Annotated in this window: 59 protein-coding genes (1 of these 59 cut by a window edge); 31 read left to right on the top strand and 28 right to left on the bottom strand. The window is 61.7% G+C overall.

The genetic code is table 11. From position 1 onward, the window contains the following. A protein-coding gene (gene fumC / locus E4M07_RS15435) for a class II fumarate hydratase (protein ID WP_136659272.1) crosses the window boundary here: on the top strand, nt 1-683 show its end. 721 nt of this gene lie to the left of the window's left edge; the window shows 683 of its 1404 coding nt (coding positions 722-1404); its start codon lies off the left edge, out of view; its stop codon occupies nt 681-683. A gap of 3 nt (nt 684-686) precedes the next feature. Here the strand turns inward: fumC and E4M07_RS15430 are convergent, their stop codons facing one another. The 4 genes from E4M07_RS15430 to E4M07_RS15415 all read right to left on the bottom strand — a co-directional run bounded on the left by E4M07_RS15430 (nt 687) and on the right by E4M07_RS15415 (nt 5267). Continuing rightward, on the bottom strand, nt 687-1844 hold the full coding sequence (locus E4M07_RS15430) for an alpha-hydroxy acid oxidase (RefSeq protein WP_136659271.1): 1158 nt from the start codon (nt 1842-1844) through the stop codon (nt 687-689). A gap of 156 nt (nt 1845-2000) precedes the next feature. Continuing rightward, on the bottom strand, nt 2001-2792 hold the full coding sequence (locus tag E4M07_RS15425) for a 3D domain-containing protein (protein WP_136659270.1): 792 nt from the start codon (nt 2790-2792) through the stop codon (nt 2001-2003). Nucleotides 2793-2877: 85 nt separating this feature from the next. Next, nucleotides 2878-3675, bottom strand: a complete 798-nt coding sequence (locus E4M07_RS15420) for a glycosyltransferase family 25 protein (protein ID WP_136659269.1) — start codon at nt 3673-3675, stop codon at nt 2878-2880. Beyond that, nucleotides 3672-5267 carry a glycosyltransferase gene (locus E4M07_RS15415; RefSeq protein ID WP_169054239.1) on the bottom strand — a complete coding sequence of 532 codons (1596 nt, stop codon included), beginning with the start codon at nt 5265-5267 and terminating at the stop codon, nt 3672-3674. The genes E4M07_RS15420 and E4M07_RS15415 overlap by 4 nt, the downstream gene beginning before the upstream one ends. A 355-nt stretch (nt 5268-5622) precedes the next feature. Here E4M07_RS15415 and E4M07_RS15410 point away from each other — a divergent pair, with 355 nt between their 5' ends. Then, nucleotides 5623-6450: a glycosyltransferase family 4 protein gene (locus tag E4M07_RS15410; protein ID WP_348640522.1), complete on the top strand. Its 828-nt coding sequence runs from the start codon at nt 5623-5625 to the stop codon at nt 6448-6450. Between the two features lie 82 nt (nt 6451-6532). Continuing rightward, nucleotides 6533-7000, top strand: a complete 468-nt coding sequence (locus E4M07_RS15405; protein WP_136659266.1) for a group III truncated hemoglobin — start codon at nt 6533-6535, stop codon at nt 6998-7000. 2 nt (nt 7001-7002) lie between these two features. Here the strand turns inward: E4M07_RS15405 and E4M07_RS15400 are convergent, their stop codons facing one another. Further along, entirely contained in the window at nt 7003-8172 is a 1170-nt protein-coding gene (locus E4M07_RS15400; protein ID WP_136659265.1) for a M20 aminoacylase family protein, read from the bottom strand. A 408-nt stretch (nt 8173-8580) separates the two neighbouring features. Here E4M07_RS15400 and E4M07_RS15395 point away from each other — a divergent pair, with 408 nt between their 5' ends. The 3 genes from E4M07_RS15395 (at nt 8581) to E4M07_RS15385 (ending at nt 13102) form a co-directional block, all read left to right on the top strand. Continuing rightward, nucleotides 8581-11631, top strand: a complete 3051-nt coding sequence (locus tag E4M07_RS15395) for a right-handed parallel beta-helix repeat-containing protein (protein ID WP_136659264.1) — start codon at nt 8581-8583, stop codon at nt 11629-11631. 225 nt (nt 11632-11856) lie between these two features. Beyond that, a complete protein-coding gene (locus E4M07_RS15390) occupies nt 11857-12435 on the top strand; it encodes a LuxR C-terminal-related transcriptional regulator (protein ID WP_206057280.1) in 579 nt (192 codons plus the stop codon). 142 nt (nt 12436-12577) lie between these two features. After that, nucleotides 12578-13102: a helix-turn-helix transcriptional regulator gene (locus E4M07_RS15385; protein ID WP_206057279.1), complete on the top strand. Its 525-nt coding sequence runs from the start codon at nt 12578-12580 to the stop codon at nt 13100-13102. Between the two features lie 62 nt (nt 13103-13164). Here E4M07_RS15385 and E4M07_RS15380 read toward each other — a convergent pair whose 3' ends face one another. Continuing rightward, nucleotides 13165-13347: a hypothetical protein gene (locus tag E4M07_RS15380; RefSeq protein ID WP_136659263.1), complete on the bottom strand. Its 183-nt coding sequence runs from the start codon at nt 13345-13347 to the stop codon at nt 13165-13167. A 146-nt stretch (nt 13348-13493) separates the two neighbouring features. Between E4M07_RS15380 and E4M07_RS15375 the strand changes: the two genes are divergently transcribed. Beyond that, nucleotides 13494-14420, top strand: a complete 927-nt coding sequence (locus tag E4M07_RS15375; RefSeq protein ID WP_136659262.1) for a sugar kinase — start codon at nt 13494-13496, stop codon at nt 14418-14420. Here E4M07_RS15375 and E4M07_RS15370 read toward each other — a convergent pair. From E4M07_RS15370 to E4M07_RS15340, 7 genes are all read right to left on the bottom strand, one after another. Further along, complete coding sequence (locus tag E4M07_RS15370; protein ID WP_136659261.1) at nt 14417-15046, bottom strand: glutathione S-transferase N-terminal domain-containing protein; 630 nt, start codon at nt 15044-15046, stop codon at nt 14417-14419. The genes E4M07_RS15375 and E4M07_RS15370 overlap by 4 nt on opposite strands. A 28-nt stretch (nt 15047-15074) precedes the next feature. Beyond that, on the bottom strand, nt 15075-15422 hold the full coding sequence (locus tag E4M07_RS15365; RefSeq protein WP_136659260.1) for an NIPSNAP family protein: 348 nt from the start codon (nt 15420-15422) through the stop codon (nt 15075-15077). A 24-nt stretch (nt 15423-15446) separates the two neighbouring features. Further along, on the bottom strand, nt 15447-17174 hold the full coding sequence (locus tag E4M07_RS15360; protein WP_246660470.1) for a thiamine pyrophosphate-binding protein: 1728 nt from the start codon (nt 17172-17174) through the stop codon (nt 15447-15449). Between the two features lie 10 nt (nt 17175-17184). Continuing rightward, entirely contained in the window at nt 17185-17970 is a 786-nt protein-coding gene (locus tag E4M07_RS15355) for an SDR family oxidoreductase (protein ID WP_136659259.1), read from the bottom strand. A 10-nt stretch (nt 17971-17980) separates the two neighbouring features. Then, nucleotides 17981-19648: a tripartite tricarboxylate transporter permease gene (locus tag E4M07_RS15350; RefSeq protein ID WP_136659258.1), complete on the bottom strand. Its 1668-nt coding sequence runs from the start codon at nt 19646-19648 to the stop codon at nt 17981-17983. 1 nt (nt 19649) lies between these two features. Further along, complete coding sequence (locus E4M07_RS15345; protein WP_136659257.1) at nt 19650-20129, bottom strand: tripartite tricarboxylate transporter TctB family protein; 480 nt, start codon at nt 20127-20129, stop codon at nt 19650-19652. Nucleotides 20130-20239: 110 nt separating this feature from the next. Beyond that, the gene (locus E4M07_RS15340) at nt 20240-21220 is read right to left on the bottom strand and encodes a tripartite tricarboxylate transporter substrate binding protein (protein ID WP_169054237.1); all 981 of its coding nucleotides are present in this window, start codon (nt 21218-21220) and stop codon (nt 20240-20242) included. A gap of 168 nt (nt 21221-21388) precedes the next feature. Here E4M07_RS15340 and E4M07_RS15335 point away from each other — a divergent pair, with 168 nt between their 5' ends. Next, complete coding sequence (locus E4M07_RS15335; RefSeq protein WP_136659255.1) at nt 21389-22333, top strand: LysR family transcriptional regulator; 945 nt, start codon at nt 21389-21391, stop codon at nt 22331-22333. Between the two features lie 6 nt (nt 22334-22339). On the opposite strand, the gene E4M07_RS15330 is transcribed toward E4M07_RS15335, so the two are convergent. The 9 genes from E4M07_RS15330 to E4M07_RS15290 all read right to left on the bottom strand — a co-directional run bounded on the left by E4M07_RS15330 (nt 22340) and on the right by E4M07_RS15290 (nt 31557). After that, nucleotides 22340-23071, bottom strand: a complete 732-nt coding sequence (locus E4M07_RS15330; protein WP_206057278.1) for a murein L,D-transpeptidase family protein — start codon at nt 23069-23071, stop codon at nt 22340-22342. Between the two features lie 76 nt (nt 23072-23147). Next, on the bottom strand, nt 23148-23876 hold the full coding sequence (locus tag E4M07_RS15325) for an SDR family oxidoreductase (protein WP_136659253.1): 729 nt from the start codon (nt 23874-23876) through the stop codon (nt 23148-23150). Then, nucleotides 23873-24682 carry a cyclase family protein gene (locus tag E4M07_RS15320; protein WP_136659252.1) on the bottom strand — a complete coding sequence of 270 codons (810 nt, stop codon included), beginning with the start codon at nt 24680-24682 and terminating at the stop codon, nt 23873-23875. The genes E4M07_RS15325 and E4M07_RS15320 overlap by 4 nt, the downstream gene beginning before the upstream one ends. Next, on the bottom strand, nt 24679-25935 hold the full coding sequence (locus E4M07_RS15315) for an SDR family NAD(P)-dependent oxidoreductase (protein WP_136659251.1): 1257 nt from the start codon (nt 25933-25935) through the stop codon (nt 24679-24681). The genes E4M07_RS15320 and E4M07_RS15315 overlap by 4 nt, the downstream gene beginning before the upstream one ends. Further along, nucleotides 25932-27107 (bottom strand): thiolase family protein, encoded by a 1176-nt coding sequence (locus tag E4M07_RS15310; RefSeq protein ID WP_136659250.1) that lies wholly within the window; start codon nt 27105-27107, stop codon nt 25932-25934. The genes E4M07_RS15315 and E4M07_RS15310 overlap by 4 nt, the downstream gene beginning before the upstream one ends. Beyond that, entirely contained in the window at nt 27104-28729 is a 1626-nt protein-coding gene (locus E4M07_RS15305) for an AMP-binding protein (RefSeq protein ID WP_136659249.1), read from the bottom strand. The genes E4M07_RS15310 and E4M07_RS15305 overlap by 4 nt, the downstream gene beginning before the upstream one ends. 10 nt (nt 28730-28739) lie before the next feature. After that, entirely contained in the window at nt 28740-29222 is a 483-nt protein-coding gene (locus tag E4M07_RS15300) for an aromatic-ring-hydroxylating dioxygenase subunit beta (protein ID WP_136659248.1), read from the bottom strand. Continuing rightward, nucleotides 29219-30550, bottom strand: coding sequence for an aromatic ring-hydroxylating dioxygenase subunit alpha (locus tag E4M07_RS15295; protein WP_136659247.1), 1332 nt, complete (start codon nt 30548-30550; stop codon nt 29219-29221). Before E4M07_RS15295 ends, E4M07_RS15300 begins: the two co-directional genes overlap by 4 nt. A 41-nt stretch (nt 30551-30591) precedes the next feature. Next, nucleotides 30592-31557 (bottom strand): PDR/VanB family oxidoreductase, encoded by a 966-nt coding sequence (locus E4M07_RS15290; protein WP_136659246.1) that lies wholly within the window; start codon nt 31555-31557, stop codon nt 30592-30594. A 218-nt stretch (nt 31558-31775) separates the two neighbouring features. Here E4M07_RS15290 and E4M07_RS15285 point away from each other — a divergent pair, with 218 nt between their 5' ends. From E4M07_RS15285 to E4M07_RS15265, 5 genes are all read left to right on the top strand, one after another. Then, entirely contained in the window at nt 31776-32795 is a 1020-nt protein-coding gene (locus E4M07_RS15285; RefSeq protein ID WP_136659245.1) for a TRAP transporter substrate-binding protein, read from the top strand. Then, nucleotides 32792-33304, top strand: coding sequence for a TRAP transporter small permease (locus E4M07_RS15280; RefSeq protein ID WP_136659244.1), 513 nt, complete (start codon nt 32792-32794; stop codon nt 33302-33304). Before E4M07_RS15285 ends, E4M07_RS15280 begins: the two co-directional genes overlap by 4 nt. Beyond that, nucleotides 33304-34590, top strand: coding sequence for a TRAP transporter large permease (locus E4M07_RS15275; protein ID WP_136659243.1), 1287 nt, complete (start codon nt 33304-33306; stop codon nt 34588-34590). The genes E4M07_RS15280 and E4M07_RS15275 overlap by 1 nt, the downstream gene beginning before the upstream one ends. A 10-nt stretch (nt 34591-34600) precedes the next feature. Then, nucleotides 34601-35101, top strand: coding sequence for a MarR family transcriptional regulator (locus E4M07_RS15270; RefSeq protein ID WP_136659242.1), 501 nt, complete (start codon nt 34601-34603; stop codon nt 35099-35101). A 182-nt stretch (nt 35102-35283) separates the two neighbouring features. Then, nucleotides 35284-36531, top strand: coding sequence for an adenylate/guanylate cyclase domain-containing protein (locus E4M07_RS15265; RefSeq protein ID WP_136659241.1), 1248 nt, complete (start codon nt 35284-35286; stop codon nt 36529-36531). Here E4M07_RS15265 and E4M07_RS15260 read toward each other — a convergent pair. Continuing rightward, complete coding sequence (locus E4M07_RS15260; protein ID WP_136659240.1) at nt 36528-37436, bottom strand: DMT family transporter; 909 nt, start codon at nt 37434-37436, stop codon at nt 36528-36530. The genes E4M07_RS15265 and E4M07_RS15260 overlap by 4 nt on opposite strands. 152 nt (nt 37437-37588) lie before the next feature. On the opposite strand from E4M07_RS15260, the gene E4M07_RS15255 reads away from it, so the two are divergent. The 4 genes from E4M07_RS15255 to egtB all read left to right on the top strand — a co-directional run bounded on the left by E4M07_RS15255 (nt 37589) and on the right by egtB (nt 41492). Beyond that, the gene (locus tag E4M07_RS15255) at nt 37589-38032 is read left to right on the top strand and encodes a DUF6249 domain-containing protein (protein ID WP_136659239.1); all 444 of its coding nucleotides are present in this window, start codon (nt 37589-37591) and stop codon (nt 38030-38032) included. Nucleotides 38033-38041: 9 nt separating this feature from the next. After that, a complete protein-coding gene (locus E4M07_RS15250; protein WP_136659238.1) occupies nt 38042-38602 on the top strand; it encodes a sigma-70 family RNA polymerase sigma factor in 561 nt (186 codons plus the stop codon). After that, a complete protein-coding gene (locus tag E4M07_RS15245; protein WP_136659237.1) occupies nt 38599-38946 on the top strand; it encodes a hypothetical protein in 348 nt (115 codons plus the stop codon). Before E4M07_RS15250 ends, E4M07_RS15245 begins: the two co-directional genes overlap by 4 nt. 281 nt (nt 38947-39227) lie before the next feature. Further along, nucleotides 39228-41492 carry an ergothioneine biosynthesis protein EgtB gene (gene egtB / locus E4M07_RS30000; RefSeq protein ID WP_206057277.1) on the top strand — a complete coding sequence of 755 codons (2265 nt, stop codon included), beginning with the start codon at nt 39228-39230 and terminating at the stop codon, nt 41490-41492. Nucleotides 41493-41563: 71 nt separating this feature from the next. On the opposite strand, the gene E4M07_RS15235 is transcribed toward egtB, so the two are convergent. Beyond that, the gene (locus tag E4M07_RS15235) at nt 41564-41926 is read right to left on the bottom strand and encodes a hypothetical protein (RefSeq protein WP_136659236.1); all 363 of its coding nucleotides are present in this window, start codon (nt 41924-41926) and stop codon (nt 41564-41566) included. Nucleotides 41927-42143: 217 nt separating this feature from the next. Next, a complete protein-coding gene (locus E4M07_RS29115; RefSeq protein WP_169054236.1) occupies nt 42144-42299 on the bottom strand; it encodes a hypothetical protein in 156 nt (51 codons plus the stop codon). 192 nt (nt 42300-42491) lie between these two features. Here E4M07_RS29115 and E4M07_RS15230 point away from each other — a divergent pair, with 192 nt between their 5' ends. The 7 genes from E4M07_RS15230 to E4M07_RS29325 all read left to right on the top strand — a co-directional run bounded on the left by E4M07_RS15230 (nt 42492) and on the right by E4M07_RS29325 (nt 49271). After that, nucleotides 42492-43823, top strand: a complete 1332-nt coding sequence (locus E4M07_RS15230; RefSeq protein WP_136659235.1) for a TadE/TadG family type IV pilus assembly protein — start codon at nt 42492-42494, stop codon at nt 43821-43823. 109 nt (nt 43824-43932) lie between these two features. Beyond that, complete coding sequence (locus E4M07_RS15225) at nt 43933-45570, top strand: ATP-binding protein (protein ID WP_136659234.1); 1638 nt, start codon at nt 43933-43935, stop codon at nt 45568-45570. A 3-nt stretch (nt 45571-45573) separates the two neighbouring features. Beyond that, nucleotides 45574-46665, top strand: coding sequence for a response regulator (locus E4M07_RS15220; RefSeq protein WP_136659233.1), 1092 nt, complete (start codon nt 45574-45576; stop codon nt 46663-46665). 126 nt (nt 46666-46791) lie between these two features. Beyond that, nucleotides 46792-48030, top strand: a complete 1239-nt coding sequence (locus E4M07_RS15215; RefSeq protein ID WP_136659232.1) for an EAL domain-containing response regulator — start codon at nt 46792-46794, stop codon at nt 48028-48030. 148 nt (nt 48031-48178) lie between these two features. Then, complete coding sequence (locus E4M07_RS29885; RefSeq protein ID WP_206057276.1) at nt 48179-48709, top strand: AIPR family protein; 531 nt, start codon at nt 48179-48181, stop codon at nt 48707-48709. 38 nt (nt 48710-48747) lie between these two features. Further along, nucleotides 48748-49086 carry an AIPR family protein gene (locus tag E4M07_RS29880; protein WP_348640526.1) on the top strand — a complete coding sequence of 113 codons (339 nt, stop codon included), beginning with the start codon at nt 48748-48750 and terminating at the stop codon, nt 49084-49086. Then, nucleotides 48972-49271: an AIPR family protein gene (locus E4M07_RS29325; protein WP_246660485.1), complete on the top strand. Its 300-nt coding sequence runs from the start codon at nt 48972-48974 to the stop codon at nt 49269-49271. Before E4M07_RS29880 ends, E4M07_RS29325 begins: the two co-directional genes overlap by 115 nt. Here the strand turns inward: E4M07_RS29325 and E4M07_RS29320 are convergent. Further along, nucleotides 49207-49380: a hypothetical protein gene (locus tag E4M07_RS29320; RefSeq protein WP_206057275.1), complete on the bottom strand. Its 174-nt coding sequence runs from the start codon at nt 49378-49380 to the stop codon at nt 49207-49209. The genes E4M07_RS29325 and E4M07_RS29320 overlap by 65 nt on opposite strands. After that, nucleotides 49377-49796 carry a hypothetical protein gene (locus tag E4M07_RS29875; RefSeq protein ID WP_136659231.1) on the bottom strand — a complete coding sequence of 140 codons (420 nt, stop codon included), beginning with the start codon at nt 49794-49796 and terminating at the stop codon, nt 49377-49379. The genes E4M07_RS29320 and E4M07_RS29875 overlap by 4 nt, the downstream gene beginning before the upstream one ends. Nucleotides 49797-50107: 311 nt before the next feature. Here E4M07_RS29875 and E4M07_RS15200 point away from each other — a divergent pair, with 311 nt between their 5' ends. Together E4M07_RS15200 and E4M07_RS15195 are read left to right on the top strand one after the other, a co-directional pair. Beyond that, the gene (locus tag E4M07_RS15200; RefSeq protein WP_136659230.1) at nt 50108-50566 is read left to right on the top strand and encodes a helix-turn-helix domain-containing protein; all 459 of its coding nucleotides are present in this window, start codon (nt 50108-50110) and stop codon (nt 50564-50566) included. Between the two features lie 3 nt (nt 50567-50569). Beyond that, the gene (locus tag E4M07_RS15195) at nt 50570-51139 is read left to right on the top strand and encodes a PIN domain-containing protein (protein ID WP_136659229.1); all 570 of its coding nucleotides are present in this window, start codon (nt 50570-50572) and stop codon (nt 51137-51139) included. A 582-nt stretch (nt 51140-51721) separates the two neighbouring features. Here E4M07_RS15195 and E4M07_RS15190 read toward each other — a convergent pair. Further along, complete coding sequence (locus E4M07_RS15190; protein WP_206057274.1) at nt 51722-53311, bottom strand: ISL3 family transposase; 1590 nt, start codon at nt 53309-53311, stop codon at nt 51722-51724. 101 nt (nt 53312-53412) lie between these two features. On the opposite strand from E4M07_RS15190, the gene E4M07_RS15185 reads away from it, so the two are divergent. The 5 genes from E4M07_RS15185 (at nt 53413) to istB (ending at nt 56263) form a co-directional block, all read left to right on the top strand. Further along, nucleotides 53413-53937, top strand: a complete 525-nt coding sequence (locus E4M07_RS15185; protein ID WP_206057273.1) for a hypothetical protein — start codon at nt 53413-53415, stop codon at nt 53935-53937. Next, the gene (locus E4M07_RS15180; RefSeq protein ID WP_136659228.1) at nt 53927-54409 is read left to right on the top strand and encodes a hypothetical protein; all 483 of its coding nucleotides are present in this window, start codon (nt 53927-53929) and stop codon (nt 54407-54409) included. Before E4M07_RS15185 ends, E4M07_RS15180 begins: the two co-directional genes overlap by 11 nt. A gap of 98 nt (nt 54410-54507) precedes the next feature. Beyond that, on the top strand, nt 54508-55146 hold the full coding sequence (locus tag E4M07_RS15175) for a plasmid pRiA4b ORF-3 family protein (RefSeq protein ID WP_136659227.1): 639 nt from the start codon (nt 54508-54510) through the stop codon (nt 55144-55146). Nucleotides 55147-55300: 154 nt separating this feature from the next. Continuing rightward, nucleotides 55301-55495: a hypothetical protein gene (locus tag E4M07_RS15170; RefSeq protein WP_136659226.1), complete on the top strand. Its 195-nt coding sequence runs from the start codon at nt 55301-55303 to the stop codon at nt 55493-55495. A gap of 12 nt (nt 55496-55507) precedes the next feature. Then, nucleotides 55508-56263: an IS21-like element helper ATPase IstB gene (gene istB, locus E4M07_RS15165; RefSeq protein WP_136659616.1), complete on the top strand. Its 756-nt coding sequence runs from the start codon at nt 55508-55510 to the stop codon at nt 56261-56263. Nucleotides 56264-56371 lie beyond the last annotated feature (108 nt).

Here is a 56371-nt window from a genome sequence, read left to right as displayed (position 1 = left end):
ATTCGGTCAAGGGTTTCGACGTGAAGTTCGCCGCGGCGGTCGAAGAACTGACCGGCCTTCCGTTCATGGCGGCACCGAACAAGTTCGAGGCCCTTGCCACCCACGACGCCTACGTCTTTGCCCATGGCGCGCTCAACACCATCGCCGCGTCGCTGTTCAAGATCGCCAACGACATCCGTTATCTGGGTTCCGGTCCCCGTTCCGGGCTCGGCGAGCTGTCGCTACCGGAAAACGAGCCCGGCTCTTCGATCATGCCCGGCAAGGTCAACCCGACGCAATGCGAGGCCATGACCATGGTCTGCGTCCAGGTGATGGGCAACCAGACGGCGGTGTCGATGGCAGGCAGCCAGGGGCAGTTCGAGCTCAATGTCTACAAGCCGCTGCTGGCCTACAACCTGCTGCAGTCGGTCGAGCTTCTGGCCGAGGCCTCGCGCAGCTTCGCCGACCGCTGCGTCGTCGGCATCAAGGCAAACCGCGAGCATATCGAGGCGTTGATGGAGCGATCGCTGATGCTGGTCACCGCGCTAGCCCCGAAGATCGGCTATGACAAGGCGACCGAGATCGCCAAGGCCGCGCACAAGAACGGCACGACCCTGCGCGAGGAGGCGCTGCGGCTCGGTTATGTGACGGCCGAGGAATTCGACGCCACCGTCAGGCCCGAACACATGATCGGGCCTTCATAGCAATCAGTTCAGCCGCTCGCCGAACGCGCTGAACAGGTTGGCGCGGCTGAGATCGGTGACCCTGCGTTCGCCGCAAAGGGCCATCGTCGTGTCGAGTTCGGTGCGCAGGATCTCGAACATCCTTGCGACACCGGCCTTGCCCTGGGCGCCGAGGCCGTAAAGGTACGGCCGGCCGACATAGGTGCCCTTCGCGCCGAGGCACAACGCCTTCAGGATATCCTGGCCGGAACGGATTCCGCCATCCACGTGCACCTCGATCTGATCGCCCACGGCATCGACGATGGCAGGCAGCCCGCGGATCGAGGAAGGGGCGCCATCAAGCTGCCGACCGCCATGATTGGAAACGATGATCGCGTCCGCTCCGGTGTCGACGGCTTTCCTGGCGTCCTCCGGATCGAGGATGCCCTTCAGGATAACCGGACCGCCCCAGCGCTCCTTGATCCACTCAATGTCGTTCCAGGACAGCGTCGGATCGAACTGCTCGGCCGTCCATGCGCTGAGCGACGACAGGTTGGAAACGCCCTTGGCATGGCCGACGATGTTGCGGAAGGTGCGCCGCTTGGTTTTTGCCATGGCCATGCACCAGGACGGGCAGGTGCCGATCTGCCACATGTGCTTGGGCGTGAATTTCGGCGGCGCCGAAAGGCCGTTGCGCAGGTCCTTGTGGCGCTGACCGAGGATCTGCAGGTCGAGCGTCACGACCAGCGCGGAACACCCCGCCGCCTTCGCCCTGTCGATCAGGTTGCCGACAAACTCCTTGTCGCGCATGACGTAAAGCTGGAACCAGAACGGTTTGTTCGTGTTTTCCGCCACGTCCTCGATCGAGCAGATGCTCATCGTCGACAGTGTGAACGGAACACCGATCTCCTCCGCCGCCTGGGCGGCCAGAATTTCACCGTCGGCCCACTGCATGCCGCAAAAACCGACGGGGGACAGGGCCAGGGGCATCGTCACGTCCTGGCCGATCATGGTGGTCGCCAGCGACCGGTTTGTCATGTCGACGGCAACGCGCTGGCGCAGGATAATCTGGCTGAAATCGCTTTCGTTGGCTTGATAGGTGCTTTCCGTCCAGGAGCCTGAATCCGCGTAATCGAAGAACATTTTCGGGACGCGCGATTGGGCGCGTTTCTTCAGATCCGCGACTTCAAGAATGGGCGCCATTGCACTTCTCCATTACTCACCCCTGGCAGCATCGATCCGGCGCTCTCGGCAATTCCCCGCGTCCGATCTGCGCGCATCATAACGATGCCGGGAAGGCTGACAAGCCGTCGGGCCTATATTGGACAAATTTCTTTACCAGTTGCGTCGAAGCGGCATTCAGTTGCCGGCGGCCGGCTTATCCGAGTGCAGCTCAAGCAGCTGTTTGCGGATGGTCTCGTCCTTGACGAGATAGGCCGAAAAGGTGTGGGAAGCGCCGCCGGCAAGGTCGGGAAACGGGTTCTCGTTGACGAAACCCGTGTAGAAATCGATATGGTGGCCCCTGATCCCGCTCCCGGTGTCCGCCGCGAAAACATACCCGTCGTGGGTGATGGCCGTCCCGTCGTGGAGGGTCAGTTTGCGACCCTTGAGCTTGGGGATATAGAGCAGCGCCCGGTAGCGGATGGGAAACTGGCGCCGGTCCACCGCGATGGTCCGGAAAGCCGCAAGCGGCATGTTGTCGATGCCGTATCCGTACTTCACTTTGGGCGATGTGACCTTGAAGAAGCGCGTGTGGCGCATGCCGATGCGTGCGCGGGCGTGGAGATGGGGATAATAGCTGTCGCAATTGACCTGTGACGGCCCGTCGGCATCGCGCACATTGACGATCACCTTGCTGCCGTCCGGCATGGCGACGACCGCCGCGCCCTCGAGCGCCGCCTTGCACCAATTCTCGCGGTCGAGTTTCGGACCGATCGGCTTGTTGTGCGCGTCGAGCAGGTCAATTCCGCTCTTGCTGTCTTGCGCGATCTTGGTGTGGTAGTAGGTGCCCCACAGCACCAGGTGCCGGTGTTTGGACAGGTCCTTCGGCGCTTCGTAGCAGAATTCGAGGGGATCATCGGATGCCGCTGACGGCCCCGCCAGCAGGACGGCGACCAGAAGTGCGGTTGTTGCGGTTTTGATAAAACCCATCGGCTGCCGTGCCCACTGTTTGCGCCGGTTCAGGATCTGCCGCCGGCCAGTATAGCCGATCGGATTGCGGATTTGTGATCCCGTTTCAGTAGCCCCGGGATCGGGTGCGACCGGCCACCCCGTACCGGTGTATACGGTTGAGCGCCATCTTCCTCAGCGCCAGGTAGTTGCCCTTCATGGACGTGGCGATGCTTCGGTGGCTTTGTTTTATCGCGTCGCGCTCCGCCTTCAGGAAACTTCCGCCCAGCATGTCGCTGATCTCGCTGATCATCTGCGGGCGGACCGCCCAAATATCGAGATCGAGCTCCCAGAAATACTTGATATCCTCGTCGATCTGCCGGAAGAACCGTTTGCGGGCAAGAATCTTGCGCGCACCGTCCCGGCTGAGGACGTAGCCGACAGCGCCGGCTCCAACGCTGAGCGGTTTCACCATTTTGACCGGCCCGTGGGTCTCATGATCGACAAACCCGGTTCTCGGCGGTCCGAAATCGAACAGTTTGAGCATGTCCTTGCTTCCCATCACGCCGTCCACGTGATCGAGCAGGTGATGCCAGCGGCCATTCATGTCCAGAGGAGAAAAGTCGTCCTCAAGGAACAGCCCGAAGGGAAGACCGGTTGCGAGGAACTGCCGCATCATCTTGCGGTGACCGGCATAGGCGGCGATTTCGCCGCCTCCGAGCGGTCGTTTCGAATGCTTCCTGTTGAGCGCGGCATCGTAGTGCTGTGCGAGTTCGGTGTCCTGCGCGCCGTAACCGGACACCAGTTGCCAGGAAATCTCCGGCCTGAACTGACGCATCTGCCGTGTGACCGAATCGCGGCGCAGGACACCGGCCCCGTCGAAGGTCAGCACAAAGGCAGCGATATTTCCATGCCGGCCTGTCATGAGCGCACGTGCCTTATTTCCGCGTTCGGCAGCCCGATCGGAATGACGCCGCAGTCGCGCGCCCAGTAGCCGAAGCCCTCGGTTTCCAGAAGGTCCTGGTAGGGGATCTCCGGAAAGCGCACGCCGGCGCGGTGCACCGAGGCGTGAACCAGCAACATGGTGCCGCCGACGCCGAACAGCTCGACCCGTTCGCAACTTCGCAGGTCGTTGAAATGCAGGCGTCTGGGCGTTTTGATCGGTGGTACGTACAATCCGTTGCGGACATGCTTGTAGTAGCCGCTGTCGCGCCTTTCGTCCGTCACCGTGAAACTGTTGAGGTCGTAGGACGGACCGCCCGGTTCGAGCACGCAATTGGGTGCGACGATCTTCTCGCGCTCGCGCAGCAGCGTTTTCAGCATGTCCGGCGGGTAATCGTTGACGTCGGCGTCGATCCACAGCACCCAGTCGGTGTCATCGTCCAGTGCGTTGTCCAGGAGATGGTTGCGGACCTTTGCCAGCCCGCTTCTCCGCAATTTCTGGATTTTCGGCTTCCAGCGCTCCTTGCGGCTGAAGTTGTTGCCGGTTTCCTTTTTCAGGCACAGCACCTCGGCGAACTCCGAACGCAGTTCTTCGCAAAGGCCTTGCAGTTTGTTCCAGGTGTCATCCGTGCTGTCGCCCTCGCAGAATGCGATCCTGATGCGCTCCTTCGGGTGATCCAGCGCGCTCAGCAATTCGACGCAGCGATCGAGGAAGGGTTCCGCATCACGGACCGGCAGAAGGCAGCTGATATTCTGATCCTCGACCGAAGTAACCGCGCTCAGCGGCTCTTCAAGGATGTTCCGGTCGACCTGCGACCGCGCTTCCTCGCGGGAAAGATATTCGCCGCGGGTGAGCCGGTAGCGGGTCCGCCTGACGACTTTCTTGATCCGGCGCAGCGGCGTTTCGTGCCAGTCCTGGTACCAGGTGCCGAACCAGTAATGGGTTGAAAGCCTGTGACCGGCATAATCGCCGAAAACACCGGCCTCGGATTCCAGCTTTTGCTTCGTCAGCGGATTGAAGAGATGGCATGAATTGATGCACAGGCTCTCGGGAGCCTCGTATCGCAAGGCACAATTCGTCAACAGCACCGGTCCGGTCGAATCCATGACGTCGACGGAATGGCGGCTGCGCCGCATGGCCTCGAATATGGTGAGCCAGAACGGGTGGCCCTGCGGACTGACGATCGTGCCGTTGAACAGAAGGTGGTCCATTTGCCGCACCCGGCAATACTCGTACAGGTGCTCGATCGGCTCATGCGCCAGGACGACGCGCTCCTCGTCGCTGAGCAGGTCGAAGGGCTCGTTGCAGCGCGTATCCATATCCGCATAAACGCCGCCATAAACGTAAAGCAGCATGTAGCGGCCGGCATCGGCGCGCTGCACGGGATTCGGGTAGCCGCGAAACTGATCCAGGAAATCCGGAAAGTGTTCCGCCACGAACCGGTCGAGATCCTCGTCGGTCCAGAGACGGTAATCCCAGCCCGGATTGAGCCGTTGCCAGCTGTCCACCAGCTCGGAATATTCGCCGGGAATGTTTCCATCGCGCCAGGTTTGATGAATTATCCTCGGAATCATGCAGCAGAACCGCCTACTAAGAACCATTCAGTTCGTCATCGACCCGTTCGAGCGGCCCGTTTCCGGCGCTGATCTCAGGAATGACGCTGTGAGACAGGCGCTGCAGCCGATCGCCGACGTGAAAGTTGTGTCACCGCAAGAATTTAATGTTTCGGGTCGAAGGATGACCGGCCGAAAGAGCGCCCCAACTCTTCTGGCGCCAGATGATGCATGTGTTCTGGAATTCGTCAAGTATATCGACCGCGAAAAGCCCGACTTACTGTTGATTGAGGGCGTCGGATTGTTAAAGTTTTGTGAATTTCTTCGATCGCGAAGACTAACAGATCCGCCGCGCCTGGTGCTGGATTGCCACAACGTGGAAAGTGCGCTGTGGGAGGAACAGCACTTCGGCGATGCGCGCGGGCTGCGGCGCTTTTGGCGGAAACTGGGCGCCGGCGGCGCGCTCGAAAATGTCCGCAATGGCGACCGGCAGGCGGCCCGGCTTTGCGACCTCGTCCTGGTGCCGACACAGGACGACCGCAACCGGCTGGCGGCGCTCATGGGTGACGCGCGCGAGGCGGCCAGGATCCGTATCGTTCCCAACATCGCCCCGGCCTGGGCGCTGGAGGGTCTGTCCGCCGCACGGGGCTGCCGGGAAACCGTCCGGCGTCTGCTGTTTGTCGGTCATTTGAGATATGCGCCCAATGTCGACGCGATCGACATGCTGCTTCACCGCATCTGGCCGCGGGTAAGATCGCAGTTTCCGGACCTGCGGCTGGTCATAGCCGGGCGCAATCCGAAGCGCAGGATCCGGCGCTGGATCGAGGCGCAGGAGGGTGTCGAGCTCATCGCCGACCCGCCGTCCCTTGGCGAAGTCTATGACGCTTGCGACGCGGTAGTCGTGCCCTTGCGGCTCGGTGGCGGCTCGAGGTTGAAAGTCCTCGAGGCCCTCGCGGTGGGACTGCCGGTGATCGCGACCGCCAAGGCCGTCGAAGGCCTCGATCTCGTGGAAGGACGGCACTGGCTGAGAGCCGAAACACCGGAAGACTGTGTCGCAGCGCTCCGGAAGTTGGGCCGGGACCAGCCGCTGCGCGAGCGGCTCATTGGCGAGGGCAGGGCCCTCATCGGCGAGCGTTTTACCGAACGGGCACTGGAGCAGACGTTGACGCCGATCATTTCCGGCCTGTTCGAGGATCCCCGTTAGGCCCGGCGGCCTGCGGCAATTCATCCGCTTGAATCCGGTTCCGCACCGCGACATTTTCTGAACGCAACAGGACGGACCACCGATGAATGAGCGGCGCGCGAAGATTTCGCGGGAAATAACAGAGCGGACCGGCATCACCGAGGCGCTGATCGAGCGGCTCGTGCGCCGCTTCTACGATCGGGTGCGCACCGACCCGCTGCTTGGCCCGGTGTTTGCCGATCGCATCACCGACTGGGAGCCGCACTTGCAGCAGATGTTTGCCTTCTGGTCGTCCGTGGCGCTCCTCACCGGGCGCTATCATGGCCGGCCCATGCAGAAACATGCGCCGCTGCCTGTGTCGGCGGATCATTTCGACCGGTGGCTGGCGCTGTTCGAGGCAACCGCCCGGGAGGTCTGTACGCCCGCCGCTGCCGAACATTTTGTCGAAAGGGCGCGCAACATTGCGCAAAGCCTCGAAATGGGAATTGCCCAATATCAGGGCGTGCTGCTCGCACCCGGCGAGAGGCTGCAAGATCGCAGCACGCCGCCAGCCGGCCCGGCCGCCGCCTGAAACTACTGCGCAAGCGGCAGCCGGTCTTCCACGAGCTTTGCCCAATAGGCAATGCCGTAGGGGATCGCCTCGTCGTTGAAATCGTATTCGGGATGATGCAGCCCCGCTGAATCGCCGTTGCCGATGAATATGATGGCACCGGGATGCTCCTGGAGCATGTAGGAAAAGTCTTCGCCGCCGAGTCGCGCCGGCTGCTCGCGATCGACCTTCTCTTCGCCGACGACCTTGACGGCGGCCTCCGCCGCACGCGCCACCTGGTCGCTGTGGTTGACCGTGACGGGACAGAGCCGCTCGTATTGGAGAACCGCTTTCACCCCGTGGCTTTTGGCAACACCGTCGACGATTTCGTGCATGCGCCGCTCAATGATGTCGCGCGTATCCTCGTGCAGGTTGCGCACCGTGCCCTTGATCGAAGCAGTCAGCGGTATCACGTTGTTGGCCTCGCCCGCCTGCATTGCGGTGATCGAGATCAGCCCGTTCTTCGCCGGGTCGGTATTGCGGGTGATGATCGACTGGAACCCGTTGTAGATTGCGTTGGCGGCGGCCAGCGGGTCGACGCACTTGTGCGGCTGCGACGCGTGCCCGCCGACGCCCTCGATGTCGATGTAGAAAAAATCCGTTGCCGCGAGCGTCGGTCCGTCGCAAAGCCCGAACTCGCCGACGGCCATGTTGGGCATGTTGTGCATACCGTAGATCTCGTTGAGGCCGAGCCTGCCGAAAAGGCCGCTGTCCATCATCGCCTTGGCGCCGACGCCGCCTTCTTCCGCGGGTTGGAATATCAGCACCGCCTTGCCGGCGAAATTGCGCGTTTCCGCGAGGACCTTCGCGGCCCCGAGCAGCATCGCGCTGTGGCCGTCATGGCCGCAGGCATGCATGTTCCCGGGCGTCTCGGAGGCATGCTCGACACCCGAGATCTCCTCGATCGGCAGCGCGTCCATGTCGGCCCGCAGCCCGATTGACGGTCCGTCGGTCGCGCCGTTGATGATCGCCACGACACCGGTCTCGGCGACATTTTCGTGGATCTCATCAACGCCGATCTCGCGCAGCCGTGCGGCCACGAATCGGGCCGTTTCCGGAAGGTCGAACAAAAGCTCGGGGTGGCGGTGCAGCCAGCGGCGCCATTCCGTCACTTCCGGAACAATATCGGCGATGCGATTGTTTTTTATATACATTCTAGATCCTATGGGAATCGCGGCCGCATTCGCCGCCGTCGAGCCGCAGCGTATTCGTATCCGACTCGAGAGTACAGGCAAGCACAGCCGATTGTTTGGTTACGCATTCGAAAACGATTCTATTCAGCAAATAAACGACGATATCGCAAGGACAAGGGGGAATATCGACAGAATCTAAGTAAACCTTTGTAATAGGCGGCCCCGTTTAAACCTATGCGCAATGGGAATTGTCCCCGCCACGTGGCCTAAGCGATTTGTCCAGCTCTGAACTTCCCAGGACGGGTTCCAGGCGCTGCGACACATGGCGCGGACATATCAGGGGACACTATGCTGACATCGGGGGATTGTCACGTGGACGGGCGCAATTGCGTCAGCCCGCAGCGGCCGTTCGAATCTAGTAGGACGGCTTTGTTTTCAGAAGAACGGATTGGGGCCGGATTAGCGGAACGCACTTCTGCCCCTGCAACTGGGCGTTCCCTGCCCCCCGCAAGCCGGCGCCTGCAGCGTTTCGCCATCATCATCGCGCTGTATGTCGGCTTCGGTATCGGTGCGAAGGCGGAAGACTCGCCGACGGCAATTCACTCTTTCGGCAAATGGCACGGCTGGTTCGAACTGGGCGGCTATTACGGGTCCGAAAACACGAGCCGCGGCGAGGTGACCGTCTTCGCACCGATTTCCCAGACGCCTGACAGCCTGTTCTTTGTTGACCTGAAGGGCAAACTGTTCGAGGTCGGCAACGAAGAGGGCAATTTCGCCTTGGGCTATCGCCGCATGATGGACAGCGGCTTCAACCTCGGGGCCTGGGTTGGCGCCGATATCCGTTCCTCAAGTCTCAACAACACGTTCTGGCAGGTTTCAGGCGGGCTCGAGGCGCTCTCCCATAACTACGATTTCCGCGCGAATTTCTACATACCGTTGACCGACCCACAGGCCGGGGGCGCCGGACTGACGCAGGTGTTCCTGCAAGGCAACGGCATATTCATGGTCGGCGGCCAGGAAGTCGCCCTCGGCGGTGTGGACGCCGAGGCCGGCATCCGCCTACCGTTCGAGCAACTGGGCGAGGCGTTTTCCGGCGTCGAACTCAGGGCCTATGGCGGCGGCTACTACTTTGATAGCAGCGACGTCGATCAGGAGGTCGCAGGCGGCAAGGCGCGACTTGAGCTGCGGGTGCCGGACATCATTGAAACGATGCCCGGCTCGCAGCTCACCGCCGGTTATGAATTCACCTTTGACGATGTCCGCCAGGCGCGTCATCAGGCCGGTCTGAAGCTGCGAATTCCGTTCGGGGAAATAGCGGAATTCGTCGGCGAGGGCGGGTCTGCTCGCTTGGCAACCCTCAATCCGCAAGAGCGGCGCATGCTTGACGGGATCGTGCGTGATACCGACATCGTTACCGGTGCATCCGGCAGCGAAGCCGTTGTCGATCACCTCACCGATGTTGCGCTCGATCGTGTTGCGTATGCCGATGACCTGGCAACGCTGCAGGCGGCGATCGGACAGGGCGCCAACACCCATATCATCGTCAGCGACGGCGGTATGGTGATCGACGTGACATCCCTTGGCGGTGTCACGCTGGAGGACAGCCAGACGGTGCAGGGCGGCGGCAGCGCGATCCTGCTGCGCGGCGCAAGCAGCGGCACGGTCGCGCCGTTCACGGCTTCAGGTGGACGACCGACCCTGACCGGTGAGGTTGAGACCATACTGAGGCTGGATGATGGAAGCAGCGGCATCCATATCGCGGGACTAACCCTGAATGCCTCGGACGCAGATCACGGCATCGCTGACCATGGTTTTCTCAGGCCGATTCCCGACTGTCCCGAACTAGAGCCCGACTATGCCCTGGATGATCTTCAAAATGTCGTCTTTGAACAAAATGACCTGCTCGGCGCACCCATCTACGGAATTCTTTTGGGCAGCGATAACCGCGATCTGTCGTTCCTGAACAATCATATCGAATTCACCGAGAACGCAATTGCGTTCAACGCGAACAACAGCCGCATCAACATTTCCGGAAACACGTTTGATGGATTGGATCCTGAAGAAGGCGGTCATGTTGCGCTATGGTTCGAAACTCTCAACGATGACGTTACGATCTCCAACAACCTGTTCACGACCCAGACAGCGAGTATCTACAGCTCATCCTGGGCGAGCGACTTCGTTGTTGCCGACAATACATTCCGCAACACGTCGCACAGTGCGATCCGGTTTTTTGACGATGACAGCGAACTTGTCGGAAGCAGTCTGTCGAATGCCACATTTGTTGGAAACCGGTTCGAGGATATCGGTGGAGACGGCATCTACATCGAGGATGACGCCAGGGACATCCAGATCATAGCCAATGTCCTCGACACTGTCGGGGAGGACGGCATTTACGTCGATGACTATGGCGCCGGTGTAGTCATTAGCCAAAATACGCTGGAAAACATCGGCGACGACGCTATCCAGCTCGATCACGACAACTCCGATTTCGCCATACTTGGCAATACGATAGATGGCTCCGGCGACGATGCGGTAGATATTGGCGACGACAACAGCGACTTCACCATTGCCGACAACACGATCCGCAACACCGACGACGAAGGCATCGATGTCGAAAGCGGCAACAGCGATTTCGTCATTGCCGAAAACAGCATCGACAATACCGGCGGCGCCGGAATCAAGATCGACGAGAATAATGTCGCCCTGGCGGTCCTGCGCAACACGATCTCGAACACGAATGAGGAGGGCATTGCCTTTGGCGATGACAACAGCCTTGCCCTTGTCGCATACAACACCATTACCGACACCGGCTGGGAAGGGATCTTTTTTGGCAGCAACAACGGTTCGCTGTTCCTTGGTCCGCCGGAAACATCGCTCCCCGGATTTGTGGCAGTGGTCGGCAATACCATCGAGCGAACCGGGCTTGATACGGACGAAGACTATCAAAGCGGTATCTATTTTGAAGATGACAACAGCGCGATTGTCGTCGGCAACACGATCACCGATTCGGGTTCGAACGGCATCGAGTTCATTGCCGGGAATTTCGCTCTCGTTTCCGGCAACGCGATTTTCGGTGCCGGCGCCAATGGTGCGGGTCACGGCCTGGTGATCCACGAGGCAAACGAACTCGTACTCGGCGGAAACCGGTTCGGCAGTGTTGCGGGCGATGTTTTCCATTTCGCGGGAACCGACAATCATCTGACGCCGTCTTCACTGGTTGTCGCGCTCATCGAGGGCGCGGTGACGGGCGATCCTGCAATCCTCCAGGAGATGCGCGATGCGGCCGCGTCGATCGGCATCAGCAATGCCGAGTTCGACGCTATTGTGGCCGACCTGACGACTTCGCTGCTCAGCCCGAATATCGCAACGGTGGCGCCGGGCGGCGCGCTGTGCGGACAGCTCGATCCGAACAGCTTCACCGGAACGCTGGACGTTATCGACCCTTCGAGCGTGCTGCAAACATTCACGGACGGCTGTTGAACAAAAGGGGCCAATGTCCCGGATGGTGTCGAGCCATCCGGGTTTTCTGAATGACGGGAAACCGGGGCGACATACTCCCGTCGGCTTGCGAAAGGTCCGGTCCAGGGGTGCATCGGGCCGCAGGCGACGCACAGCCGGGCAATCGGGCCTGGCTTAAGATGTCCGCGCCCTAATATTGCCTGGACAGGCGGCACGGACACGCAAACAGATGGGAATTGCGTTGATATGCCGGATAACACTGGTCAGGATCGCACCGGTCTGTGGGGCCTGATGGCTCTCCAGGCACTTTGCGTGGTGTTGTTGGTGATCGAGGTCGGCTGGGAGTTCTACCAGGAATCGCTGACGCCGCAGGCGGCGCAGGATGGCAAGCGCCAGCAGAATTCGCACACGCACGCTTTTGAGTTCATCGTTATTGTTCTTTTGTCTTTCAGCTTCGTTTCCACCGGATACATCATCCACCGGCTAATGCACCGCCACAAACGCACGGACGAGCTCCTGCGGGCCGCGACCGGCGCCTTTTTTGATCTCGTTCAGCAGCATTTCGACGAGTGGGAGCTGACACCCTCCGAACGCGATGTGGCGCTCCTGGCCATCAAGGGCCTGATGATTTCCGATATTGCCCAGCTCCGCAATACGAAACTCGGAACCATCAAGGCCCAATGCGCATCGATCTATCGCAAGGCAGGCGTCACCGGCAGACCGCAATTGCTGAGCCTGTTCATCGACGAACTCATTGCCAAGGGCGTTCCGGAGTGCGGCGAGCGTTGTCCGAAATCCGGTGAAAAAGAGCCGCGAACTTTCTGATCCGGCACTGTCGGTCGTCGTGGCGACTGCCTCGGCTGTGGGAAATCAAACAGAAATGTATACTTGTGGTCGGCCGGTCGCGAAAACGAGGAATCGGCGAGGCCGGCGACGCGGCTGACTATTGAGACGGGACGGGATCGGAATGGTATCCAACAATATGCCGGGTGGCACATATTTGTGGCTTCTGCTTTTGCTTCAGGCGGTTTGCGCCGTTTTCCTGCTTGCGGAGGTTTCTGGTGACCTGATCGGATGGGAAACCGAAGAAACGGAGGATCTGACCCATATCGCGGAATTCGCGGTTATCGTGGCGCTTATCCTCAGCCTGGCATACACGGCCGCAAACATCAGGAAGGTCCTGACGCGCCAGGGCAGGCTGCTCGACCAGCTCCGGGCGGCATCGGGCGAATTCATGGGTCTGGTGGATCAGTATTTCAACGAATGGGGGCTGACACCGTCAGAGCGCGACGTGGCGCTGCTGTCGCTGAAGGGATTGCAGATTTCCGATATCGCCGAACTTCGAAATACGAGCACGGGAACCGTCAAGGCGCAGTGCAACGCCATCTACCGGAAGGCCGGAGTCAACGGCCGTCCGCAACTTTTGAGCATTTTCATTGAAGATCTGCTTGCCGCGGATTTGAAGGAGCCGCAAGGAGCGATACTGCACTGAGGCAGGATTGACGCCTCACCCCGGACCGGGTTGCTGAAACACCGATCCGGCGTGCGTGTCATTCAGCCGACATCCAGTCCGCGCATTTGCAGCGGATTGGGATGCGACCGGCCGTTTTCGACATAGGACTTTGCCGCGCTTGTCAGCGCGCCCGCTGCACGGGTCATGCAGCGCCAGCGAATCAGGCGGGCCTTCACCATCATGTCGAGCGGATCGGCCGTTTTCGGGGAGTTGTGTTTTGTCATGATACATCCACTCCTTTCTCCCACATTGTGTTTATGGTTCATGTAGGGCGCATTTGTGGACGATACCTTGACGCAGCATTACAGTTCTGTAATCCAACCCCCACCCCGCCGGGGCGCCGAACACGCTGAATACGAGGATCGAACCTATGGGCAAGCCACGCCGCCGAATCGCCTGCGTGGGCGAAGCCATGGTGGAACTGTCACTGGAGGCCGATGGCCGCACCGCGCGGATCGGCTATGCCGGCGATACGCTGAACACGGCCGTCTACCTGGCCCGCGAACGCCCCGGCGCCCATGACGTCGCCTTCGTCTCCCGGGTCGGCCGGGACAGGTTCTCCGATGACATGCTGGCGTTCATCGAAGCCGAAGGCGTTTCCGCGGCGGCCATCGCGCGCGACGAGGCGCTGTTGCCGGGCCTATACGCCATCAGCACCGATGCGGACGGCGAGCGCTCGTTTTCCTACTGGCGCGAGAACGCCGCTGCCCGAAATCTGTTCTGCACCGCCGGCGCCCCGGATTTCTCGGCCCTCGACGGTTTTGACGTTGTCTATCTTTCGGCGATCACGCTGGCGATCCTGACCCCGGCCGTGCGGGGCGAACTGCTCGACTGGATTTCGGATTTTCGGCAGCGGGGCGGCCTCTTCGCCTTCGATTCCAATTACCGCCCGCGGCTCTGGGAAAGCGCCGATGCCGCGCGGCAGACCGTGTCGCGGGCCTGGCTCAACTGCGATATCGGGCTTCCCTCTGTGGATGACGAGATAGCGTTGTTCGGCGACAGGGACGCCGCGGCCGCGCTGGCGAGACTGGAGGCCTGCGGCATCGGCATCGGTGCGCTCAAGCGCGGCGCCGAGGGCCCGGTGCCGATCAATGGCGCGGCGGATACCGAACTGCGGTTCGCCGCGGCCGAAAAGGTGGTCGACACCACCGCCGCCGGCGACAGCTTCAACGGCGCATTTCTTGCCGAATACCTTGCCGGGGCGTCCTTGTCCGAGGCGATGCTGGCGGGCCATAACCGCGCCGCGCGGGTGATCGGCGTCCGCGGCGCGATCGTTCCGGCAGACTCCCTGGCCTAGCCGGGCGGGATCTCGCCGACCTTTTTCGGCACGTGATAGCCGCGCTGCACCGCCTCGCGCGCCGCGATCCGCCGGTACCAGTCCCGCACGTTCGGATACTGCGTCAGATCGATCTGCTGCCATTCGTAGCGTGACACCCAGGGCCAGCAGGCCATGTCTGCGATCGAGTAGTCGTCGACAATGAATTCGCGGCCTTCGAGCCGCTTGTCGAGAACGCCGTAAAGGCGGTTGGCCTCGGCCGAGAAACGCTCCTCGGCATATTCGGCCTTGCCGGGATTGAAATGCACGAAATGATGCACCTGGCCGGCCATCGGGCCGAGACCGCCCATCTGCCACATCAGCCATTCGATGACCCGGATACGCGCCATCGGATCGGTCGGCAGGAAATTGCCGTATTTCTCGGCGAGATAGATCATGATGGCGCCCGATTCCATCAGCTTCAGGCCGTTGTCCTGGTCGACGATCGCCGGGATCTTGTTGTTGGGGCCGATTTCCAGGAACTCAGGCGTCTTCTGGTCGCCCTGGCCGATATTGATCGGATGCGCGTTGTATTCGACACCGAGTTCCTCGAGCAATATCGAGACCTTGCGGCCGTTGGGTGTGGTCCAGGTATAAAGATCAATCATCAATTTCTTCCGTGTGCTTGGGTGTGTATCAGGGGCGCGCCATGTCGAGAGCCGGATCGTCCTGCGCCCACGGGCTGAACGGCGCCGGTATCAGGATCTTGTTTTCCTGGCTGACGACAAAGGGGCGGATTTTCTGCACATAGGCTTTCCAGCCTTCGTCGGCGGCGAGGCGGGCGCGCCGCTCGCTTCGTTCAGCGAGGTCCCTATAGGCCCACAGGTGCACGATCTGGTGCAGCGGGCCGATCTCGGTGGTGAAATAGCCGACCATGCGGCCGAGGATCGGACGCTGGATGGCAAGCCCTTCCGCCTCGTAAAGCCTGAGATATTCGGGTGCCGTCCCGACCTGCAGCGAATAGATCCGTTCCTCGACGATCATGGTCTTCCTCTGTTGCCTGCCTGTCTAAGTATGTTCCAACTGCCGGGCCTTTCCCTGCGCCCGCGCTGCCGATAGCGTTTGCGTCGGCGTCAGTGCCTCGGGATCGACGACGAGTTCGATCAGGTAGCCGTCCCGTGCCGCGCGGGCCCGTTCAAGTGCGGCGGGGAACTGGTCGGTCGCGGTCACTTTCTCGCCTGCAATGCCGAAGGCCTGAGCGTAGGCCACGAAATCCGGGTTGGTGAGCGCCGTACCGAGCGTGCGGCCAGGATGATTGCGCTCCTGATGCATGCGGATCGTGCCGTACATGCCGTTATTGACGACAATGTAGATGACACCCAGGCCGTACTTCATGGCCGTCGCCATTTCCTGCGATGTCATCAGGAAGCAGCCGTCACCGGAAATGCTGATCACCTCGCGTTGCGGTGCGGCGAGCTTGGCGGCAATGGCGGCGGGTACGCCGTAGCCCATCGAACCGCTGGTCGGCGCCAGTTGCGACCGGAAGGTCCTGTGCTGGACAAACCGGTGCACCCAGACAGAGTAGTTTCCGGCGCCGTTGGCGATCACCGTATCTGCCGGCATGGTCCGTGTTATGTGCCGCATGATCTCCGACATGTTGAGATCGCCCGGAACCGCCGTCGGCGCGAGGAACGCCTCGTAACTGTTGCGGTTTCCGGTCCGCCAGCCGGACCAGCGTATCGCCCCGTCGCCGGACGCGATCGCGTCGGTCGCCTGCCAGAACGCAGCCGGCATCGCGTTGACGGCGAGATCCGGCGCATAGACCTGTCCCAGCTCTTCAGGACCCGGATGCACATGGACGAATTTCATTCTCGGATTTGGAATATCGATCAGCGAATAGCCCTGCGTCGTCATCTCGCCGAAACGCGGACCGACGGCGATCAGCAGGTCGACCTCCTCCCGGATGCGCCGCCTGAGGTCCGGAAGCGGCGCAATGCCGACGGCGCCGACATAGTTCAGGTGCGCGTTGTCGACATAGTCCTGGCAGCGGAACGAGGCGGCCACCGGCAGGCCCGTGCGCTCGGCGAAAGCCAGCGCTTTTTCGGCGCAGTCCCGGTTCCAGGACGGTCCGCCGACAACGAGCAGCGGCCGCTCGGCGTTTGCCATCAGCGTTTCGAGGGACTTCATCGCCGAGGGCGACGGTGCGCTTTCCGCAACCGGCGTCGCGCGCGCGTCGCCGGTCTCGACCACGTCGGTCAGCATGTCCTCCGGCAGCGCCAGGACAACCGGTCCCGGGCGGCCGGAGAGCGCGACCTTCCACGCTCGCGAGAGGTATTCGGGAATTCGCGCCGCATCGTCGATCTGGGCGATCCACTTGGCCATTTCTCCGAACATGCGGCGATAGTCGATCTCCTGGAAGGCCTCACGGTCGATCATGCCCCGGCCGACCTGGCCGATGAGGACGATCATCGGCGACGAATCCTGGAAAGCCGTGTGAATGCCGTTGGACGCATTGGTGGCGCCGGGGCCGCGGGTCACGGCGCAGATGCCGGGCTTGCCGGTCATCTTCGCATAGGCGTCCGCCATGTTCGATGCGCCCGCCTCGTGGCGGCAGGTGATCACCTTGATGCTGTTGCGGTGGTCGTAAAGGCCGTCCAGCAGCCCGAGAAAACTCTCGCCCGGGACGCAGAACACCGTGTCCGCGCCTAGAATGCGCAGCTGGTCGGCCAGGACGCGGCCGCCGTGCCGTGGCCGCATTCCGCCGTTCGCTTTCACATCCGGTGCCTGCTGGTTCATGCCCGGTACCTCAGATGCTGCGGATCAGGCCGCCGTCGACGCGGGTGATCTGCCCGGTGACGTAGCTTGCCGCATCGGAAAGCAGGAAAACCGCGACCTTGGCGAATTCCTCCGGTTGGCCGTAGCGCTTGATGGGCAGTTCGGCCTGGGATGCCGCCCGCACTTCTTCCAGCGACTTGCCCTCGCGCTCGGCCCGCGCGCTGTCGAGCCGACCGAGGCGGGCGGTTTCGATCTTGCCGGGCAGGACCATGTTGACGGTGATGCCGTTGCCGGCAACCTCGGCTGAGAGCGTCTTTAAGAAGCCCGCCACGGCGCCGCGGATGGTGTTCGACACCGCAAGGTTGGGGATCGGCTGAACGACGCCGGAGGAGCCAACCGCCACGATGCGGCCCCAGCCGCGCGCCTTCATGGCCGGAAGCGCCGCCTCGGTGACCCGCACGATGCTGAACAGCATCATCTGCGTCGAATTGTGCCAGACTTCGTCGGAAACGCCGGTCGAGGGGGAGGGCGGCGGGCCGCCCGCGTTGTTGACCAGCATGTCCGGTTTGAACTCGTTTTCGATGCGGGTGCAGAATGCGGTGACCGCCAGCGGGTCGGACAGGTCGACCGGGCAGGGGGTCGCCTCCACCCCGTGTTTGCCGGCGATGTCCGCAGCAAGGCCCTCGAGCGCCTCCCCATTGCGCGCGACGAGCACCACATTGGCGCCTTCCTCGGCCAGTGCTTCCGCAATGGCGCGCCCGATTCCCTGCGATGCGCCGAGAACGAGTGCCGTTTTTCCTTTAATTCCAAGGTCCATGTTTTTCTTCCTACTGCTGAACTTCCTCTTTCGGCCGTGCCGGCTCACGCAGCCGCATGACCGCAAGGGCAATGCCGCCGACCGCCATGGCGACGGCGATCGAGGGCCTTATAAAACCGGGCATCATGAAAACCGGCAAGGCCATGACGAAAAGCAGCGCCGGCGGATAGTATTTTGTCCAGGCCGCCTTGCCGCGGTGCTTCTGGTAGGACGGGAAAAAGATCGAGAACGCGGCGAGCAGCAGGAAGAACAGCGACCACGGCCGGCTCAGGAAAATGGTGATGTCATCCGACCGGGCGAAGACCTGGCTGAGACGGGCCTCGGCGATCTGGCCGAGCACGACGCCGAGGACCATCGGCACGATCGGGAAGCCGAAGGCGCGCAGGACGAAGCCGACCACGCCGAAGATGAACAGCGTCCACATGTCGTAGCCGACATTGTTGAGCGCGAAGATGCCGAGTGCGCAGTAGAACAGGATCACCGCAGTCAGCATGTACATCTTGACCTTGGTCACAAGCACGAAGCCGCGCAGCGTCACCGATTGCAGCGCCAGCATCATGAAATTGGCGACGAAGAAGGCGAGGAAGATCGAATAGGCGATCACCGGTTCGTCCGAGATGAAGGACGGGCTCGGAATGACGTCGTGGATGAGCAGGGCGCCAAGCATGATCGCCGTCATGATGTCGCCCGGCAGGCCCAGCGCCATCATCACGATCAGCGCGCCGCCGGCGGTCGCGTTGTTTGCCGATTCCGGCGCGATGATGCCGTCGACGGCGCCCTTACCGAATTCCTCGTGTTCGCGCGACGTCTTCTTCGCCTGGTCGTAGGCAAGGATGTTGGAGATGGTGCTGCCGGCCGCCGGCAGCACGCCGACGAAGACGCCGATGATCGAGGAGCGGATGACATTGCCCCAGCGCTTCAGCACCTCCTTGGCCGAGTGGATGTAGTCGATATTGACGGCATGGGCGTCGTGGCCGCCCAGCGCCTTGTGCGCCGCTTCCGGGTCGCGCACGTCGTTGAGCAGCCGGCTGAAGGCGAAGAGCCCGACGAGCACCGGCAGGAAGGCAAAGCCCTGGGTCGCCGAATCGATGCCGAAGGTGAAGCGCGGCTGGCCGAACACCACGTCCGATCCGACGGTTGCGACCAGCAGCCCGAACAGCGCCGCCATCAGGCCCTTGAGCATCTGGTCGCCGGCGAGGCTCGCCGTGACGGTGAGCGCGAAAATGATCAGCGCGAAGTAGTCAACCGGCTGGAACTCGAGGCCGATCAGCGCCAGTTGAGGCGCGACGACCATCAGCACGATGGAGGCGATGACGCCGCCGAAAAAGGAGGACCACACGCCGATACCGAGCGCCAGGCCCGGCTTGCCCGAACGCGCCAGCGGGTAGCCGTCGAACGTGGTGGCGACCGAGGAGGGCGTTCCGGGAATGCCGGTCAGGATGCCGGACATCAGGCCGCCCGACAGGCCGCCGACATAAACGGCGATCATCGTCGCGAGCCCCTGGACGGCCGACATGGTGAAGGTGAACGGCAGGACGAGCACCACGGCCATGGCAATGGTGAAGCCCGGGATGGCCCCGGCCAGCAGGCCGGCGAGCGTTCCGACCATCATCAAAAGCATGGTCGAGACGGTGAAAAGCTGCGGCGCTGCAGCGGCGAGGTTCTGGAAAAGGTCCATCTCAGAACACCCTCAACAGCGCGCCCTCGGGCAGGAAAACACCGAGCAGCAGGGTGAAGATCGCCCACATGCCGACGACGAACACCGCGGTGATGACCGCGTGCAAAAGCAGTTGGCGCGGTTTCCAGCCGCCGAGGACGGAAAGGGTCAGGAACACGTAGGCAAGGCCGCCGATGAGCATGCCGAGCACCGGCATGGTCACCAGGAACAGGAAGAACAGCGCGAAGCAGACGATCGGGTTCCGGTAGTAGCCAAACCATTCACCGAGGCTGCGCCGCGGTTGCTCCTCTGCTTCGCCGCGCTGCGACGATATCAGCAACACGAAGGCAAGCAGCGCCAGCGGCACCAGGATGATGCGCGGCCACAGCGCCGGCGACATCTGCCCGAACATCGGCGGCGGAAGCTGGAAAGTCGCCACGAACATCACGCCCGACAGGATCAGGAAGAACAGGGCGACGAAGAAATCCCGGTTAAGAGACATTGCGGTTTCCGGATCAGGTCAATTAACGGCTCAGATCTTCAGACTACGACCCGGCACGCGGCAGTGAAAGTGCGGCCCGCATTGGGGCCGCACCTTGAATCAGGACATGCTTACTGGAAGCGGCCGACCTTCAGCGCCTTGGCGGCGTCGAGGAATTCGGTTTCCGTACCCTTCCACCACTCGGCATATTCTTCCGGTCCGAGATAGACGACGGCCGTTCCCTTGGCGGCCTGCTCGTCAACGAAGCCCTGATCCTCCGTCGGGGCCTTGAACACCTCGGCCCAGTAGTCGACGATTTCCTTCGGCGTGCCCTTCGGCAGCATCACGCCGCGCGTCAGCGAATAGTTCATGTCGACGCCGAGTTCCTTCAGTGTCGGCACATCCGGGATGAGCGGGCTGCGCTCGTCGGCGGCGATGGCGAAGGCCTTCAGCTTGCCGTCGCCGCGCTGCGTGCGCGCCGCCGCCATGTTGATGCCGCCGAGATCGATGGAGCCGTTGAGAAGGCCGGTAATGCGGCCGGCCGTGCCGCCCTGGAAAGGCACATAGGCGTAGTCGGTTCCGGTCTTGGCGCCGAGCATGATCCACAGGAAATGGCTGGTCGCGCCCATCGAGACGCCCGTCGGGATTTCGCCCGGCTTGTCCTTGGCCGCTGCCAGCATGCCGGACAGGTCGTTATACGGCACATGGCCGCCCGCGCCGATGATCTCCGGTGTGTCGGTAAGCATCGCGACGGGCTCGAAACCGTCCCAGCTGAAGTCGGTGACGCCGTTGATGTAGTTGACGACGAGGTGCTGGTGGATGGCAAAGAGCGTGCATCCGTCGGGTGCCGCGGCATGGGCTTCCTTGGCGCCCTTGCCACCGCCCTGTCCGGGAATTGTGACCACCTTGACCTTGACGGGTGCGTCGGACTGTTCGATCGCCTTTTCGAAAATCCCGAAAATTACGCTGGTGCCGCCGCCGGCGCCCCAGGGCACGACCAGCTTTGCCGTGGTGCAGGGCAGTTCCACCGCCGAGGCGGTCGCGCTTCCGAGCACCATCGCGCCAATCGACGCCGCGCCAAAAGCCAATGCACGCAATTTGTTCAATCTCATCAGTTCCTCCCAAGTTTGCATCCCGGCAGTCGGTCGCCGACCCGGCTTTTTTAGTCCGTTCTGGGCGTCCGACCGACCGGAGTTTTGCATATTGTCATACATATTAAAATCCCATATTTTCGACAATAGAACATCTTCTGGAAACATTGTTGCAAAGAGTAGACAATAATGGATGCTGATCTCCTGACCGACATGGCCGTCTTTGCCGCGGTCGTTGAAAACAACGGATTCTCCGCCGCCGCCGAAACGCTGCAGATGTCGAAATCCAACATCAGCCGCCGGGTCGCGGTCCTGGAGGACCGGCTGCAGCTCAAGCTGATGCACCGCACCACCCGCAAGATCGGGCTGACCGAAAGCGGCCGCGTCTATTACGAACATTGCGCGCGGCTGGTTGCCGATGCGCGCGAGGCCGATGCGGCGATCAGGGCGATCCACGCCCACCCCAGCGGCCTCCTGAATGTCAGCCTGCCTGAGACCCTCGGGCGCGCCTTCATCCTGCCGCTGCTTCCCGAGTTCCTGGAGCGTTATCCGGACGTGAAGCTCAACCTGACCTTCACCAACCGCAAGGTAGACCTGATCGAGGAACGCTGTGACGTCGCCGTGCGCAAGGGCGAGATCGAGGACGATTCGGTCTGTGCCATCCCGCTCGGTGGATCCTCGCAGTATTTCTATGCCGCGCCGGGTTACATGAAATCGGCCGGCCCGCTACGCACACCGCAGGATCTGCAGAAACACTGCTACATTGCCAGCCGCACGGCTGTCGGGCCTATAGATCTGAGGGTTACGCGGGGCGACGACAACGTCAATGTACGGCTCAGCCCGCGCGTCGGCGTGCGCGATCACGAGGCCGTTCTGGCGATGACCCTTGCCGGCATGGGCGTTGCCCTGTTGCCTGTCTGGATGGCGCGCAAGCACGTTCAGACGGGAACGCTCCTGCCGGTGCTCGAGGATTGCCGCGGGCCGACCGTCGCCTTCAACGCGATCTTCCAGCCGCATCGCGGCATGGCGCCGAATCTCAGGGCCTTTATCGAGTTCCTCAAGGATCGGTTCCGTATCAACCGGCCGTGGGAGTTCGAGGCGCCCGAGGAAACAACGTTGCCGATGTCCGGCTGAGTCGGCTCAACGGCCGCCGAAGGCGTAGCGCCCGTCAACCACATCGGTCCGGGGCGGCAATCCTTCCGCTTCGAACAGGTCGTGGCCTTCCCTCAGATTCGACCAGAAACCGATCCATGGCGAGCCGGCATGCTCGGCAAACGCGTCATCGGTCATGCGGAATGGAAAGACGTGCACGTCGAACGCGTCCTGGCCGCCGTTCAGCGCCGCCTCGGCGATGAGGTAGATTTCCTCGATACCGCGATCGGTCATCGCATAGCAGCCGATGGAAACGCACTTGCCGTGCACCATCAGGAAGCTGCCGGTTCGCCCGTGCGCGCGGTCGTAGAGGTTCGGAAAACCGAGATTGAAGGAAAGATGGTAGCTGCTGTTCGGATTGAGCTGTCCGGCCGACACTGAGTAAAAACCCTCCGGCGACTGCCGGTCGCCCTCCATCAGTTTCGGCCCGAGATCGCCGGAATAGCTGCAGATCGGATAGGTCTTGAACAGGCTGAACCGGTCGCCGTCCTTCACCCACAGTTCCAGCTCGCTCGAGGCCTTGAAGATACGGATGAAGATCGGTGCGCCGAAACGCAGGCCCTTTCCGGAGAGCTGGTCTTCGACGCCCGGCGTGACATTGGCGCGTACGGCCTCGATGTCGGCGGTGCCGGGGATCAGGGATCGAAGCAGGTAGACGGATACACCCGCTATGACGACGGCGGCCAGGGCGGCTGAATAGAGCGTTGTCCGCAACCTCATGGAGCACCCCATCGAAGAACATCTTGCAAAGGATTATCCGCTAAGCGATTTTTGCGTCGGAAGTTTGTTTCCGGCCTTACAGGATCGCCGTGCCGACACTCGCTCCTCCACAGACATAAAGCGTCTGGCCGGTGACGAAACTGCTCTTCTCGTCTGCGAAGAACATAAACGCATTGGTAACATCCTCGACGGTGCCGAGGCGGCCCACAGGGATGCGCTTCGCAAGCTCGGTTTCCTTCTCGCTGCCCTTCGGGATGATGCCCCAGAAATTGTCGGTGAGGATCGGTCCCGGCGCGACCACGTTGACGGTGATCTGGTGCGGTGCGAGCTCCAGCGCCCAGGTGCGGGCCATGCCGATCATGCCGGCTTTCGAGGCGCTGTAGGCGGTTCGGGTGGCAACGCCCAGCGCGGCGCGCGAGCCGTTGAAGATCACCCGCCCGAAGCGGCGCTCCTTCATGCCGGGAAGCACCGCCTGCAGCAGCGTCAGTGCCGAGCCCAGATGCAGTTGCGCGAGCCCGGTGATGTCCGACGGCTTGGCGTCCTCTACAAGGTTCGGCCAGATCAGCCCGGCGTTCTGGATGAGGTGGGTGACGTTGTGGTTTGCCGCGATCTCCTTGGCGGCGGCGCTGACCGCGTCCGGATCCAGCAGGTCCGCCTCGACCGAGGACAGCCGCTCATGGGCAAAGTCCGGAGCATGCCGCGCCACGGAGATCACCGAATAGCCTTCGTCGAGCATGCGCCGGGCGATGCCCGCGCCGATCCCCTTGCTGCCGCCGGTGATGACGGCGGTCATTGGCCCGCTCATGGCTCTCCTCCATCGTCGGTGACGAGCGCCAGGACCCGCAGCGGACTGCCCGTGCCCTGCTTGATCTTCAGCGGTGCGGCGCAGATGAGGGCCCCGGTGGCCGGCAGCCGGTCCAGATTGTTGAGGCACTGAAGGCCGTAGCGGCCGGCGCCGTGCAGGATGTAGTGGGCCGGGTAGGGCGGCGTATAGTGCATGCCCTGGCCGGCATCGGTTCCGACCGTTTCGGTGCCGAAGCCGCGGATGCCGCGCTCCTCGACGAGCAGCCGGACGGCTTCCGGAGTGGGGCCGGGCGAGTGCGGGCCGTCCTCGCGCATGTTGAGATAGGCATCGCCGCGCCGCTTCGACCAGTCGGTGCGCATCAGCACCCAGGCGTCCTCCGGGATTTGCCCGTGTTCGGCCTCCCAGGCGGTGATGATCTCCGGCGTCAGCTCGAAATCATCGTCCTTGGATGCGCCGTCGGAACAGTCGATCACGCAGGCCGGGCCGACGAACTTGTCGACCGGGATCGTGTCGACGCAATTGTCCGGAAGGTCGCGGCCCGACACCCAGTGCACCGGCGCGTCGAAATGCGTGCCCGTGTGCTCGCTGCAGGTGAAATTGTTCCATTTCCATGCCGGCCCGCGATGATCGTAGGCCGAGACTTCCTCCATGCGGAAACGGGCGCACTGGCCGAATTCCGGCGGCAGCACGATCACCGGAAAGTCCGGGTCCAGCGTATGCGTGAGGTCGATGACCCGGATGGCTCCGGAAGACAACGACTGCGCGAGGCCTTTTAGCAGCGTGGCCGGATCGGTGGCTTTGCTCATCCCTGGCCTCCCGGGTCCATCATTTCGCGTTCGAGGATCTTGGGTCCCGCCCGCCACCGGTCGATCAGGTCCTTCGCCACGTCGCCGACGAAAACGTCCTCGAGCCCCTCCCTGAGGCCGTCGACAACGGCCCTGGCAAGCGCTGCCGGCAGCACCTTGGGCGGCGGCAGCGGCTGGTGCCACTCGTCCTCGGTCGGACCGGTAAAGACGTTCATCACACGCACCCCGCCCTCGATGAGTTCGCCGCGCAGGCATTGCGACAGGGACAGCGCCGCCGCGTTCGAGGCCGAGAAGGCGCCGAATTCAGGCATGTTCGACAAGGCATAGACCGACAGGATATTGACCCAGGCAGCGGCACTGTTGTCGCCGTCCGCGCCGCGGCCGCGCATCGCAGGCCCGAAAGCCTGTGCGAGCCGCATCATACCGAAGAAATTCACCTCCATCTCGTCACGTGCAAACACCACGTCGCCCCGGTCCATGATGCCTCCGGGGCGCACGAAACGGGCATTGTTAACAAGGATATCGGTCTTGCCGCCGATCTCGCCGGCAAGCTCGGCAACCGACGCGGTGTCGGTGACGTCGAGCGGCACGATCTTCACGTTGGCGGTCTTTTCAAGCGCGTCGCGGTGAGGGTAGGGGCGCCAGGCCTCGGATTCGCCGACGAAGATGAGCGACGCGCCGGCGTCGGCAAGCGCCTGCGCCAGGGCCGGCGCGTTTTCGTTGCGCGCGTCGGTGATCAGCACGCGACGGAATTTCGGATCGCAGGTCATTTCGCGCATATGAGGATCGTCCTCCATATTGGGCGTCGTTTTTTGCGGCAGGGCGAAGAGCACGCCCTGTCCGGATTTGTCCAGCTTGATGACGAGCCGCACGGGATCGTCGGCGGCGACATCGCCGTGCACATGGCAGATCGCCGAAGGGCCGACATCGAGGCGGACTGTCCCGACGCGCCAGGGCGCACGCTCGCGGAAATAGACATTTGTGCTGGTGCGGACCGTGGTGTCGGCGATCAGGTGGCCGGCCGGCGAGACATCGGTCCAGTTGAGCTCGACGGAAAGGCACGCGCCGCAGGCGTCGCGCGGCGGATACTGCACCGTCCCGCATTCCGCGCAGGTCTGCAGCATGAAGCGTCCCTCGGCGGCCGCCGCCGCGAGGCCGAGCGCCGCGCGGCTGCGCATCGGCATCGGCCGGGTCGGGATCCGTGTGCGTTTCTGCGGGTTTTTCCTGGGCGGCGGGTTGAGCGGATCGGTCATGCCGTGTCTCCGCTCAGGATGGCCGCGCCGGAACAAAGACCCCGGTCGTAATTGATCATGCCGAAGCCGGAAGCCATCGCCGTCTTGGCGCCTTTCACCTGTGTCGGACCTGCAGTGCCGGTGACCTGGCGGATCGCCTCGACCAGGCCGATATAGCCGCCGGCGGCGCCCGCCTGGCCGGCCGACAATTGCCCGCCATTGGTATTGTGCGGAAAATCGCCCTCGATCGTCAGGTCATGCGCGCGGACGAATTGCGGCCCGTCTCCCTTTTCGCAGAAGCCGAGATCTTCGAACTGCATCATCACGATGACCGGATAGTCGTCATAGGTCTGCAGGACGTCGATCTGATCGGGCGCAACGCCCGCCATGCCGTAGAGTTCGTCGATATCCATCGCCCAGCCGCCGCGCATCTGGATCGGGTCGTCGGGAAAGGCGTTGTGGCGTTCGATGCTCGATCGGATATGGGCATGGGGCAGGCCGGCGGCCCGCGCGTCGTCCTCGCGCATAACGAGGAAGGCCTCCGCGCCGGCAACGGGCATGACGCAGTCAAACAGCGCGATCGGGTCGGAAATCGCCCGCGCATCCAGATATTGCTGCAGGCTGAGCGGCTTTTTCATGATCGCGTGCGGATTGCGCAGGGCGTTCTCGCGCTGCGCCACGCAAATGGCGCCGAAATCCTCGCGCGTCGCGCCGAACTGGCGCATGTAATGATCCGTCAGCAGCGCGAAACAGGCATTCGGCCCGCCCGAGCCATAAGGGTAGGAGGCGTCCTGGGCGAAACGGCTGAAGCTTGAAAGCATGCGCCGGAAACTGTCGACATGGTTGGTATCGCCCGCAACGCAGGCAACGACATTCGCATCGCCCGCCTGCACAGCGCGCGCCGCCCGCCGTAGCGCGACAATGCCGCTGGCGCCGCCGAACGGGATGTGATCGAGCCAACGCGGCGTCAGACCGAGATGCTGGGTGAGGCCGACGGCGGTGTCGGGAAACAGCGTGAAGCTGGAAGCGCAAAATCCGTCGATCTCGGACGGCTTGATGCCGGCCTCCTCGGCCAGTTGCCTCAGCGCCCGGGCGATCCACCAGTGCGCCGTTTCCTTGGAATAACGCTGATAGGGGACCGTCACCGGAACGGCCGCCACGACCCCGTCATAGCCGGCCCGTTTCGCGTTCACGACGGCACCAGGCGCTTTTTCATGGCGCGCGTGTCGACGGTTGCCGGATCTTCGAGCAGCGCCGGCACCAGTTTCTTCAATGCGCCCCGCTGGATCTTCTGCGTCGGTGTCAGCGGCAGTTCGTCGACGAAGGCGACATGGCCCGGCACCTTGTAATAGGCCATGCGCTCCAATGCCCAGGCAACGATCGCGCGCGCCGCTTCGTCCGAGCGCGGCCCGTCCGTCACGATCAGGGCCAGCACCTCGTCGCCGCGCAGCGCATCGGGCGCCGCCGCCGCCGCCACGGCGCGGATTTCCGGGTGCTGCATGAGGACGGTTTCCACCTCGACCGCCGCGATGTTCTCGCCGCTGCGCCGGATGACGTTCTTCTTCCGGTCGACGAAGAAGAAATCGCCCTGATCGTCCCGCATGACGATGTCGCCCGTGTGGAACCAGCCGCCTTCCCAGGCTTCCGCGGTGGCCTTCGCGTCCTTGTAGTATTCGGAAAAGAACCCGTAGCGTGGATCGGGGCCGGCGCGGCGCACCAGCAATTCGCCCGGCTCGCCCGCCCGCGCTTCAGATCCGTCGTCAAGCACGATGCGGGTCTCCACTTCGGCTTCCGGGCGACCGAGGCAGCTTTCCCCGCGGCGGCGCGGCTCCCGGTTGGCGGCGATCACCGCGCCGGCGCCTGTCTCCGTCATCGCCCAGGCCTCGACGAGGGGAATGCCGAACCGCTCCTCGAAGGGAACGTGAAGCTTCGGATCGATGCCGGCCCCGAAGCCGAACCGCACCGAATGGTCGCGGTCGTGCTGAGACGCCTCCGCCTTCATCAGGATCGAGGGCATGACGCCGAGATAGTGCAGGCAGGTGGCGTGGCTGTCGCGCACGCTCCGCCACCAGCTTTTCGGGTGGAAGCGGTCGAGCACGATGAGGCAGCCGCCGACCGTGATCATCGCCATCAGCGAACAGGCCATCGCGTTCATGTGGAACATCGGCAGCGGCGTGATCATGCGCTCGCCGTCTTCGCCCAGCGCGCAGACGCCGCCGGCACTGGCGTACCAGCGTCCGGCGTGCAGGAAATAGCTGTTGGAAAGCACGCAGCCCTTCGGATTGCCCGTCGTTCCCGACGTGTAGAGCATCGCCGCTTCGTGATCGGGCGAGGGCTCGTGTTCGTCCATCGCATTGGCCCGCATTTCAGGCAGTTCCATGTCGCCGCTGATCACCGGAAACCCGATGCCGGACGCCCGGCTGGCGGCCTCGAGATCGGCGACGCGTTCGGGCGTGGCGATGGCGAGAACCGGCTCCGCGTGGCCGGCCATATAGGCAAGCTCCGCCGATTGCAGGTCCGGATTGACCGGCACCACCGACAGCCCCAGCGCATTGAGCGCGAACCAGTGGAGGAAATAGGACGGGCGGTTTTCCAGAAGCAGCATCACCCGGGCGCCGGCCGTGTATCCCGCGGCCGCATACTGATCCCGGATCATGTCCACCGCGTCGAGCATGACGCGATAGGTCCGCTCGCCGGCCTCGATGCCGTAGGCGCTCGCCGTTTCCGGAAGTACGTTGAGGAACGGCCGGTCCGGCCAGCGGCCGGCGGCTGCCGCGAACAGTTCGTAGACGGTGCGGGACTGGTTCTGGTTCATCTGCGTCGTTTTAAACGAAAAGCTGGATATTGCCGAACGCCGCGTCGCTGTTCAGCAGGTCGACGCGCTTCAGCCGGATCTTCAGTTCATCATCCACCAGGACCAGTTCGTGCCGTGCATTGGCGGCCAGCATAAACTGCTCGTCGAGCCGGGTCTCGACATAGTGCAGCGGCGTATGGGTGACGAACAGCCCGTTGTCGCGGTCCATCTCGTCGACGAACGGGCGCGACAGGACGTGGTGGCAGCGGCTCTTCGGCTTCTGCGAGAAGGTACGCTCGCCCTTGAGGCGCTCGACCCGCAGCTTGCGCAGGAATTCGTCCTCGTAAAGCAGCGACGTCACCAGGTGCGGGTCTTCCTGCTTGTAGTCGAGCGGCATCCAGTAGTAGCCGTCCTCGGTCCACAGATCGAGCCACTCGTCAAATCGGCCGTCGTCGATCATGCGGGCTTCCTCGTAGACGAAATCGATGAGGTCGTCGCGGGACGGGAAGGTCATTGCGCCGTCTCCATCGTCATTGTCATGTATTTCTTCCAGGCGTGGAACTGGTTGCGCATCTGCCGCTCGGTTGTGCCGTTTTCCACGGCCGTTTCGTCCATGTCCTCGCCCTCGACATAGAGCCGCTGGACGTTGACCCATTCCAGCCCGTCGGAATGCAGGCCCTCCTGCGCCCGTTCGTACATTTCAAGATCGTCATGGCCGACGACCGAGGTCGGCGCGTTGATGAGCCGGTTGTACATGGCGGTGCGCTGCAGCAGCATGTCCGGCGCGCCGACCAGGCGGTAGATATAGCTTTCCACCAGCGTCTTGTTGGCGGCCAGGGGAATGAAGATGCGCAGTTGCTGGATCGGCCCCTTGATCATGATGTTGGGGAAGTAGACGGTGTTGTGCCGGTTCTCGCCAAGGATCTCCTTGGCCCGTTCCTCGCCATGGGCTTCCACCATCTGTTCGAAATAGCCCGGTATCGCGGAATAGTCGGAATGGATCGAGTGGTGAACGCCGGTGTGACCGTGGCCGTTCGGCCAGGTGCGGATGCCCATTTCCTCGAAGAACTCGTAAGGAGACATGAAGGGCGCGATGACCTCCATCGCCATCGGCTTCTTTGTGCCTTCCGGCTTCTCCAGCGATTCCCACAACTTGACGGCCGTTCCCGCGGAACTTTCGTGGGCGACCATCGGATGGCAGGTGTCCGTCTGGTTTTCCACCAGCATCTTCCAGTTGCACTGGTGCATGTAGCGCAGCGGCGGACCGGCGACCTCGAGCCGGCCCTCCGGCGAGCGGTCGACCATGTTGTCTATGGAGCTGAGCGAGTCGCCGAAGAATTCCTCGAAACCGGGGCCCTCGGCATTGAGCCGGGCGAAGATGAAGCCGCGATAGTTCTTGACGGCGCCGACCGGGGCGAGGCCCTTGGCCGCCTCGCTTTCCTCGAGCCCTGTGTCCTTGTAGCCCTTCTTAAGGGGAATCGCGAGCAGGCAGCCGTCCGTCTTGAACGACCAGGCGTGGTAGGGGCACCGGAAGAACTTGCCGGTATTGCCTTCCCTGTCGATGACGATCTTGGTTCCCTTGTGCGGGCAGCGATTGTGCATCACATAGACTTCGCCATTGGAATGGCGCGCCATCAGCACGGGTTGGCGGCCGATCTCGGTGGCAAAATAGTCGCCCTTGTTCGGCACCTGGCTGTCGTGCCCGACAAACACCCAGGTGTTGGCGAACAGGTGCTTCATCTCGAGGTCGAACACCTCGTCGTCGATATAGACGTCGCGATGCACCTGGGTCGGTCGGATCAGCGCTTCGACCGCCGACCTGTTGCCGCTATACCTGCCCATGGCTGCTTCCTCCCGGTCGATTAGGCTGCGGTGACCGCAGCCTATAGGTCGAGGACAAGCCTTTCCGACTTTGCCCTCGAAACGCAAATCTGCATGACATCGTTGGCGGCGCGCTCATCGTCGGTCAGGATCACGTCGCGATGATCGGGCACGCCGTCAATCACGCCCGTCTGGCAGATGCCGCAATCGCCCCGCTGGCAATCGTAGATCAGGTCGATGCCGGCTTCCTCCAGAACCTCGATGATCGACCGGTCCGGCGGGATTGTAAACACCTCGCCGGTGGAGCTTATCTCGACCTCGAAGGAGCCGCCCGCCACCTGTTCGTCATGTTTGCTGAACAGCTCGAAATGGACGTGATCCTTGTCGATGCCCGCATCGTGGGCGCGCTCGCGCACCGTCTCGATCATGCCGCGCGGGCCGCAGACGAAAAGATGCGCACCGGATCGCGCGGCGGCGACGATCGCATCGAGGTCGATCGCCGTATCGGGCTCGTCGTCGTAATGCAGGTTCAGCGCATCCCCGCAGACCGCCGTCAGCGGGTCGACAAAGGCGAGGGCGCTGCGCGTGCGGCCGCAATAATGGAAGTCGAACGGCCGCCCCTGTGCCGTCAGTTCGCTTGCCATGGACAGGATCGGCGTAATGCCGATGCCGCCGGCGATGAGGACGATCGGGGCGTCATCTTCCGTTACGGCAAACTGGTTCTCGGGGCCAACGGCGGTCAGCACGTCGCCTTCCTCAAGGCCGTGCATGAAGCGCGAGCCGCCGGCGCTGTCCTCCTCGAGGCGCACGCCGAGCCGGTAGGTCTGCGGATCCTGCGTGGCATCCGGCGACGGGTCCGTATTGACCAGCGAATAGGGGCGCTCGCCGCCTTCGGGGAGCTGCACCTTGATATGCGCGCCGGCCCGGTAGGACGGCAGAGCGCCGCCGCCCTCCGGGGCGAGCACGATCGTCCTGATCTGCGGGGTGGCCGCCTCGCTGCTGGTCACGACAAGCCTGAGTTCCGGCATGAATTTCCTCGCCCCGGTCCCGCGTGCGGAACCGCAATACGCGCTCCTTCTCCACCTTGGAACTATGCGTGATCACGATTTTGCCTGTCAAGCTTTAAATATAAAATATTTTATATGCATATATATAATCGAACGCCAGTCGATTGAAAAATTTCCTTGCAAACCGGTAAAAAAGCTGGATTATGTCGCCAGTTTCTCGTCGTCAATGGAGGAATACGATGACCAGACGCCTCAAAATAATTGCAAATGCATTTATAATCTCCGCATGCATGACGGTCGGGGCCAAGGCCGAGGACGTGGTGCTTCGCATGTCGAGCTGGCTGCCGCCGTCGCACCCGATCGTCAAGGGGATGATGGTTCCCTGGTCGCAGGAGATCGAGAAGGCGACGGATGGCCGCGTGAGCGTCCAGATCCTTGACGCGCCGCTCGGCCCGCCGCCGGCGCATTTCGACCTCGCCGCCAACGGTGTCGTCGACCTGACCTATGGTGTGCACGGCTATACGCCGGGCCGGTTCAAGCTGACCGAGATCGCTGAATTGCCTTTCCTGTCCGACAGCGCCGAAGCCCTGTCGGTCGCCTACTGGAAGCTCTATGAGAGCGACCTGGCCGCCGCCGAGGAGCATCGCGGCGTCAAGGTCCTGGGCGTGTTCACCCACGGTCCGGGCATTCTCTACACCAAAGACCGCCCCGTGACGCCGTTGGACGGTCTCGACGGCGCCAAGATCAGGGTTGCCGGAAGCGTCACCAACCAGCTTGCCTCGGGCATGGACATGGTCGCCATCCAGGCGCCCGCGCCGCAATCCTACGAGCTCCTGTCGGGCGGCGTTGCCGACGGCATCTTCTTTCCCGCCGAGTCGATCCCGTTCTTCAAGCTCGACGGGCTTTTGAAGAACGCGCTCGAGGCGCCCGGCGGTCTCTACAATGTCTCGTTCTTCTTCGTCATGAACCAGAACAAGTTCGATAGCCTTTCCGATGCCGACAAGGCGGCGATCGAAAGCGCATCGGGCGAGGCCTTTGCCCGCCTGGCCGGCAAGGCCTGGGATGCCGCCGACGCGGCCGGCCGCAAGGCGGTTGAGGGAAAGGTGGCGTTCCACGAAGCCTCGGCCGACGAGTTGCAGGTGCTTGAAGCCGATGCGCAACCCATTTTCGATGGCGTGAAGGCGAACTACACTGCGGCCGGCCTCGATTTCGAGGCGCTGCTGAACAAGCTGAAGAGCGCAATCGCAGCGGCGCAATGAGCGGGTCGACGGACAGCCTCGCCGCCCGGACCCGGCGATGGTTCCGGCTGGTCACCGCCTGTCTCAGCGGCGCGTTGCTGCTGGCGCTGACCTTTGTGACCATCGTCGACGTCATCGGCCGCTACATCCTTGCGAGCCCGCTCTCCGGAGCGGGCGAGTACACCGAAATTCTCCTGATGGCGATCATCTTCACCGGCCTGCCGGCGGTCTGTCTCGATGACGGGCATGTCACGGTCGACCTGTTCACCGCGCGGCTCAAGGGCGCGTGGCAACGCTATCAGCTCACGTTCGCCCGCCTGTTCGTCTCGGTGGTCCTGGCCGTGGTTTCCTGGCAGTTGTGGAAACACGGCACGCTGCTTGCCGGCTACAACGAGGTCACGGTTTACCTGCGCGCGCCGCTGGCGCCGATCGCCAAGACCGCCGCCGTCATCGTCGGCGCCTGCTCGGCAATGACACTGCTGATGGCGGTGCTTCGCCTGCCGCGCGGCGAGGAAGGCGGAGGCATCTGATGGAGTGGCCGATCGGCGTTGCATTGCTTTTGGTGCTGATCTTCGCGGGCGTTCCGATCGCCTTCGCCATGGCGGCCATCGGTTTCGTCGGCGTTGCCTCGATCATCGGCATCAACCCGGCGCTGACATTGGTCGGCCAGGTCTATTTCGACAGCGGCCGCAGCTACACGCTTTCGGTCGTGCCGCTGTTCCTGCTGATGGGCAATCTGGTGGTCCAGTCGGGTGTCGCGGGGGATCTCTACACGGCCGCCAATGCGTGGCTGCGCCACCGCAAGGGCGGGCTTGCCATGGCAACCATCGTCGCCTGCGGCGGCTTTTCTTCCGTCTGCGGCTCGTCGCTGGCGACCACCGCGACCATGGCACGCATATCGCTGCCGGCGATGCGCCGCTACGGCTATTCCGACCGGCTGGCGGCGTCTTCGATCGCCGCCGGCGGCACGCTCGGCATTCTCATCCCGCCCTCGGTGATCCTGGTCATCTACGGCATTCTGACCCAGCAGAATATCGGCGCGCTGTTCCTTGCCGGTATCCTGCCCGGCATTGTCGGTGTGCTCGGTTACATCATCGCCGTGCGGCTTTCCCTGGTCGTGCACAAGGAGCGCCTCGAGACCCAGCCGAAACTGCCGCTGGTCGAGCGCCTCCTGGCCCTGAAGGGTGTCGGCTGGGCGCTGTTCCTGTTCGTTTTCGTCCTCGGCGGCATCTATGTCGGCATCTTCACCGCGACGGAAGCCGCGGGCATGGGCGCCGGCGGGGCGCTGCTCCTGACGCTGGTGCGCGGCAGGCTGACGCTGCGCGACACGCTGGCGACGCTGTTCGACACCGCCAAGACGACCGCCGTCATGTTCTTCATCCTGTTCGGCGCGCTCTACTTCCTGAACTACGTGAATTTCTCCGGCCTGACCGGCGATCTGCGCAGCTGGATCGGTGCGCTCGGCGCCGGACCCTACGCGGTGATCGCCATGATCATCGTCATATACCTGGTCCTTGGTTGCCTCCTGGAGAGCCTCTCCATGGTGACGCTCACGGTTCCGATCCTTTTCCCGATTGTTGTCGGCCTCGGCTTCGATCCGATCTGGTTCGGCATTTTCGTCATCATCGCGACGGAGCTGAGCTTCATCACCCCGCCGATCGGCATGAATGTCTTCGTCATGCGTTCCGTCGCGCCGGAGATACCGATCGAGAAGATCTTCGCCGGGATCATACCGTTCGTGGCGATGGACGTGGTGCGCCTCGTGCTACTGATCGCGGTGCCGTCGCTGGCACTCATTATTCCGAACTCGATGTAGGGGAAGGCCGATGGTTGACGACGCAAACGGGCCGGAGGTGCCGCAAGACAGCGTCCCACGGCCGCGCACGCTTGGCGAGATCGGCCTTCAGAACTTCGCGCCCTATCTGATGAACCGGATCATGGGTCGCTACAATCAGAGCCTTCACGAACAGCTCGGCAAGGCGGGGCTTTCGGTGGCCAAAATGCGCGCGCTGGCCGTGCTTTCGGTAATCGACGGCCTGATGACCAACGAACTTGCGGTCTACGCGGTCATTGAGCAGTCGACCCTCAGCCGCACCCTCGACGCGCTGGAGGCCGACAATCTGATCCGCCGCGAGGCGGGCGAACGCGACAGCCGCGTGCGGCACATTTTCATCACCGAGGCCGGCCGCGAGACATTCCTCGGGATCTGGCCGATCGTCGCGGATGCCTATGGTGCGATGTTTACGGGCATCGACGCCGACGAGCACGACCGGTTCCTGGCAACGCTGAACAAGATCCTTCGCAACATCCGCAAGCACGAGCTTTAGCCCGGACAGCAGCTTAAAGCCGAACGGTCTTTTGCGGGCGGATCCCCCGTCAGACAGGCGCGCCGGGCGGCGAATTCTCCGTTGTGCTATGGTGAGAAGCGTATCCGCAACAACTGCTTAACGCTGCCGATGTCAATCGGCGTCGACGCAACGATCGACATCAGCGGCAAGGAGGCGGGCACGTGCTTACGCGCTACATAAGCCTTGGTCATTTGCCGGAGGACGACGACCGTCAGCGTCGCATGAAATCGGTTTTTGCCGTTGTCATGATCCTTATCATCCTGATGGACTTGGAATATGTGCTCTTCCGGGATCGATCGGGGCTTGATCTGACAATCGACGGCTGGATCTTCGTCGGATGTGTTGCCGGACTGGTCGTGCTGAAGGTCACACGGCGTCTCGACACGTCCATGCTCGTCTTCGCCGGCATCCTGATCCCCGCATTCACGGTCGAATTGTGGATTGTTGGCAACAAGCACGGCGCGCTTTTCACATTCGCCATTTTCCCGATCTGGTCGATCACGATACTGGGGCCGCGCCGTTCCATTCCGTTGTTCGTCATCTGCCTTGCGGCGGTGGTTTTTTCCGCGGTCATCGAGCCCTACCTGCCGCACATTCGCTCGGCGCTGCATGTAACGGGCGTCAATCCGGACGGATGGGTGTTTCACAGCCCGGCGAAGGAAACCATCGGCCGCGACGAGGCGCTGACCTTCATCTTCGGTCTGGGCCTTCTCTATATGGGTATGTATTCTGCCCACAACGCGCTCAATCGGGCCAATGAGCGCATCGAATACCTTTTGTTCAATGTCCTGCCGCCCAGCATCGCGGCGCGCCTCGCTGACCGCGGCGAGCAGGATTTCCTCGGCGGCGCTGCGATTGCGGATGCCCACGAACAGGCGACGATATTGTTTGCCGACATCGTCGGTTTTACCGAGATCGCCGCGAGGATGTCGCCAGCCAGGGTCGTGGCCTTGCTCGACCGGATATTCGGCGCATTCGACAGCCTCGCCGAGGCCCACGAGGTCGAGAAGATCAAGACGATCGGCGACGCCTATATGGCGGTGTGCGGACTGCCCGAGCCCAACCCGCACCACGCGCAAAACATCGCCGAACTGGCGCTCGCCATGCAGGACACGGTGCGCCGTATCCGCACGGACGAGGGCGCGGCGATCCGGTTGCGCATCGGCATCAACACCGGTCCGGTGGTGGCCGGTATCATCGGGCGCCGCCGCTTCCTCTACGATTTGTGGGGCGATGCCGTTAACACGGCGAGCCGCATGGAAAGTCACGGCGCAAGCGACACGATCCAGGTTGGCGAAAGCACATACGAGGCGCTGAAGGACAGCTACGAATTCGAGGCGCTGGGCGACATTGACGTGAAGGGCAAGGGAAGACTGCCCGCCTGGCGGCTGATCGGACGGCGCCGCTAGACCTCCGCGGCCATGCGCATTGCGGTCACGCGCTCGCGGTGAATGACGTAAAGGCCGGCGCCGATGGTGATTGCGATGCCGAGCGAGGCGAGCGTGTTTGGCAGGTCGCGGAAGATCAGCCAGCCGATCAGCGTGGCGATCGGAATCTCGAGATACTGCATCGGTGCCAGCGTCGCCGACGGCGCGAAGCGCAGCGACCAGGTCATGAGCAGATGCGCCATTGTGCCCAATATGCCGAGCAGTGCCAGCAGAACCCACTCCGAGCCGCTCGGCGTCACGAGAATAAGCGGCTCGATTTCCGTGTTCTGGAACACCAACAGCAGCGCGCCGAGGCCGGCGGTTCCGACAATTCCGCTGACACCCTGGAGGCTGATCGGGTCGACCTCCTTGGCGATCTGGCGCGTCACCAGCATGAAGAAGGAGAATATGAAGGCGACCAGAAGCGGCAGCAGCGCCGGCGCGCCGACCTCCGCGAAATTCGGCTGGATGACGAGCAGCGTGCCGCAAAAGCCCACCGCGCAGGCGATCAGACGGTGCGGTCCGATCTCCTCCGAAAGGACATATTTGCCGAGAAGCAGCATGATGAACGGCATCACGAAGGCGATTGCGATCGCGTCGGCGATCGGCAGGTAACGCAGCGACACGAACATGGCTCCGATGCCGATGATGTGCAGCACGGTCCTGAGCACCGTCAGCCGGAACACGCGCGCCGTCATCCGCAGGCTTTTGCCGGTCAAATAGACAATCGGCACGAGAAGCAGTGCCTGCAGGGCAAACCGGACGATCAGCAACACGCCGAGCGGAACCGTATCGCTGAGCAGCTTGGCGATGGAATCGCCGAGCGGTGCGAGAATACAGAATCCGATCATCAGGAGAATGCCGAGAAGCGGCCGGTCGGAGATCATGGCGCGACGTTAGATGTATGTGTGCTTAAATGCAATTGCAGGGCGAGGGGCGAGGGGTCGGCACGTTTCATGTTTTTTTCCGGCCGCTGCATCCAAACGGCAGGGCAGCGCATCTTTATTGGCAGACACAAAAAAATTCAAAGGAGATCGAGATGCAAGGGATGGGCCTTGACGGACTGGGTGCGGGCCTCGCGGCCTTCGGCTTCTGGATGTTTGTCGCCGCGGTTGTGGTTGCGGGCATCTGGTACGACATCGCCAAGCGGCGGGCGCAGCATGAAACCCTTCGCCGGCTGATCGAGAGCGGCCAGACAATCGACCCGGAACTCCTGGACAAGCTGTTTTCGGCCACGACCGGCGGCGGCGAGCGCCTGCAGCGGGAATTGATGATCTATGGCGTTGTGACCCTGTTTGTCGCGCCGGGCATCGCGCTGCTCGCCTGGTTCCTCAGTCTGCAGTACCCGCCGGCCCTCTATCCGGTATTGGGTGCTGCGGTTCTGGTCGGCTTTGTCGCCATCGGCCTCATTGTCGCGTCGAGGGCGGCCGGGCGCTCGTCTGCCGGAGGCACGTCCGGTCCGGCCGGCCGGCTCGGCAGATAGGCCCGCCAAATGGGGGCAAGGGCCGAATACGGGCAGGTCGCCGAGGCGCTGCTCGCCGGTCTGGCGGGTGCGGGAGATCGCGACGCATTCGAGGAACTGGTGCGCCGGCGCCAGTCCTGGCTGCGCAACCTGCTGCGGCGCCTGTGCGGCGACCCGGTCCTCGCGGACGACCTGGCGCAACAGGCGTTCCTGCAGGCCTGGCGCAACATCGGCACGCTTCGCAAGCCCGGCAGTTTCGGCGCCTGGCTGAAGCGCCTGGCGGTGACGGCTTGGCTTCAGCACTTGCGCGCAAAGGATGCCCTCAGCGAAGCCGGAGAAATCGGACAGGACGATGCGGTTCACGAAGGCACAACGGGTCTCGCCACGGACCTTGACCGGGCGCTGTCGCAACTGCCGGGTCCGGCGCGGCTTTGCGTCGTGCTCTCCTATCACGAGGGCATGACGCACGGCGAGATTTCGGAGCTGACCGGTCTGCCGGCCGGAACCGTCAAGTCGCACATCCGCCGCGGCGCCGAGCGCCTGAAAACAATCTTGTCGGCTTACCGGCAATCACCGGAGGAGACGTCATGACAGATGAACACGACCGGCAACTGACCGCATTGTTCGCCCGCGCCGGCGAGGAACTGCCGGACAATGAATTTGTCCCGGGTGTGATGGCAGGCGTCGAAAGGCAGGCGCGTCTGACGGTCTTGATGCGCATCGCCGCTGCTGCGGCGATCGTTCTGTGCGCCTTCCTGCTGGCCGCCCCGCTGCAGGACATGATTATCGCCGCCATGCACGGCCTGATGTCGCCGCTTGTTGCATTCGATCATCCGCTGCCGGCGCTGGTTCTGCTCCCTGTCAACAATGTGGCCGCTCCACTCCTGCTCGTCTTCATCGCATTGCGCGCCCTCCACCGGCGGATGTTTTTGTGAGCCGGCCGGTCTCCTGACAAGTCGTTGTCAGGAGAGGTGGGGCCGCGGTCTTTACGCCGCGCGTATGCAACCTAGATTTGACGATGAATTTATTAAAGTTGAGCGGCGCCGACACGGCAGCGTCGCCTTTCGGCAGCACATTCTGGCGCACGGACCGCGGGGCTTGGGCGGAGCGTGGTCGCTGAAATGTGCTTAACGATTGATATCATTGGAACAAAGGAGGCGAAAACGCATTCCGACGGCAGGCAATGTAAATTCATCCACAACCGAGGACTGACAAAGTGACACCTGCAACAAAACTCGCCCCCTCAACCGAAACGAGCATCCGCCTTTACAATTCCGTGCGCGCGCGCAGCCACGCGCTGATCAAGGGTCTCACCCCGGAGGACATGACGCTGCAGTCGATGGAGGATGCCAGCCCGACCAAGTGGCATCTCGCCCACACCAGCTGGTTCTTCGAGGAATTCATCCTCAAGCCGCGCGTGACCGGCTACGAGACACCCGACAGCCGCTTCGCCTTCCTGTTCAATTCCTATTACGTTCAGGCCGGGCCGCGCCACACGCGCTCCAAGCGCGGTCTCATCTCGCGGCCGGCGGTCGACGAGGTGCTCGCCTATCGCGCCCATGTGGACGAGGCGATGCGGCGGCTGCTGGCCGAGGAGCGCGCCGACGCGGCCGAGATCCACGATCTCGCCGAGCTCGGTTGCCATCACGAGATGCAGCACCAGGAGCTGCTGGTCACCGACCTCCTGCATGCGCTGTCGCACAATCCGCTGTTGCCGGCCTACCGGGCGCCCGAGCCGATCCGCCTGGCGCAGGAGCGGCCGCTCGAGTGGATCGGCCACGAGGGCGGTCTCGTAGAGACCGGCCATGACGGCGACGGTTTCGCCTATGATTGCGAGGGGCCGCGCCACAGGACCTATCTCGAACCCTTCCGCCTCGCCTCGCGGCCGGTGACCAACCGCGACTGGATCGGCTTCATCGAGGACGGCGGCTACGAGACGGCGACGCTGTGGCTCTCCGACGGATGGGCCCGCAAGCTGAAGGAAGACTGGGATGCGCCACTCTACTGGTGGCGCCAGGACGGCGAATGGTGGAGCTTCACGCTGCGCGGTGCGCAGCCCGTCAACCTCGAGGCGCCCGTGGTCCATGTCAGCTACTACGAGGCCGATGCCTTCGCGCGCTGGGCCGGAAAACGGCTGCCGACCGAGGCCGAGTGGGAGGTGGTCGCCCGCGATCGCCCGATCCGCGGCAATTTCCTGGAATCCGCCAACTACCGGCCGATGCCCTCCGATATCCGCTCAAGGCGCACCGACGACCACGACAGCGGCGAACAGTTCTGGGGCGACGTGTGGGAATGGACGCAGAGCCCTTTCACACCCTATCCCGGCTTCCGCCCGCCGCAGGGCGCCATCGGCGAATATAACGGCAAGTTCATGGTCAACCAGTTCGTTCTGCGCGGCGGCTCCTGCGCGACGCCGCTGGAACAGATTCGCGCCAGCTACCGCACGTTCTTCTACCCGCATCAGCGCTGGCAGATGCTGGGGCTGCGCCTTGCCGACGACGCCGGTTCAAAGCAGACAGCCGGACCGCGCGGAACGCCCGCCGGAAGCAAGGCCAAAACGCGCGACCCGCAAGGCGGGTTCGCCGCCTCTATCCTTGCCGGGTTGAAGGGCGGGCAGAAGACCATCGAGGCCAAGTGGCTGTACGATGCGGCGGGCTCGGCGCTGTTCGACCGCATTACCGCGTTGGAGGAATATTACCCGACGCGGATCGAGACCGGCATCCTTGCCGGTGCCGCCCACCGCCTGCGGGAGTTTGCGCAGCACGGCGCCGCCCTTGTCGAACTCGGCAGCGGCTCGAGCGTCAAGACCCGCCTGCTGCTGGACGCGCTGCCGGACCTTGCCGCCTACTTGCCGGTCGACATCTCGGCCGCGCATCTGGGCGCCGCCGCAACGAAGCTCGAGGCCGACTATGCGGCACTCGATATCCATCCGGTGGTGGCCGACTTCACGCGCGACTTCGCCTTGCCGGCGGACTACACCGCCATGCCGAAACTGCTGTTCTTCCCGGGCTCCACGATCGGCAATTTCGAGGTCGCCGAAAGCCTCGAACTGATGCGGCGGCTGCGCGGCCTGGACAACCTGTCCGCCTTTGTTGTCGGCTTCGACCTCGTCAAGGACCGCAAGACGCTGCTGCGCGCCTATGACGACAAGGGCGGTGTCACCGCGCGCTTCAACCTCAATCTCCTGACCAGGATCAACCGCGAGCTCGGCGCCGATTTCGATCCCGGTGCCTTCTATCACCAGGCCTGCTGGAACGAGACGGAAAGCCGCATCGAGATGCATCTCGTCAGCCGCCGCGACCAGGAGGTCACCGTGGCCGGTGAGCGCGTCGGCTTCGGCGAGGGCGAGACGATCCACACGGAGAACTCGCATAAATACACGCGGGAGAGTTTCGAGGCGCTGGCGGTCGAGGCCGGCTGGAGCGTTTCGGACGTTTGGACCGACGAGAAGGATCACTTCGCGGTCGCCGTTCTGACTTGATAGGCAGCTGTCCTCTGTCCGGCCGCCGGCGATCCGAACGGGTTGCCGGCGGTCGCGCGATCCGGCCCGGATCAGGAGTGGATGTGATTGGCCGTTCCCTTGAGCGCCTCGACCGTGTAGCCGATCAACTGCCCGACCAGAGGACCGGTTCCCTGCGCGGAGGTCCGGTGGGTCGAAAAGACCGCGACGGTCTCGACGGGCTGGGCGCCGTTGTCGATATGCACGGGCGGGATGAGGATCGTCATCCTCTTGGTGTAGATGTCGGGCACCAGCTCGATCACCGCCGATGCCAGCTCGCCGGCGGGCGTTGAATCCACCGACACCTCGTCATAGACCCGGTCGTTGAGCACGATGTGCGGCCGGCCCGCAATATCGGGACCGTAAACGATGTTGGAGTGCGTGCCCTCCAGTTGGTAGTGGTTCGCGGGCGCCAAGTTCCTCTCTCCGTTTTGCAGTATTCGTGCGTTCCGCATCAGTGCAGGCTGCGTTCTTCGAAAGTGCAGGCCACGTTGTTCGAATGGAAATTCTCTCTCCTTGTCAGTATTGTCTGTGTGAATTCTCACCAAGATCGCTAATAATTCATAGATCGATTAAGTCAATACAAACAAAAAGGCTCCCCACAGGGAGCCTTTTGCGTGATTGTCGGCCTGTCTAGCGGCGGGACGACGGATGCGAGACCGGTCGGCGTTCCATGCCGGCAGGGTAGTGCGGCTGGGGAACCGGGCGCGGGCGCGTGTCGCCTGTGATCGAAAGCACCGAAGCTGCCCTCAGGACGCCCCTGGCGAAACCGGAATAGAAGTTCCTCATGATGTTTCTCCCTTGAACGGAAAATCGGACGGCATGGCCTTGGGGCCGCCGTCTGTTTGAGGCGAAGGTGATGATGGAATTACGGCATTACAAGGTGCCGCGCCTGCGACTTTAGGTGGGTACGCCTGCCGGCGCGTAAGCCGACGCAAATCGCCGAAATGCTACTTTAGCCAAGGCACTCGGTTCAAACCTGTGGTTGAAATCCAGCGGCGAGTTAAGATTTCGTTTTCCTCTACTCGCTATGATTTCCCGGGGGTTTATATGGTGTTTGGTTGGCTTGAGGCTATTGTTGCCGACCGGCGCGGCAATTTTGCTGTAATGGTCGGAATATTGTCGATACCGATCCTTGGGGGTTGTGGTATCGCGGTGGACTTTGCCCTCATGTCCCAGCAGAGATCCATGCTGCAATCGGCGGCCGACCTGGCTGCCTTGGCCAGTGCGCGGGAACTCGGCCTCATCAACGCCAAGTCTGAAACCATTGCGAACATCGCGAAAACCTATGTCCGGTCGAACTTCGATCCTGGTGACGAGATATCCGGAGACGCGACCGAACTGACGGTGGAAACAAAGGTCGATAAGGACAAGCGCCAGGTCGAGGTGACGATTTCCTACCATTGGGCACCGATCTTGCTGAAATATCTGGATTCCCGCGTCACGCCGATGAATGTTTCCGCGACTGCGAGGCTCGTTGGAGAGACAAATGTCTGCGTCATCGGGCTCGACAAGGTGGCCGGTCAAACCGTCTCGCTAGATTCGAATTCCTCCCTGAACGCTTCGAATTGTGCTGTCTTTTCGAATTCCAAAGCCAAGCAGGGCCTTAGCTCCTTGAGCAACGCCTATCTGAAGGCCGAATACATCTGCTCGTCTGGCGGCAAGGCCGGCTCTCAATCCAACTACTCGAAAGCGCCGATCACAGATTGCCCACAGATACTGGATCCGCTGGCGGGAAGGTCACCACCGATGGTCGGCACCTGCGATTCCACGAATCTTGAGGTGATTGACAAGACGGTAACGCTCTATCCGGGTGTCTATTGCGGAGGATTGCGGATCGACGGAAATGCCGTCGTTCATTTTGCGCCCGGGGTCTACGTCATCAAGGACGGGATATTCAATGTGGATTCGAATTCGCAGATCGAGGGCACCAATGTCGGTTTCTATCTGACCGGCAACCAGTCGACGTTCCGGTTCGCCAGCAACGCCACCGTAAACCTGACCGCGCCCAAAGACGGGGAAATGGCCGGACTGCTCTTCTATGAGGAGCCAGGGTCGACGGTGCTGCGGCGCTTCGAGATTCTCAGCAACTACGCACGCATTCTGGTGGGTACGATCTACCTGCCGCATGGCCGGTTCATCGTCGACGCGGACAACAATGTTGCCGACCAGTCCGCCTATACGGCGATCGTCGCCCGTCGCGTCGAGCTGTATGCCAGCGCGAAACTGGTGCTCAACACGGACTATCACCTGACAAGCGTCCCCGTGCCGGACGGATTGGGCGGCGGCAACAAGCCGACACTCGTAAAATGAACCGCGCAAGGGAACCGATCGTGATCCTTTGTCCTGCGCACCGTTCCGGCCCGGATGCGCCGCTTTGCTGCGGCGCCGCCCCGCCCTGATAGCGAAAGGCGCGACCCGGATGCCGCATAACGAGTTCAAGCGCAGCGAAAGCCTGGCCTACCGTCTGTCCGTATCGGTCGGCCTGCTTATCTTTGTCTCCTTGATGCTGACGTCGTCGGTCCTGTCCTATCTGTCCTTCAAACGGGAGATCCAGCAGCACACCGTGTCCCTGGAAGCCACGGCGAAGGTGTTTTCCACGTCCATCGCCGATGCACTGGCGACCGGCGACGCCTATGCCGTGCGCCGCATTCTCACGAGCATCGGCAAATTCGACCGGATTCACTTCGCCGCCGTTTTCGACGACCGCGGCAGACCCTTTACGGAAGTCGGCTACGATGCACTGCTGGACCGGGACAATGTCGATCTGGCGGCGGATTCGCCCCTTGACCTGCTGACCCACAATTTCCTGTGGGTTCAATCCGATATCCGAAAGGCCGGACAGGTCATAGGTGAATTGCGGCTGCTCTCGGATATCTCGGAAATCCGCCAGGGGCTCTTCACCAATTTGGGCATTGCGCTTGCCGTCGCGCTGGTTGCGGCGGTCATTACCATCGTTGTGAGCCAACGTTCTGTGTCGATTCTGATCCGGCCCATCACCGCGCTCTCGTCCGTGATGCAGAGATTCGGATCCGAAGAGGATTTCACAGCCCGCGCCGATGCGGGTGGACGTGGCGAGGTCGGCGTGCTGGCGCGCTCGTTCAACACGATGCTGGAAGACCTCGCCCTGCGGAACCGGCAGTTGCTGGACTACCAGGACACGCTGGAGCAGAAAGTCGAAACCCGCACGCGGCAACTGCTGGTCGCCAAGAACGAGGCGGAACTGGCCAATGCCGCCAAGTCGGAGTTTCTGGCCACGATGAGTCACGAAATCCGCACACCGATGAACGGCATGCTGGTGATGGCGGAACTGCTGGCCTCGGCCGGCCTGGCGCCGAAATACCAGCGCTACGCGGATGTTGTGATGAAATCGGGGCGCGGCCTGCTGGCGATCATCAACGACGTGCTGGATTTCTCGAAGATCGAATCCGGGAGCCTGGAACTCGAACGCATCCCCGTCGACCTGCGCTCGCTGTGTGAAGACGTGCTCAGCCTGTTCTGGCAACAGGCCAGGGAAAAGGGGCTCGATCTCGGCTGCTTTGTTGAACCGGGTGTTCCGCGGACAATCATCGGCGATCCGGTGCGGCTCAATCAGATACTTGCCAACCTGGTGAGCAACGGGCTGAAGTTCACCAGCAAGGGACAGGTAACAATCCGCATTTCCCGGCCGGTGGACGCCGCAGCGGACGAAGCGATCGAGATAGCCGTTCAGGATACCGGCATCGGTATTCACCGGGACAAGCTGAATACCGTATTCGAGAGCTTCACCCAGGCCGACCAGTCGACCACCCGGAAATATGGCGGCACCGGCCTCGGTCTGCCGATCTGCAAGAACCTGGTGGAACGCATGGGCGGGGCCATCCGGGTCGAAAGCGATCCGGGTGTCGGCACGACCTTTTCCTTCACACTGCCGGTTGAAGCGGTCGAGGCGGGGGCGCGACATGAGAGTCAGGCCCGTGGTCGGCCTGTTTTGCTTGCCCTGCCTGTTTCAGCGACCTTCGAGGTGTTGCGCGATGCACTTGAGCAGATGGGCGCCAAAGTAACGCTGACCCGCCCCTAGGATTTGTCGCCGGATATCGAAACCGAATGCGAGCTGACGATTGCCACACCGGAATGCATCGAAGGCCTCGGGCCGGCGCCGCGGGGCACGCAGCGCCTCGTGGTGACGCAACTCGGTGATTTCTCGGCCGACACGCTCATCCGCGACGGACGTGTGCACGATATGCTGCCGATGCCCGTCAGCACCTTCTCCGCTATCGAGGCCGTCGAAAGGGTGCTCGGCGGCCGCGCGCGGGGGGCGGCGCTGCTCGAGATGGAACAGGCCGCGCCGAGCATTGACCGGTCCTACGCCGGCCAGGCCATCCTGGTGGTTGATGACAGCCCCGTGAACCGTGAGGTCGTCGTGCAGGCCCTGCGGCGCTTCGACGTCGAGCCGACGGTCGCGGAAAACGGCCTGGAAGCGATCGCTGTGGCCAAAGACCGGCGGTTCGACCTGATTTTCATGGACTGTAGCATGCCGGAGATGGACGGTTTCGAGGCGACACGGATCATTCGCCGGGATGAGCTGGAAAACAGGGGGGACCGGACACCTGTCATTGCTCTGACCGCCCACACCGCAGACCACGTGTCGGAACGGTGGAAAGAGGCCGGCATGGACGGCATCGTCGTCAAGCCTTTCACCATGAGCGCCCTGGGTGCCTGTCTGACCGAATGGCTCGGCCTGGACGAGCCGGCACCGACACGTGAAAACGCCGAGGCGGATGAAGACGCTGCAACCGGCGTTCTTGACCGGGATGCGCAAGACAATCTGCGTGACATACTCGGCGATATGTTCGACCAGAGTTTTGCGCGAATCCTTCGTCTCTATGCCGATACGGCGCCGACGGCCTTCGACACCCTGCTCGAGGCGGCGGATGCTGAAAACTGGAGCAATGTTTCGGCAGCGGCACACGCACTGAAATCGATTACCGCCAACGCCACGGCCACCGGCTTTGCTGATATCTGCGCCCGTCTGGAGACGGCTGCCAATGCCGGCGATGAAAAGAGGGTTGCAGCCCTGATGGAACGGGCAAAGGCCGAATACGACCGGACCCGCGACGCGGTCGATGCGATGCTGCAGGATCTCGGCGCCGGATCCGCAGAGGAGGTCGCCTGATGCGCCCTTCATTTCCTAATATTGAGTCAATATTGACGGTAAAATTGATCCGCCACGGTTTCGATAGACGAAAGCAACCCCAGGTATATTCGTTTCCTGGATTTCACCGTGACGGGTGCGTTCGCAATGTTTAACGGCCAAACGGTTCTGCTAGTCGATGACGACCCCACGCAGTTGTTGATACTGAGCGGGTACTTTCAAGGCTTGTGCGCCGGTGCCGTGCTGGAAGCCGGCAGCGCGATCGATGCGCTGGACATGTTAAGGCAACCCGGGCAGGCGATCGATCTGATCGTTTCCGACCTGATGATGCCCGACATGGACGGCATCGAATTGTTGCGAGAGCTCAAGCATGCCGGTTATGACGGCAAGCTGGCGCTGATCTCAAGCCTCAACCAGGCGATGGTCAACAGCGCACGCAAGCTCGGCGACATGCATGGCCTCAATATTATCGGCACCTGCCGCAAACCGTTGCGCAAGGCCGGTCTCGACGCCTTGTTCCTCGCACCGGACATGCCGCGCGGCAATCTCGAGGCGGCAACGAATGTGGACTTCACCGCCGAGCAGATCACCGCGGCACTGGAGAATGGCGCGATCAGGCCGTTCTACCAGCCGAAGGTCGACGTTAAACAGAAGCGCATTACCGGTGCCGAGGCGCTGGTGCGCTGGCTGGATCCGGAGCGTGGTGTGTTGACGCCCGCCCAATTCCTGCCGGCGGTCGAGCAACTGAACATGTCGAGCGAACTGACCTTCGCCCTGATGAAGGCTGTCTTCCGCGACATTGCTTCCTGGAAGCGGCAGGGGTTGGAGGTCAAGACGGCCGTTAACGTGACGGCCGGGGAGATTGGCGTCCTTGAATTGCCCGACAGGATCGGTCAGCTGCTTCGTGACGAGGGCATTGAAGCGTCTGACATCGCAATCGAGATCACCGAGAACGCGGTGCTCGAGTTCAACACCGACTCGCTGGAAGTTCTGTCGCGGCTGCGGCTGATGGGCATAGACATTGCCATTGACGATTTCGGCACCGGTTTCGCCAACATCAAGTCACTCAAGGAATATCCCTTTTCGGAACTCAAGATCGATCAGAGTTTTGTGCGCGGCATGACGGACGATCCGTTTTCACAGGAAACGGTGCGGGCGGCCGTGACCCTCGGCCGGCAGATGAACATGCGGCTCCTGGCGGAGGGCATCGAAACCGCCGAGGAATGGGAATTTGTCCGCAAGCGCGGCGTTGACGAAGTGCAGGGCTTCTTGATCGCAAAACCGATGCCGGTTGAAGAATTCGTGCCGTTTTGCCTGAGGAATGACGGCCTTGTCAGCCTCCCGCCGGTCAGTGATCTGGAGGATGCCGGCCAGATCGCGTCCTGACGGCGGTGTCCGCAAGTTCCGAAACGGTTCGCAAGGTTGGGGATTGGCTGGGGTTTCTGGAAGCTTTTAGAACTTTGTGCGTTTCGCCTTCGACGGATATGAAAGTACTGATCTCGGATGCGGAAGCACTTGCAAAATCCTATGACATTTGAGAGCGCTGGAAGGGATAAAGACCTTTATCGAATTGGAGGAAACATCACCAGAATGTGGCTTGGCCCGGCAGATTGCCGGTCGGAAAGGGTTTGTAAGGCAGGTAAATTTTCATCTTCTCTCAGAGCGAGTTCTCAGTGAACGGCTCCAAGCTCTTGAAGACAGCGAAGTTGCGGATACGCGCTCAACTTACCACGTCTGGGATGTTTCCCGACTTCAGCGTCAACGAAGTTCACGCGGCCATAAAGAGGCGCTCGATATTGATTTTCAGGAGATGTACGGTCGTGGAATCTCTTGCCTTCCGGCGCATCTGGGATCGGAATCCTACCAGTCTTATCTGATTGTGATGCCTGGAGAAATTCTTGCCGATCTTTACGGCAGGTTTGGATCAAGATTGTTGGAACAGAATGTTCGCTCATTCCTCCAGGCACGCGGCAAGGTGAATAAGGGTATTCGAGCCACCATCCTCAATGAACCCGGAATGTTTTTGCCTATAACAATGGCATCACAGCGACAGCGTAGGAGGTAGAGACCGGAAAAGGTGAAGAAGGGCTTCAGGTTGCGCGCATCAAAGACCTTCAGATCGTTAACGGAGGGCAGACTACTGCTTCACTGTTTCATACGCGCCGGAGGGACAAGGCGTCCCTCGAGAACGTGTTCGTACAGATGAAATTGTCCGTCATTCCTAGTGAAGCGAGTGAAGCGGTCGTCCCAAAGATATCCGAATACGCCAACACCCAGAACAGGGTGAACGACGCGACTTCTTCTCCAACCATCCTTTCTATATCCGAATTGAGGAATTCTCTCGTCGGATTTGGGCGCCAGTTCAACAGGGTGCGCTTCGCGAAACAAAATGGTTTTATGAACGTGCAAGAGGGCAATATGCGGATGCGCAATCAAAGCTGACTCGGGTGAGCAGCGCCGCTTCAAGGCCGAATATCCCAAGCCTCAGATGTTTACCAAGACCGATCTGGCGAAGTTCGAAAATGTATGGGACGACCATCCAAAGTGGGTCAACCTTGGAGCTCAGAAGAACTTCGCCAGATATATGCTCGTGTTCTCGCCGCTTTGCGAGATTTCGATGTCGGTGACGGTGGTTTCACCCTCGGATTTGGTCAGCCTGATCTTTGCGCCAGTCGTGAAATCCGTGATCTCGGTCGGTGCGCTCACGTCGATGTCACGGACTTCAACCGCGGTCATCGTGTTGACGTGTTGACGCCTTCGAAGTGCTTGTCCTTGTCGAGTTGGTCCGGGGTCACCGACTTCAGCGTGATCGAGCCGTTTGCATACTTGATCAACGTGTCCGCACCGCTTCGGTATATCGTTATATCGACACTGGCACTTTCGCCGTCTCTGCGAAATGTGTCACTGCCAGCCCCGCCGGAAAGCTCGTCGTCCCCGGCACCACCGTCGAGGGTGTCGTCACCAGCATCGCCGTTCAGTTTGTCGTTGCCGTTGCCGCCGTGCATGGTGTCGTTGCCGTCTGCTCTCTTGTCGGTTTCGTGGCCGCCGTACATCGTGTCGTCATGCCAACCGCCGTAAAGCGTGTCGTCGCCGTTGATCGTGTCCTCGCCGTAGCCGCCGCGAATCGTGTCCTCGCCGTACCCGCGCGCGATCCCGCCGCATACTCAGCGTCGGATCGTCCAGTTCCTTCACAAGCATATGGATCAGTCGATCCTGACGACGCATTCTCCATTTGTCTTGGAGCAATAAACGCCAGACAATGTCGTGCTCTTGGAGCGGGAAGATGGAGGGACTGTGTCTGGACGCACCGTCGCCCGCTGGCTTCTCTCGCTCCAAAACCATCACAGCGACAGCCACAGGGATACAAACGTCTCTGCACAGGACAAACATGACTTTCGTTTATGTTGTTTGTTGCGTTTGTGTCGTTTATGAACTATATATGGCTAGTGAAGGGAGATCAGTCATGAACCTCGCGGTTTTGAAGGAAGCCGAACTGGCTATGCCGACTGACAAGGAATCGGAGCTCGCGGCAGAGACGGGTCGTCAACTTGCAGCCATCATCAACGGCGCGGAGACCGTGCGTGCGCATTTTGGCCCGCAGGGTGCCGCAACCGTCGAGTTGCCGGTCGCTGCGGTGCGTCTGCTCCTCGACATCCTTGAGCAGATGGCGCGCGGCAATGCAGTGACGCTTATGCCTGTACATGCCGAATTGACGACGCAGCAAGCGGCCGATCTGCTCAATGTTTCGCGGACCCATCTCGTACAGCTTCTTGATGAAGAAAAGATCCCGCACCGGAAGGTTGGTACGCACCGACGGGTACGAGCCGAAGATGTTCTTGCCTACCGCCGCGATACGGAACGGGCGCGTCGCAAAGCGCTCGACGAGCTGACCGAACTCGATGAAGAGCTCGGCCTTCAATAGCGCATGGATCGGTTCACTGCGTTACTGGATGCCAACGTCATCTATCCAGCTGGCCTTCGCGACGTGCTTCTGCGCCTCGCCGATCGCAATCTCTACCGCGCTCGCTGGAGCGCGATTATTCACGATGAATGGATAAGAAATGTGCTGAAGGACCGGTCTGACCTAAGCCCCGATCAACTCCAACGAACCAGGGAAACCATGGATCGGCATTTCCCCGATGCGTTGGTCGTCGGGTTCGAGCCGCTGATCGATGGCTTGACGCTTCCCGATGCTGACGATCGGCATGTTCTGGCAGCAGCGATCAGGGGGCGAGCCGATGTCATCATCACACAGAATTTGAAGGACTTCCCGCAGGAAGAGCTCGACCCCTACGAGATTGAAGCTCAGCATCCAGATGATTTCGCTTTCAGCTTGTTCGATCTTTACCCGGGCGCTGTTCTCGGAGCGGTTCGAGACCACAGGGCTGCGCTAAAGCGGCAACCCCGAAGCTCGGGAGAGCATATCGAAGCTTATGAAGGAATGGGCATGACCAAATTCGCTTCGGCAATCCAGGATTATTCGGATGTCTTGTAGGTATATATATTGGTTTTGCGAGGACTGGTTTTCATCTGCCGATGATCGACACGCTCTTCTTGCGATTTGCGTTTGCCGCTTCGCAAAGAAGAAACATTGGTCATGACTCTAGCCTCGACCTTTCGACACGATGACGAACGCCCCATCAATCAATTGGACCAATGCCTCGGTAAGGGCTTTTGCGAAGAACGCAGCCCCATTGACCGCAATGGAAGAGGCAGCACGCGCTCTTGTTTTGAAAGCCCGCGAGAAAGGTTGGGAAGGGCCACCTTACAATCCTCTGCACATCGCTGAGATGCTGGAGGTTCAGATCGAGGCCAATTCGAGCGTTGCAAAATCCTACAACACTTGGGATCTTCCGCACTTTTGGTGCAAATGGCGCGCGCATAGAGTTTCTGGATTTGCTTACGCGATCTGTTTTCCGGGGACCAGGGATGCTTCCTGTTTTGCGTCAAGATCGCAAACGATGCCTGCCTGATGTCGTTTGTCGATTTTCCCGCATGCGTATTGCGGGGATCGCCAGCCGGTGATTTCAACTTTGTCCGACCGAATGCCGTTGGAATGGATAGCCGAAAACAAAAATCAGGCGGCCGCAAGCAATCTGCTTCGCAGGAGTTGATATCCGGCCCGTCCGTACATTTGCCGTTTGAGCGTCTTGAGGCGGTTGATCCGGCCTTCGACGGGGCTTGTGCTCCAGGGATGGGTGATGGCCGCCCGCACTGCCGCGATGTCACGACCGATACCCTTGGCCAAAACATCCAGTTCAGTGCTAGTGGCATCGGCTATCCACTGATTGAGGTCTGTATCGTCATCGCCGCGGATAAGAGCGGCAAACCGGCGCGCCAGTTGGTTGGCAGTCAGGAGTGGCGGTGCCCGCTTGAACAGATGGCTCAGGAAGCGCTGCGTCCTGTCATCAAGAGCAGTTGGCTCCTTGCTCAAAAGCCATGCGCAGGCCCGCCGCGACGGAGGCCGTAACTGCGCAACCATCCCGACGTTGGTCGTCCTTTGATTGCGCGACGCAATCCATCGGTAGAAGGTTGATCTGCTGCCCGTAAAGCCGAGGTTCCTGATCTCGTTCCACAGTTGCATGCCGCTGCGCTCGCCTTCCTGCCAGCGTTGCATCAGATAGTCCCGAAAGGGATCGACGAGATTGTGCCGGGAGGCACGTCGCCGGTGTTCCGGCGCACCCCCGGCGGCAAGCCAGCGTTCGACGGTCCTCACGCTCATGCCAACGCGCGGTGCGATGTTGCGCGGCGACAGACCGGATTGCCGCAGCCGAAGCATTTCCAGGTAAAGCGCGTGTCGCTGGGAGCGCCCTGCGGTGCGCCCTTCATCACGCTTTGTCGATGCCGGTCGTTGGGGCGTAACAGTATGCCCGCCTTCCATTTCCGCGATCCAGGCCTTGCCGGCAGCGCGCACGTCCTTGCGATGACGACCAAGCGCCAGGCGCAGCGCTTCGCCCAGGTTCTGCAGAAGATGCCAGCGGTCGGCAACCTGGATTGCATCGGGCGCGCCGCGCCGGGCGCCGTCGGCGTAAAGGCCGGCGCGGTCGCGCGCAATGATCTCAATACCGGGATGATGCTCAAGCCATGACGCGACCGTATCGGCATTGCGGTCGGGCAACAGTTCAATGACGCGGTTGCGCTCCAGGTCACATACGATTGTGCCGTAACGCTGTCCCTTGCGCCAGGCCCAGTCGTCGATGCCGACCACGCGCGGTGGGGCCGACGGTTCGAATTCGGCGGTGCGGACTATCCGCAGCAGCGTGTCGCCGCTGACCGGCATGGCAAGCCGCCGTGACAGGCGCGCGCCGGGCGCGCCGCCCACAGCAAAGCCGATCGCCAGCAGGCTTTGTCGCAGCCGTGTGGTGCGCCGCGCTCCCGGTTGAACCGTTTCGGGCAACCTTTCCGTGAATATTTGTTGCGGACACTGCGAATTGCTGCAGCGCAAGCGTCTTGTGTGAAAGTGGATTTCAACATGGTTTCCTTGCCATGGCAGATCGGAAAGCCGGCGCATGTAGTGGCTGTGGACACGTCCACTACGGTAACCGCAGTGCGGGCACAATGACGATCTCCGCCTTGGTTTGGCGACCAGTATGACCCGGTCCGGTTGCGGTAGAACCTGAATGATCGAAAGGTCGGGCGGCGTCAGTGAGGAAAGGCCGGAGAGCATAAGCGAATCAACACGTTGGTTGCAATTCCAACCTTATGACCGACTTCACGGCCCATGGGAATCCCGAACCTGCACCAAAAGTGCGGAAGATCCCAAGAGCCATGACCGATCGCGGCTACGTCGGAACCGACTTCGCGCTCGACGACCTGATCGATCGTCATGCCCAGGAGGAAACGCGTGCTGCCCTGGAAGAAGCGCTGACGGCAACCTCGCTCGCAGGCAAGGGCGGACGGTTGATTGCCGCGCGCTCGCAATTCCGGGGGCGAACACGTGACGGCGATGTCCAGGCCTATGTCAGCTTCCTGTTGAAGGAGACTGATCTCAGGCTTGGTGTCTGCGACTGGGGCTATTGCGTCTACCGTGTCGAAACCGCCGCTTGCTTCGGCGACGAGAATGGACCGAATCCCGTGCTGAGAACCGAAAGCACCTGTCTCACCTGCGCCAACTTTGCCGTCACGGCCAGGCATCGACCGGTCTGGCAGGCGCGGCGCGATCGCAATGCCGATCTTCTCGATCACCCCGGTCTGGACCCGGCAAGCCGGAGACTTGCCGAAACACGGATTGCCGAATGCGATCGCATCCTTGGCAATCTCGATCACGGAAAGGATGCTCGCGATGGCGCGTAAAACCAGCAAAATGCCGGCACTCACATCTGCCGAAAAACGTCTGCGCAATACGGATCGCAAGCTGCGGGACGCCTTGGAACGGCTTGTGAAGGGACTGCCCACACATCCGAAGCTGCAAAGGCGACCGTACCGCCTGACCGTTGCGACCCTCGCACGCGAAGCGCGCGTCGGCCGCAATGCCATCTACACCAATCACCGGTCGATCATCGAAGAGCTACACCGTGCCAATGACCGCAAGGTCGTTCCCGAGAAGCTGGCGGCCTGGGAAGACAAGCTCGCCCAGCAGCGATCGCTGATCCAGGTTCTGCAGATCGAGGAACGACGGCTCGTCACCGAAAATGCCGTCTTGCTGAAGCGTACCCTCAAAGCCGAGGCAGAGGTTGAGCGGCAGAAGCGTCACAATGCCCGCCTGATCGCCGAGCGCGATCGCGCCATGAAGCCAGTCCCCCTCCCGCGTGGTCCAAACTCCTGACACCATCTACGATTGCCGGTTCATGTCACTGCGCGCGCCGAAGGATATTTGTCGCCCATCCATTGCCTGCGATCCTCAGGTGCGGCATGATCTGAGGTATGCTTGATCCTTTCGATCCAGATAGCTTCATTGTGCGCGCCGAAGTTCATATCCTCGACATCGAGCCCAGGATCAGCCGCACTCTCGAATTGCCAGTCACTCTCAACCTCGCCCAACTCCACGAGGTTCTGCAGGCCGCCTTCGGTTGGACCGACAGCCACCTGCATCAGTTCAATATTGGCGGTCTCATCTACGGAGCCCCGGAGTTTGATGAGGATGATTTGTTCGACAGCAGGATCTTCGAAGCAACGGAGGTCAGGATGGTTGATCTTCACTTTCCCTACAAACCCGGCGAAAACCCTCTCACGGTCCTCTATGAATACGACTTTGGTGACAATTGGCGTCACTTGCTGCGCCTGGAGCGCGCCACACGTGAGGAGAATGCCAAATATCCCCGTTGTATCGCCGCCGCACGTTCAGGACCTCCCGAAGACGTTGGTGGACCTTCAGGCTATGCCAAATTCCTTGAGGTCTGGCTCGACCCCGAGCACGAAGAACACAAGGCCGTGCGCCAATGGGCGGGCCGCAGGTTCAACCCGGATCGCGTCAATCTCAATCAGGTCAACAAGGCCATCGCCAAAGCGTTACGCGCATCAAAAGGTGACTATCGCTTCCGTCGAGAAAGCCATCGTGATTGACACCAACCGGCTGCGCTTCAATGCCAAAGATACACCCGAAATCCAGGCCGTAGCCAAAAAGACCGCAGAATCAGCGTCATCCAGCTAACAGGACACTTGACGCATAACCTAACCGCTCCATCCCGTTCAGGGGTTCCGCGCCTGTATCGGCGTCGTGAAGCTCGCGCCGCAGCATGGAGCGCAGCGCCTCGAGGCGGCATGCGGCCGCGCCATCGACATCGGGGCGCACTCCTACACCTGCGTCAATTCCATCCTCAAGAACAATCTCGATCGCAAACGGCCCGAAAAAGCCACGGACGGGCCGCCGATCCTCCATCAAAACATCCGTGGCTCAGGCTACTTCCATTGAAAGGAAATGAAATTGCTCAACAATCCAACCCTCGACCAGTTGAAAGAACTCAAACTGGACGGCATGGCCGACGCCTTTGTCGAGTTGCAGGCACAAGACCGGGCTGCCGATCTCAGCCACCCCGAATGGCTGGGACTGTTGCTCGATCGGGAAACAGCAAACCGCCGCACCAAACGCTTCAATACGCGATTACGGGCCGCCAGGTTGCGCCATGTTGGCGCCTCGATAGAAGACGTCGATTACCGCGCGTCCCGTAAGCTCGACAAGGCATTGTTCCAGCAGTTGGCAACCTGCAACTGGATCAGACATCACCGTTGCCTGCTGATTACCGGGCCGTGCGGGGTCGGCAAAACCTGGCTTGGCTGCGCCCTCGGTCAAAATGCATGCCGCCATGGCTACACGGTCCTTTACAAGCGTGTGCCGCGGCTCTTCGCCGAACTCGAACTGGCGCATGGCGATGGTCGGTTCCCGCGCTTGTTCCGGACGCTCGTCAAGGCCGATCTGCTGATCCTCGATGACTGGGGCCCCGATCGTCTCAATGCCAGCCAGCGCCGCGATCTCCTGGAAATCATCGAAGACCGCCACGGTGCCGGCTCGACAATGATCACGAGTCAACTGCCGGTGAACACTTGGCATGACGTTATTGATGAGCCCACATTCGGCGACGCGATTATGGACCGAATTTCTCACAACGCATACCGGCTCGAACTCGATGGGCCCTCGATGCGCAAATCGCAAGGCAATCAAACTGAACAGGAGATGGCATGAATGGGGTGTGAGCGGTCATGCATCCCGACTCGGCTAGAGTGCCGGGATAGGCGGATAGGCTGCAGGCTGGATGTCTTTTTAGGGCATTGCGACCCTGTACAGGAGATT

Source organism: Nitratireductor sp. XY-223, from assembly GCF_004959855.1.
GTDB lineage: Bacteria > Pseudomonadota > Alphaproteobacteria > Rhizobiales > Rhizobiaceae > Hoeflea_A.
This window is presented reverse-complemented; position numbering and strand designations above follow the sequence as displayed.

Coding starts and splice junctions, on each gene's coding strand:
- E4M07_RS15260 (WP_136659240.1), bottom strand. CDS start 37,436: ATGATCTCCGACCGGCCGCTTCTCGGCATTCTCCTGATGATCGGATTC.
- E4M07_RS15305 (WP_136659249.1), bottom strand. CDS start 28,729: ATGAACCAGAACCAGTCCCGCACCGTCTACGAACTGTTCGCGGCAGCC.
- E4M07_RS15250 (WP_136659238.1), top strand. CDS start 38,042: ATGGGGGCAAGGGCCGAATACGGGCAGGTCGCCGAGGCGCTGCTCGCC.
- E4M07_RS29115 (WP_169054236.1), bottom strand. CDS start 42,299: ATGAGGAACTTCTATTCCGGTTTCGCCAGGGGCGTCCTGAGGGCAGCT.
- E4M07_RS15275 (WP_136659243.1), top strand. CDS start 33,304: ATGGAGTGGCCGATCGGCGTTGCATTGCTTTTGGTGCTGATCTTCGCG.
- E4M07_RS15285 (WP_136659245.1), top strand. CDS start 31,776: ATGACCAGACGCCTCAAAATAATTGCAAATGCATTTATAATCTCCGCA.
- E4M07_RS15380 (WP_136659263.1), bottom strand. CDS start 13,347: ATGACAAAACACAACTCCCCGAAAACGGCCGATCCGCTCGACATGATG.
- E4M07_RS15320 (WP_136659252.1), bottom strand. CDS start 24,682: ATGAGCAAAGCCACCGATCCGGCCACGCTGCTAAAAGGCCTCGCGCAG.
- E4M07_RS15180 (WP_136659228.1), top strand. CDS start 53,927: ATGGCGCGTAAAACCAGCAAAATGCCGGCACTCACATCTGCCGAAAAA.
- E4M07_RS15215 (WP_136659232.1), top strand. CDS start 46,792: ATGTTTAACGGCCAAACGGTTCTGCTAGTCGATGACGACCCCACGCAG.
- E4M07_RS15345 (WP_136659257.1), bottom strand. CDS start 20,129: ATGTCTCTTAACCGGGATTTCTTCGTCGCCCTGTTCTTCCTGATCCTG.
- E4M07_RS15390 (WP_206057280.1), top strand. CDS start 11,857: ATGCCGGATAACACTGGTCAGGATCGCACCGGTCTGTGGGGCCTGATG.
- E4M07_RS15200 (WP_136659230.1), top strand. CDS start 50,108: ATGAACCTCGCGGTTTTGAAGGAAGCCGAACTGGCTATGCCGACTGAC.
- E4M07_RS15350 (WP_136659258.1), bottom strand. CDS start 19,648: ATGGACCTTTTCCAGAACCTCGCCGCTGCAGCGCCGCAGCTTTTCACC.
- E4M07_RS15425 (WP_136659270.1), bottom strand. CDS start 2,792: ATGGGTTTTATCAAAACCGCAACAACCGCACTTCTGGTCGCCGTCCTG.
- E4M07_RS15325 (WP_136659253.1), bottom strand. CDS start 23,876: ATGAGCGGGCCAATGACCGCCGTCATCACCGGCGGCAGCAAGGGGATC.
- E4M07_RS15340 (WP_169054237.1), bottom strand. CDS start 21,220: ATGAGATTGAACAAATTGCGTGCATTGGCTTTTGGCGCGGCGTCGATT.
- E4M07_RS15315 (WP_136659251.1), bottom strand. CDS start 25,935: ATGACCGATCCGCTCAACCCGCCGCCCAGGAAAAACCCGCAGAAACGC.
- E4M07_RS15300 (WP_136659248.1), bottom strand. CDS start 29,222: ATGACCTTCCCGTCCCGCGACGACCTCATCGATTTCGTCTACGAGGAA.
- E4M07_RS15370 (WP_136659261.1), bottom strand. CDS start 15,046: ATGATTGATCTTTATACCTGGACCACACCCAACGGCCGCAAGGTCTCG.
- E4M07_RS15430 (WP_136659271.1), bottom strand. CDS start 1,844: ATGGCGCCCATTCTTGAAGTCGCGGATCTGAAGAAACGCGCCCAATCG.
- E4M07_RS15330 (WP_206057278.1), bottom strand. CDS start 23,071: ATGAGGTTGCGGACAACGCTCTATTCAGCCGCCCTGGCCGCCGTCGTC.
- E4M07_RS15365 (WP_136659260.1), bottom strand. CDS start 15,422: ATGATCGTCGAGGAACGGATCTATTCGCTGCAGGTCGGGACGGCACCC.
- E4M07_RS15335 (WP_136659255.1), top strand. CDS start 21,389: ATGGATGCTGATCTCCTGACCGACATGGCCGTCTTTGCCGCGGTCGTT.
- E4M07_RS15415 (WP_169054239.1), bottom strand. CDS start 5,267: ATGATTCCGAGGATAATTCATCAAACCTGGCGCGATGGAAACATTCCC.
- E4M07_RS15405 (WP_136659266.1), top strand. CDS start 6,533: ATGAATGAGCGGCGCGCGAAGATTTCGCGGGAAATAACAGAGCGGACC.
- E4M07_RS15355 (WP_136659259.1), bottom strand. CDS start 17,970: ATGGACCTTGGAATTAAAGGAAAAACGGCACTCGTTCTCGGCGCATCG.
- E4M07_RS15385 (WP_206057279.1), top strand. CDS start 12,578: ATGGTATCCAACAATATGCCGGGTGGCACATATTTGTGGCTTCTGCTT.
- E4M07_RS15420 (WP_136659269.1), bottom strand. CDS start 3,675: ATGACAGGCCGGCATGGAAATATCGCTGCCTTTGTGCTGACCTTCGAC.
- E4M07_RS15190 (WP_206057274.1), bottom strand. CDS start 53,311: ATGCTCTCCGGCCTTTCCTCACTGACGCCGCCCGACCTTTCGATCATT.
- E4M07_RS15185 (WP_206057273.1), top strand. CDS start 53,413: ATGACCGATCGCGGCTACGTCGGAACCGACTTCGCGCTCGACGACCTG.
- E4M07_RS15280 (WP_136659244.1), top strand. CDS start 32,792: ATGAGCGGGTCGACGGACAGCCTCGCCGCCCGGACCCGGCGATGGTTC.
- E4M07_RS29320 (WP_206057275.1), bottom strand. CDS start 49,380: ATGACCGCGGTTGAAGTCCGTGACATCGACGTGAGCGCACCGACCGAG.
- E4M07_RS15175 (WP_136659227.1), top strand. CDS start 54,508: ATGCTTGATCCTTTCGATCCAGATAGCTTCATTGTGCGCGCCGAAGTT.
- E4M07_RS15225 (WP_136659234.1), top strand. CDS start 43,933: ATGCCGCATAACGAGTTCAAGCGCAGCGAAAGCCTGGCCTACCGTCTG.
- E4M07_RS15195 (WP_136659229.1), top strand. CDS start 50,570: ATGGATCGGTTCACTGCGTTACTGGATGCCAACGTCATCTATCCAGCT.
- E4M07_RS15245 (WP_136659237.1), top strand. CDS start 38,599: ATGACAGATGAACACGACCGGCAACTGACCGCATTGTTCGCCCGCGCC.
- E4M07_RS15400 (WP_136659265.1), bottom strand. CDS start 8,172: ATGTATATAAAAAACAATCGCATCGCCGATATTGTTCCGGAAGTGACG.
- E4M07_RS15295 (WP_136659247.1), bottom strand. CDS start 30,550: ATGGGCAGGTATAGCGGCAACAGGTCGGCGGTCGAAGCGCTGATCCGA.
- E4M07_RS15270 (WP_136659242.1), top strand. CDS start 34,601: ATGGTTGACGACGCAAACGGGCCGGAGGTGCCGCAAGACAGCGTCCCA.
- E4M07_RS15375 (WP_136659262.1), top strand. CDS start 13,494: ATGGGCAAGCCACGCCGCCGAATCGCCTGCGTGGGCGAAGCCATGGTG.
- E4M07_RS15255 (WP_136659239.1), top strand. CDS start 37,589: ATGCAAGGGATGGGCCTTGACGGACTGGGTGCGGGCCTCGCGGCCTTC.
- E4M07_RS15360 (WP_246660470.1), bottom strand. CDS start 17,174: ATGAACCAGCAGGCACCGGATGTGAAAGCGAACGGCGGAATGCGGCCA.
- E4M07_RS15290 (WP_136659246.1), bottom strand. CDS start 31,557: ATGCCGGAACTCAGGCTTGTCGTGACCAGCAGCGAGGCGGCCACCCCG.